Raw genomic sequence first — 56,709 nt, forward strand, 5'->3', positions numbered from 1 at the left:
GGGGCTGTGCCTTGACGAAGGCCGGTATGCCGGACGCCTCCAGAAGCTCGATGCGGATGTCGAAGCAGCGGCCCGAATGCGGGTCGGCCTTGCTCCACGCATTGACGAGCGCAAGCCGACCGATACGGCCGGGTTGGCGGAGCGCGATGTCGAGACCGATCAGTCCGCCCAGCGCGTGACCGACGAAGTCGACCTGATCGATCTCTCGCGCATCGAGAAGATCCAGCACGTCGTCGGCCATCGCCGCAATACCGCCCGTGGCCGGCACGTCGCCACCTGTGCGGCCCGTTCCACGGTGGTCATAGGTGACCACGCGGAACGTGTCCGTCAGGGCGGGGATCTGCTCCGCCCAGTAGCTGCCGGAGCCGCCGAGGCCGGAGGACAACAGAACGGTGCGGGCAGCCGCATCCGTCCGGCCGTGGATTTCGACATGCATGTCTTTGCTCTTCTTCCTTGCCACGCCGAAGCCGATCGCGTCTCTGCTCAGCCTATATGGGCGATGGTGGCGATCTCGATCAGGGCGTCCGGCTTGACGAGGCCGCACTGGATGCAGAAGCGCGCCGGCTTGTCGCCCGGGAAATATTCGGCATAGACCGCGTTCACGGCCTGATAGTTCGCCCAATCGGTGATGAAGATATGGTTCATGGTGACGTCGTCCATCGTCCCGCCGGCTGTCTCGATGACCGACTTGATGGTTTCGAGCACATGGCGCGTCTGGGCGCCGGCATCACCGACGTGAACGACGTCGTTGTTCTTGTCGAAGGGCAGGGTGCCCGACACATAGACGACGCCATCGGCAAGCGTGCCCGGTGAAAACGGAGCGATCGGCTTGTGCGTGCCTTCCGGGACGATGATGGACTTCGGCATGGGGACTCCTTGGACGGTGTGAAAAATGCGGGCGGGCTTCAGCGAGCCTCGGGCGCGGCCTGCGAGATCGCGCCGCAGAAATCACTGACGGTCGATACCCAGCCGAAGAACTTCTCGACATTGTAGACCGTCGCCTGCTGGATGAACGCCGGCCCGAGATGATGCGTCGCATCTTCCAGCATGACGCCGAAGTATTCCAGATGAAAGGCATCGCGCAGCGAGCTCTCGACGCAGACATTCGTGGCAATGCCGACGAAGACCAGATTGCGAATGCCGCGGGCGCGCAGGACACTGTCCATGTTCGTGTTGAAGAAGCCGCTATAGCGCGTCTTCGGCACGAGGACGTCGCCCGGTTGGGGTTGCAGAGCGTCGACGATCGCATAATCCCAGGTGCCCTTGGCCAGGAGCTGTCCCTGCAGCTCCGGACGCGCGCGCATCGTTTTCAGCGCATTCGACTTGTGCCAGTTCGGGGAACCCGGCCCGCCTGCCTCCATATAGTCCTTGTCCCACCCGTTCTGGAAGTAGACGACGAGCACGCCGGCCGCCCGCGCGGCGTCCAGCGTCTTCTGAATATTGGCGATGGTGCCCTTTGCCCCCGCAATGTCGAACCCCGCGAGGTCGACGTAGCCGCCTTCGGTCGAGTACGCGTTCTGCATATCCACGACGACGACCGCGGTCTCGTTCGGCTTCAGGCTGATCGGCTCGGGCCGTGCAGGGACGGTCACGCTTTGAACGTGGCGGCGGGGCAGCTGGTAGCCGGCGGTAACGGTGTCGCTCATTGGGCGGCCTCCAAGGTCATCGTCACGGCGTCCTGTCGGCAAGCCATCAGCGGCTGGATGCGGGTCCCGAAGTCCTCGATGCCCTTGAGAAAGTCATCGAAGGTGAGCAGCACACCGCCGGTACCGGGAACGGTCGGCACTTCGTCCAGCAATCGGGCGACTGTCTCGAACGAGCCGACCAGTGTCCCCATGTTGATGTTGACGGCGGAAACAGGATCGGCCATCTGGCGGACATTCGTGTCTGTGCCTGAGCGTTTATCGGCGGCACCCTGAACGCCAAGCCACTGGATCGCCTCTTGGTCGGCGCCGGCCTTGTAGTGTTCCCACTTGGCGCGCGCGGCCTCGTCGGTTTCATCGGCGATGATCATGAAGAGAACGAAGGACGAGACCGGACGCCCGGTTTTCTCGGTCGCGGCGATCAGCCGCTCGGCGGCCGGAGCGAAAGCCTTGGGCGTGTTGACGCCGACGCCGAAACAGAAGTTGTAATCGGCATACGCCGCCGAGAAATCCATTCCAGCCGTGGAGGAGCCCGCGCAGATGATCTTCATGTCGGCTTGCGGGCGGGGCGAGAGGCGGCAGTCGTCCATCTGAAAGAACTCGCCCTTGAGGTCGCTCGTGCCCGTTTCCCAGAGATCGCGCAGGACCGTCGCATACTCTGCCAGATAGTCATATCGCCGGGAAAAGTACTCGTCGCCCGGCCACATCCCCATCTGAGAATATTCCGGACGCTGCCAGCCCGTGACGAGGTTCACGCCGAAGCGACCGTTGGAAATGCTGTCGATGGTGGACGCCATGCGTGCCACGATGGCCGGCGGCATGACGAGGCTTGCAGCGGTCGCAAACAGCTTGATGCGGGTGGTGACGGCGGCCAGGCCTGCCATCAACGTGAAGGACTCGAGGTTGTGGTCCCAGAACTCTGTCTTGCCGCCGAAGCCGCGCAGCTTGATCATCGAGAGCACGAAATCCAGGCCATATTTCTCGGCCTTCAGCGTGATCTCCTTGTTGAGCTCAAAGCTCGGTTTGTATTGCGGCGCGTTTTCCGACAGCAGCCAGCCATTGTTGCCGATCGGGATGAAGATGCCGATTTCCATGCTGCGATCCCCTCGTTGTCGCGTGATTTCGGCCTCATGGACCGGTTTCTGCGGCAAACCTGCAACGAAAAAAGAGAATGCACCAGAGAAAAATTTATCAATCAGTCAAAAATTTACCGTTTGATAAATAAATGCGCAAGTCGTTGGCAGAATGATGAAATTTTGAACGCGCCCAGCGCAATTCGTGGGCACGCTTGGGGGATTCTCGACGCCATGCGCGACCGCTCGCAGGTCATCATCGTCCTCGAGACAGGGGGAAACGGACAGGCGCAAGCCCATCAAGTAATATCAGTGGTTCGGGAGAGAACGGGAGCCCGACAAACTGTGTTGTGGTGCTCGGGATTGGCAAGACGGACCTTGACCGGTAAACGCCTGGCGCGGTTTCAGCGCGTGCCTGACTGAGAGGCGTGACGTCCGACACCAAGTGGCGACATCCATCCTCTCAGCCTTTTTTGACCGGGCCGCGACATTGCGCGCGGCACGATCGTCAGCGTGTCAGCCCTTCTTGCCGGACGTCGCAGCCTTGACCTGGGAGCCCAGCGTGGGCGCAGAGGCTGCGGCCGCCTTGTCCTTCTTGGGCTTGCGGGTTTCCTTGTTGCTGCGAACTTGACCTTTGGCCATGGTGTCCTCCGAAAGTGATGGGGGTTTCGGCTGGCTTACCAGGCGAAGCCCATGAGCGTGCAATAGGTGATGAAGATCAGCGAAAGAGCGGGCGTCGCCTTCACGAGGAAGAGCGCCGTCTGGGATGTGACAGTTGGTACGAATGCGGTCGACGTGGAAGACATGATGTCCTCCTTTGCTTTGGGGCCAGGGTATCATGACCCCGAAGCGGCAGCGCCCGCATCATAAGCTGCCGAAGGTTTCATCTTGCGCCTAAATCGGTGAATTGGCAATGGGTTGCCGTCTGCGGCAGGCGTTCGATCCTGGCGCATTGGCGATCCGGGCGGCTTGTTAGTATTTCTTCTTTCGCAGGATCTTGTTGCCTTTCGGGCCGCTCGAGACGGGCGTCTTTTCGCGATTTTCGGCGAGGAGGCCACGCCAGCGTTCGAGGCGCCCGGCGTCCAGTCTGCCGTCCTTGATCGCGGCCTGCACGGCACAGCCCGGCTCGTGCTGGTGCGTGCAATCCCGGAACCGGCAGAGCGGTGCCAGTTCGGTGATCTCCGCAAACAGCGTGTCGATCCCATCGGTGACGTCGCTGACGTAAAGCGTCCGAATACCCGGCGTATCGATCACCCAGCCGCCTCCGGCGATCGCATGCAGCGAACGGGCCGTGGTGGTGTGCCGGCCTTTCGCGTCGTGCTCGCGGATCTCGCCCGTTTTCTGCTGCGCCGCGATTCCGGATCCGGCAAGCGTGTTGACGAGGGTCGACTTGCCGACGCCCGAGGAACCGACGAGCGCAACCGTTTCGCCCGGCCCGCACCAGGGCGAAAGCTTCTCCAAAGCATCCGGCGAGCGGGCATTGAGCGTGACGATCGGAAGATCGCGCTGCAGCGCGCGCGCCTGGGTTTCATAGGCCGCAGCATCGTCGACCGTGTCGGCTTTCGTCAGGACGATGACGGGCCGGGTTCCTGCCTGGTTCGCCATGATGAGATAGCGTTCGAGACGCGCCGGATTGAAATCTGCGTTGCAGGAGGTGACGATAAACAGCGTATCGACATTGGCGGCCGCGAGTTGCTGGCCATGACTTCCCTCTGTCCGGCGTTGCAGCACCGTCTCGCGCTCCAGCCGGCGCACGAAGTCGCCGGTCAGGGGAGAGGCCAGCACCCAGTCTCCGACGGCAAAGTCCGCCGTGTTGGTGTTGGGCGGCAGCTGGAGATCGGCCGGGCCATCCGCATCGATCACATCAATGCGTGCGCGGTGAACGGAGGAGACGCGAAGCGGCCTCAGGTCGATCTCGTCCGGCGACAGCTGGTCGGAAAACGCTTGCGACCAGCCGAGAAGCCGCAGGCGGTCGGCGTCGCTAAAGACGGTCAAAGCCGCGTCCGCGGAAGTGTCGGCGATATCATGGCCGGGCCTCTGGCGCTGGCGTTCAAATTAGGCGGATGCGCAGGCGCGCCATGCCGTCCAACTCTATAGGAACGACCGAGGCCTGTCGGCAAGCCCTGTTGTCACGAGGGACACGATGCCCAGCGAGAAAGACAACCGAACCGCCGACGCTTCGATCACTTGTTCTGGAGCAGCCAGATCTTGCCGGCCATCGTGATCTCATGCGGCGTTTCCAGCGGCGCGCTGTCGGACTCGACCGCCCGAAGGAAGCCCATGCCGCGAAGCTCGTCGAGCGTCGTGGTCGTCACGAACTTGATCTTCTGCGGACGCTCCTTGAAACGATCGGTTTTGGCATAGGTGATGGTGGCGTTTTCGTGTGTCCACTTCTTGGCCTCCTGCGGGAAGAGGTTGCCGTCCTTGGCAAGCTTCAATCCCCGGATCTGGGTCGGCGTCAGTGTCAGAGTGGTCATTTCGGGTCCTTCAAGTGGGATATGCGCCCATCCCACATTTATGGGCCACGATCTTCCGATCTCACGGGCACGGCAGTGTGCGGGCGGTTACCCGCCAATGAAAAGCGATCGCAGGCAGGCCTGCAGCATGCTGTCAGATCCGCCGCTCGCAGACGCTGACCGTCCAGACCTGCGGCCCGCCGGACTGCACCTTCAGCGGGCGCTCGGCTCCAGAGACCGCGATCGATCTGAGGGAACGCGGCATTTTGCCAGATCGGTTCAGGCCGAAAGCGGCTTTTGAACCCTCGGCATGTCAGGCTGTGGACACAGGGATGGCGGTGACAGGCACCGCCATCGGCCAATGCCGAGCCGTGTCAGCCCTGTCGGGCCTTGCGCGCCGCATAACGGCGGTCGCGTTCGGCCTTGCGGGCTGCCTCATCGGCGACCACGCGTGCAACGCGATCGTTGACTTCAGCCTGTTTGGCTTCGGCTTCCGCCCGCTCCGCGGCCTCTGCCGCCTGGGCTGCTTCCGCAGCCTCGGCCATCAACCGTTCGTTTTCGGCCTTCTTCAGGGCGTCGCGTTCGGCACGCCGTGCTTCCCGCGCTTTTGCCGTTGCTTCGCGGGCTGCGAGCTGGGCCTGCATTTCAGGATCGGTCGGCTTGGGGGCGGCAGCAAATTTTGCGAGAAGCTGCTTCTTGGCTTCGATCGCCGTCTTCCGGCGCTCGTTGAAGCCATTGTCGTTCGGGTGTCTCAACGTGTCTTCCTTGTTCTACTTTCTCGATGGCAGCCAGGCCGCCCGGTCTTCCGGCACGGATCGCATCCGTGACATCCCACACGCAGCCTGCCGGCAGTGGTGCCGGTCCCGAGGTGGCCCCGGACGTGGCTTGCCGGGCGCATCATGCCGCAAATCCGTGCGAACCGAAAGAACATCGTCGCAGGCTGGGTCGGAAATGCCGCCAGAAGGCTGCCAATCGTGCGGGTCGGCCGACGCAAAAAGGCCAGGCATCCGCCTGACCTTTCATTATCTCATGCTTCCCCTGCCGGTACATCCGCGGTCAAGGGTCGCGAAAGACTTAAGCTGCCTGGAGCGAACCAGCGGACATCTTGCCCGACTTGCGGTCCTTCTCGAGCTCGAAGCCGAGCTTCTGGCCTTCGACGATTTCGCGCATGCCAGCGCGTTCGACGGCCGAGATGTGAACGAAGACGTCAGCCGAGCCATCGTCCGGCTGAATGAAGCCGAAGCCCTTGGTGGCGTTGAACCATTTTACGGTGCCTGTGGTCATGACAAACCCTTTCAGTGCAATATACGTTGCCCGCCATACGACGCATGGCAGGATTTTGTCGATTTTTGAGAGGGGATTTTATCACGAAGCGCGAGGCGCAGTAAAAAAACGATCTGCAAACAAAGTATCGATGTTGGTCTTATACGGCACGAGATACGGTTTGTCAAACGCGACCGGGGCGAATAGGCGCAGGCATACGAAAGAGTGGCGAAGGCGGCCTGAATAAAATCACGAAATACTATCAAAAAGCTGCACGCCGGCGCGCCTCCGGGCAGGCGACATGTCCGCGAAATCGCTTGTGGACGTTTTCGAAATGGTGTCGATTCCCCGAGCGCGCGTTGGAAATACTGATAGAGTCGCGCTTTCCATTCGATACGAGGACGATACTGATGGCGATGACCCCCCGCCGACCCATGAGCGCCAAGGATGCGGCCGAAGCGCTTTTCAAGCCGGTCAAAAAACCGGTTGCGCCGGCCGTCGAGCGTCAGCTCGTTCCGAAGACCCGGGAGATGGTCACGCTGAAGATCGACAGCGATGTCCTGGCTCACTTCCAGTCAGGCGGACCGGGGTGGCAGGAACGCGTCAACGCCACGCTTCGCGCCGCAATGACCCAGGCGGCCGAAACCCACAAGGACTAGCACTCGACGCGACGCGAGTGTCGGCCGCAGGACGTCTGCCGGGGAGATCGGGGAGGAGAAGCCTGATCATCCTGTGCGAGCCCGGATGCGGAGCGACAGCAACGGGGAGACTTTGGGTGAGGAGACAGGCGTGACGAAGACCGGCGTATCCATTCTTGGAATTTTCGTGGCCGATACGGCTTATCTCGCGGCCCGGATGCCCGTGATCGGCGAGACGATCCGCGGCAGCGGGTTTGCCGTCGGGCCCGGCGGCAAAGGCTCCAACCAGGCGGTCGCAGCAGCGCGCGCCGGAGCTGCGGTGTCCTTCATCTCGAAGATCGGCCGCGATACCTTCGGCGAACTTGCGCAAAAGACCTATGCGGAGGCGGGCGTCACGCCCGTCTTGACCGTCATGGACACGGAGCCGACCGGCGCTGCCTTCATCTACGTCAATGATCGGAATGGCGACAATGCCATCATCGTCTATCCCGGTGCGGCGGGCACGATCGCCGTCGAGGATGTCGAGGCCGCACGCGACACGATCGAGACTTCCGCCGTCTTCGTGACCCAGCTGGAGCAGCCGGTCGCAGCGGCACAGCGTGCTCTCGAGATCGCGCGGGCTGCCGGCGTGGTGACCGTCTTCAACCCGGCGCCGGCCGAGACCTTTCCCGACGCGCTCTACGGTTTGAGCGACTATATCATTCCAAACGAAACCGAGGCAGCGGCTCTCGTCGGTTTCGGCATCGAGACGCTCGATGACGCGCGGCGCGCGGGCGATGCCTTGATGGCCCGGGGCGCAGGTGCCGCCGTGATCACGCTCGGCGGACGCGGCGTGCTTCTGCATACCGCATCGCAATCGCTTCACCTCCCGGTTTTCACCGTCGGGCCGGTGATCGACACCACGGGTGCCGGCGATGCCTTCGTCGGCGGTTTTTCGGCCGCGCTCTCCGCCGGACGCGACCCCGTGGATGCTGTGCGGTTCGGCTGCGCCACGGCCGGCATTTCCGTCACGCGGCGGGGCACGGCACCCGCGATGCCCGCTCTCGAAGAGATCGAGGCCGTTCTCGCCCGAGGATGACACGGCAGATTGTGCTCCTTTCGTTTTCCGCCTAGACTGAAAGAAACGAAAGGGGAGGACGCCGTGCTGCTATCGTCGCGCCAGAGCGAGATCGTATCGATTGCACGCGAGCAGGGGCGGGTCCTCGTCGAGGATCTTGCACTGCGGTTTTCCGTCTCGCCGCAGACGATCCGAAAGGATCTAAATGACCTCTGCGATGCGCGTACGCTGAACCGGATTCATGGGGGCGCCGTTTTCCCGCGGGGCAATGAAAATGTGGAATACGAAGAGCGCCGATCCATGGCCGCGCTGGAGAAGCAGGCGATCGGACGGGCCGCCGCTGCGCTTATTCCCGACAACGCGTCGCTCTTCATCAATATCGGAACGACGACCGAGACGGTCGGTGACGCGCTTGTGGATCATGCGTCCCTGATGGTGATCACCAATAACATCAATGTCGCCAATCGCCTGCGCGTCTATCCGCAGATCGAGGTGGTCATTGCCGGGGGCGTGGTCCGGGGGTCGGATGGCGGCATCGTGGGCGAAGCCGCGGTCGATTTCATTCGCCAGTTCAAGGTCGATTTCGCGATCATCGGCGTCTCCGCGATAGATGAAGACGGCGCTTTGCTCGACTATGATTTCCGGGAGGTCAAGGTGGCGCAGGCGATCATCGCCAATGCGCGACACGTGATCCTCGTTTCTGATTCTTCCAAATTCGATCGCACGGCGCCGGTTCGCATCGGCCACATATCCCAAGTCGATACGTTCATCACCGATCGATGCCCGTCCGACAGTGTCCGCGCCATCTGTCGCGAGCATAAGGTCGAGTTGATGGAAACCGCTTGATCGCTTTACCGGACACAAAGACGGAATCCGGAAGGCTTTCATTTGACATTCGTTTCATTTTCGCTTTAGATACGCTTGTTTCGCAGATGCGCTATTATGTTGCATTGCGAAAGGGGTGGGGAACATGGCAGGGCAGGAACCTTTCGATATCTTCGTCATCGGCGGCGGCATCAATGGCTGCGGCATCGCGCGCGATGCTGTCGGTCGCGGATACTCTGTCGCTCTTGCCGAGATGAACGATTTTGCTTCGGGCACATCGTCCGGCGCTACGAAGCTGATCCATGGCGGCCTGCGATACCTCGAGCATTATGAATTCCGGCTCGTCCGCGAGTCGCTGATGGAGCGCGAGGTGCTGTGGGCGATGGCGCCGCACATCATCTGGCCGATGCGCTTCGTCCTGCCGTTCCATAAGGGTGGCATACGCCCTGCGTGGCTCATCCGCCTCGGTCTTTTCCTCTACGATCACATTGGCGGCCGTAAGCTTCTGCCCGCGACGAAGACGCTGGACATGCGGCGCGATCCTGCGGGCAGGCCCCTCAAGCCGCTCTTTACGAAGGCGTTCGAATATTCCGACGGCTGGGTGGACGACGCGCGCCTCGTGGTGTTGAACGCCCGGGACGCCGCCAATCGGGGCGCCGAGATCCTGTCGCGCAGCCGCGTCATCTCGGCCCGTCGCGAGGGGAAGCTTTGGGCGGTGGATATCCAGGAGGGCAAGGGCGGTCCTGTACGGCGCATCACCGCGCGCATGCTGGTCAATGCGGCAGGCCCCTGGGTCGATCGGGTCCTGTCCAATGCAGTCGGCAAGAACCAGGTCCACAATGTCCGTCTCGTTCAGGGCAGCCACATCGTTATCCGTCAGAAGTTCAACGACCCCCGGGCCTATTTCTTCCAGAATCCCGACGGTCGGATCATCTTCGCCATTCCCTACGAGCGCGATTTCACGCTGATCGGCACGACGGACCAGGATTTTACCGGCGATCCCAAGGATATCCGCATTACCGAGGCCGAAACGGAGTATCTCTGCAAGGCGGCAAGCGAGTACTTCGCCGAGCCGGTGCGCCGTGAGGACATTGTCTGGAGCTATTCCGGCGTGCGGCCGCTGTTCGATGACGGCGCGTCCAAGGCGCAGGAAGCAACGCGCGACTACGTGCTGAAGGTCGAGGGCGAAGACGGCGCAGCGCCGCTCCTCAACGTCTTCGGGGGCAAGCTGACCACCTATCGCCGACTGGCTGAACACGCGATCGAAAAGATCGGCGAGGCAATCGGCAACAAGGGGTCGGCCTGGACGGCCAAGAGCAAGCTTCCGGGGGGCGATTTCGCACCGACGGGGTACGAGGCGCAGGTGGCCGCCCTGAAATCCCGATCCCCCTTCCTCACCGATCGCCATGCCCGGCGGCTGGTCCGGCTCTATGGAACGCTGGCTGCCGAGATCATCGGCGATGCGCCGTCGATCGAGGCGCTCGGTCGGCACTACGGCGCGGATCTCTATGGCTGCGAGGTTCGCTATCTGATCGAGCGGGAGTGGGCGCGGACGGCCGAGGACATCCTCTGGCGCCGGACCAAGCTTGGACTGAACCTTTCGAAGACCGAGGCGAGCGCGCTCGCGGACGACATGCAGGAATTGACGGCGCGCTGCGTCGCCTGAGGCTGCTCCAAGGAGGGAGCGCTGCAGGCTGGGAGGAACGACATGCTAGAACTGACCGATATCACCAAGGTCGTGGGAGCGGATACGCATATCCACCCGACGAACCTCGTGTTGCAGCGCGGTTCGCTGAACGTGCTGCTGGGGCCGACACTGTCGGGCAAGACCTCGCTGATGCGGTTGATGGCGGGGCTCGACAAGCCCACATCCGGGACGATCCGCTTCGACGGCAAGGACGTGACGGGCGTTCGCGTGCAGGATCGTTCGGTCGCCATGGTCTACCAGCAGTTCATCAATTATCCCGCCATGACGGTCTACGAGAACATCGCATCGCCGATGCGGATTGCCGGCAAGGACGCGGCCACCATCGACCGGGAGGTCAAGAAGGCGGCCGAGCTGATGAAGCTGACGCCGTATCTTGCCCGCACGCCGCTCAATCTGTCCGGTGGGCAGCAGCAGCGCACGGCGCTGGCGCGCGCGATCGTGAAGAATGCAAGCCTGGTGCTTCTCGATGAGCCGCTTGCCAACCTCGACTACAAGCTGCGCGAAGAGCTTCGCGAAGAGCTGCCCAAGATTTTCGCAGCTTCCGGTGCGATCTTCGTCTATGCGACGACGGAGCCGGGCGAAGCACTTCTCCTCGGCGGCCATACCGCCACCATGCATCAGGGCACCATCAGCCAGTTCGGTCCCACGATCGAGGTCTATCGCCGTCCGGCCGATCTCGTCACGGCACGCACCTTCGCCGATCCGCCGCTGAACACACTGTCCGTCGTCAAGTCCGGCAGCAGTTTCCTGCTGGACGGTGCGCCGCTTCTCCCGGTCCCCGCACATCTTGCGGGCATCGCGGACGGTGCGTGCACGATCGGTTTCCACCCCTACCATTTGTCGCTCGAGGGCTCATCGGAGGCGGCCGCCAGGCTGCCCGCGCGCATCATCATCAGCGAGATCGCCGGCTCGGAAAGCTTCGTGCACGTCGAATGTGCCGGCGCACGCTGGGTCATGCTGGAGCCCGGCATCCGCAACATCGAGCCGGACACGCCGATCACCCTGATGCTCGATACGCGTCATCTCATGGCTTTTTCCACCGACGGACGGGCCATCGACGGCCGTCTCGACAGAGCGGCGTGAGGAGACAGACATGGCCCGCATCAGCCTCGACCATATCCGCCACGCCTACGGCCCCAATCCGAAATCGCCTGCCGATTATTCGCTGAAAGAGGTTCATCACGACTGGGACGATGGCGGTGCCTACGCGCTGCTCGGGCCATCCGGCTGCGGCAAGACCACGCTGCTCAACATCATCTCCGGCCTCGTCTCGCCGTCCGAAGGTCGAATCCTGTTCGACGGGCGCGATGTGACCAATCTGCCGACGCAGGATCGCAACATCGCGCAGGTGTTCCAGTTCCCGGTGATCTACGACACGATGACGGTCTACGACAATCTGGCCTTCCCTTTGCGCAATCGCCGCGTTCCGGAGGCCGAGGTCGATAGGCGGGTCAAGGAGATCCTCGAGATGATCGATCTGTCGTCCTGGGCAAAGAGGACGGCCCGCGGCCTGACGGCCGACCAGAAGCAGAAGATTTCTCTTGGCCGCGGTCTCGTGCGCAATGATGTCAGCGCCATCCTGTTCGACGAGCCGCTGACCGTCATCGATCCGCATATGAAATGGGTTCTGCGGTCGCAGTTGAAGCGCCTGCACAAGCAGTTCGGCTTCACCATGGTCTATGTCACGCACGACCAGACCGAAGCCCTGACCTTCGCCGACAAGGTCGTCGTCATGTATGACGGCGAGATCGTCCAGATCGGGACGCCGGCGGAGCTTTTCGAGCGGCCGCGACACACCTTCGTCGGCTATTTCATCGGCTCGCCGGGCATGAATGTCATCCCGGCGCGCATCGACGGGACGACGGCCGACCTTGGCGGCGGGCAGGTCGCCCTCGGCTTCCGGCCGGAGATCGCGAGCGGCGCCAAGGTCGAACTCGGCATCCGCCCCGAATTCGTCCGGCTCGGCCGCGAGGGCATGCCGGTGACGATTTCGAAGGTCGAGGACATCGGCCGCCACAAGATCGTCCGCGCTCTGTTTGCGGACCGGCCGATGGCGATCGTGGTGGAAGAGAACGGCGAGATCCCTTCGGAGCCGCGCATCACCTTCGATCCTGCCGCCGTCAACATCTATGCCGACAGCTGGCGGGTCTCCGATCCGTCTGTTGCCAACGGGAGGGCCTGAGCCGTGGAAAAGACCTGGAACAACAAGGCCTGGTTCATGGTGCTGCCGGTGCTGGTGCTGGTCGCCTTCTCCGCCGTCATCCCGCTGATGACGGTCGTGAACTATTCTGTGCAGGACACGTTCGGGAATAACGAGTTCTTCTGGGCCGGCACGGACTGGTTCATCCAGGTGCTGCATTCGGCGCGTTTCTGGGATGCGCTGCAGCGCAATCTGCTGTTCTCGGTCATCATTCTTTCGATCGAGATTCCGCTCGGCATCCTCATCGCGCTGAACATGCCGAAGAAGGGCCTCGGCGTGCCGGTCTGCCTCATCCTGATGTCGCTGCCGCTGCTCATCCCGTGGAACGTTGTCGGCACCATCTGGCAGGTCTTCGGGCGCGTCGACATCGGTCTGCTCGGCTACACCCTCGCCGTGCTCGGCATTCCCTACAACTACGTCAACAACGTCTTCGATGCCTGGGTCACGCTGATCGTCATGGACGTCTGGCACTGGACGAGCCTTGTCGTTCTGCTCTGCTACGCCGGTCTGGTGTCGATCCCGGATGCCTATTATCAGGCGGCCAAGATCGACGGCGCCTCGCGCTGGTCCGTGTTCCGCTACATCCAGCTGCCGAAGATGAAACGCGTGCTGCTGATCGCCTTCCTGCTGCGCTTCATGGACAGCTTCATGATCTACACCGAGCCCTTCGTCATTACCGGTGGCGGCCCCGGCAATTCCACGACCTTCCTGTCGATCGACCTCGTCAAGACCGCCATCGGGCAGTTCGACCTCGGACCGGCCGCCGCGCTCTCCCTGATCTACTTCCTCATCATCCTGCTGCTGTCATGGATCTTCTACACCGTGATGACCACCAGCGACGCGCAGAACTGATCCGGGGAGGGAGGAGAAACCATGACCACCGCAATGTCCACACAGGCTGTCAACGCACCGGCGTCAACGACGGGAAGCCGCGCCTCGGCGCAGCCGACAGGCGTCAGCCTGTCCTGGCTGGTGCCCACGCTCTACATTCTCTTTCTGCTCCTGCCGATCTATTGGCTCGTCAACATGAGCTTCAAGACGAACACGGAGATCACGAGCACCTTCTCGCTCTATCCGCACCAGCCAACCTTGCGGAACTACGCGGTCATCTTCACCGATCCGTCGTGGTACAAGGGCTATATCAACTCGATCATCTACGTCGTCATGAACACGGTGATCTCGGTGCTGGCCGCCCTGCCGGCCGCCTATGCCTTCTCGCGCTATCGCTTTCTCGGCGACAAGCACCTGTTCTTCTGGCTGCTGACCAACCGCATGGCGCCGCCGGCCGTTTTCGCGCTCCCGTTCTTCCAGCTCTACTCCGCCTTCGGGCTCATCGACACGCATATCGCTGTTGCGCTCGCGCATTGCCTGTTCAACGTCCCGCTTGCCGTGTGGATCCTCGAAGGCTTCATGTCCGGGGTGCCGAAGGAAATCGACGAAACCGCCTATATCGACGGCTATTCGTTCCCGCGGTTCTTCGTGAAGATCTACATTCCGCTCATCGCCTCCGGGATCGGTGTCGCTGCCTTCTTCTGCTTCATGTTCTCCTGGGTCGAGCTTCTGATCGCCCGGACGCTGACGACGACGGACGCAAAGCCGATCGCCGCGATCATGACACGCACAGTGTCGGCATCCGGCATGGACTGGGGCGTCCTGGCGGCAGCCGGCGTGCTCACCATCATTCCCGGCGCGATCGTCATCTATTTCGTCCGCAACTACATCGCCAAGGGCTTTGCCCTCGGCCGCGTGTAAGGAGACCGATATGAACTTCTCCTGGATGGCATGGACGCTACCGACGGTCCTGTTTTTCGCGACGATTCTCGTGCTGCTCATCGGCATGGGGATCTGGGAATATCTTTCGCCCGGCGGCAATCCGCGCGTCGGCATCCTGCGCTTCGAGACGACACGGGGCGACCGCCTCTTCGTGTCGCTGCTCGGCAGCGCCTTCATTCACCTTGCATGGCTGGGGCTCGTCGGCCCCAACGTGTGGTGGGCTCTTGCCTTGTCCGTTGTCTACGCCGTCGGCGTTTTCAAACTGGTCTGAGGCATCTGAACGACACGGGTTTTGCCAGGGGAGGGTCCAGGGCACCGTGACTGCAATCGCAGAACCTTAAGAGGAGGACTACTCAATGCGACGGCACCTTTTAACAACGACGGCAGCCATGCTGCTGGCCCTGACCGGCTCCGCCTATGCGGGCATGGACGAGGCAAAGGCTTTCCTCGACGCCGAGATCGGCGACCTCTCGACGCTCACGCGCGCCGATCAGGAAAAGGAAATGCAGTGGTTCATCGATGCTGCGAAGCCTTTCGCCGGCATGGAAATCAAGGTTGTCTCGGAAACCCTGACCACGCACGAATATGAGTCGAAGACGCTGGCCAAGGCGTTCACCGACATCACCGGCATCAAGGTCACGCACGACCTGATCGGCGAAGGAGACGTCGTCGAAAAGCTGCAGACACAGATGCAGTCCGGCGAGAACATCTACGACGCCTATGTCAACGACAGCGACCTGATCGGGACGCACTGGCGCTACCAGCAGGTTCGCAACCTGACAGACTGGATGGCGAACGAAGGCAAGGACGTCACGTCGCCGACGCTCGACATCAAGGACTTCATCGGCACGTCTTTCACGACCGCCCCGGACAAGAAGCTTTACCAGCTTCCGACCCAGCAGTTCGCAAACCTCTACTGGTTCCGGTACGACTGGTTCAACGACGAGAAGAACAAGGCGGACTTCAAGGCGAAGTACGGCTACGACCTCGGCGTTCCCGTCAACTGGTCTGCCTATGAGGACATCGCCGAATTCTTCACCGGTCGCGAAATCGACGGCAAGAAGGTCTATGGCCACATGGACTACGGCAAGAAGGACCCGTCGCTCGGCTGGCGCTTCACCGACGCGTGGCTGTCGATGGCCGGCAACGGCGACAAGGGCCTGCCGAACGGTCTGCCCGTCGACGAATGGGGCATCAAGGTCAACGAGAAGTCTCAGCCGGTCGGCTCCTGCGTCGCCCGCGGCGGCGACACCAACGGCCCGGCCGCCGTCTATTCGATCGTCAAGTACCTCGACTGGCTGAAGGCATACGCTCCGCCGGAAGCGCAGGGCATGACCTTCGGCGAAGCCGGCCCGGTTCCCGCACAGGGCAACATCGCCCAGCAGATCTTCTGGTACACGGCCTTCACCGCCGATGCCGTCAAGAAGGGCCTGCCGGTCGTCAACGAGGACGGCACCCCGAAGTGGCGTATGGCGCCGTCTCCGCATGGCGTCTACTGGAAGGACGGCATGAAGCTCGGCTATCAGGACGTGGGGTCCTGGACGCTGATGAAGTCCACGCCTGAAAAGAACGCGCAGGCCGCCTGGCTCTATGCACAGTTCGTGACGTCGAAGACCGTCGACGTGAAGAAGAGCCATGTCGGCCTCACCTTCATCCGCGAATCGACCATCCAGGACAAGAGCTTCACCAAGCGTGCGCCTGAACTCGGCGGTCTCGTCGAATTCTATCGCTCGCCGGCCCGTGTCCAGTGGTCGCCGACCGGCACCAACGTTCCGGACTATCCGAAGCTGGCCCAGCTCTGGTGGCAGGCGATCGGCGATGCCGCCGCCGGCAACAAGACCCCGCAGGAAGCGATGGACTCGCTGTGCGCCGAGCAGGAAAAGGTTCTCCAGCGCCTGCAGCGCGCCGGCGTCCAGGGCGATATCGGCCCGAACCTCGCAGAGGAACACGATATCGATTACTGGAACAAGGACGCAGCGTCGAAGGGCAACCTTGCGCCGCAGCTGAAGATCGAGAACGAAAAAGAAAAGCCGGTCACGGTCAACTATGACGAGCTCGTCAAGAGCTGGCAGAAGTAGGCCTGAAACGCGAAACGATGGCCGGGACACGACACGTGCCCCGGCCTCTTCTTTTGAAGGCTGGCCCTGCCTCTTCTCGCCGGGCCAGCCGCTTCTTCCAGCAAGGATGGTCGCACGATGGCGCATCCGGCACCGTCGATGGGGAGACGAGGACGCATGAGCGGTTATATCTTGGCGATCGACCAGGGCACGACATCGACCCGATCGATGATTTTCGACGCGAGCATGTCGATTGCCGGCGTCGCGGGCCAGGAGTTCCAGCAATACTTCCCGGACTCCGGCTGGGTCGAGCATGATGCCGAAGAGATCTGGGACAGCGTCCTTTCGACCAGCCGCTCGGCCATCGAGAAGGCCGGCATCGCCGCGACCGATATCAAGGCGATCGGGATCACCAATCAGCGCGAGACGATCGTCGTCTGGGACCGGAAGACCGGCGAGCCTGTTCATCGGGCCATCGTCTGGCAGGACCGGCGCACGGCGCGTTTCTGCGACGAGTTGAAGGCGCGTGGCCTCGAGCCGACGTTCACGCAGAAGACCGGCCTTCTGATCGACCCCTATTTCTCCGGCACGAAGCTTGCGTGGTTGCTCGACGCGGTCGACGGCCTTCGCGCGCGCGCCGAAAACGGCGAGGTGTGCTTCGGGACGATCGACAGCTGGCTGATCTACAAGCTGACCGGCGGGCGCGTGCATGTCACGGACGCGACCAACGCATCGCGCACGCTGCTGTACGATATCTCCGAGAACCGCTTCGATGACGAGCTTCTCGACATTCTTTCCGTTCCCCGTGCCATGCTGCCGGAGGTGAAGGATTGCGCTGCCGATTTCGGCGTGACGGACGTTGAGATCTTCGGGGCCGCAATCCCGATCCTCGGCGTGGCCGGCGACCAGCAGGCCGCCGTCATCGGCAATGCCTGCTTCGAGCCCGGCATGCTGAAATCGACCTATGGGACAGGCTGTTTTGCGCTCTTGAACACGGGCGAAGATCGGGTCGTTTCCTCCAACCGTCTGCTGACGACCATTGCCTATCGGCTCGACGGCAAGACGACCTATGCGCTCGAAGGCTCGATCTTTATCGCCGGCGCCGCCGTCCAGTGGCTGCGCGACGAGATGGGCTTCATCTCGAAGTCATCGGAGGCCGAAGCGCTCGCCATGACGGCCGACCCGAACCAGCATGTCTATCTCGTCCCCGCCTTCACCGGCCTCGGTGCGCCGCATTGGGATCCGGATGCCCGCGGGGCCGTGTTCGGGCTGACGCGCGCGACAGGACCCGCCGAGTTCGCACGGGCCGCCTTGGAGAGCGTGGCCTATCAGACCTATGACCTCCTGGAAGCGATGAAGAAGGACTGGGGCGATAAGGGCGAACGCACGGTGCTTCGCGTCGATGGCGGCATGGTCGCGTCCGACTGGACGATGCAGCGGCTTGCCGACATTCTCGCCGCACCCGTCGATCGTCCCGTGATCCTGGAAACGACGATCCTTGGGGCCGCCTGGCTCGCCGGATCGCGGGCCGGTCTCTGGCCGGATCGGGCCGGATTTGCCGATGCCTGGCAGTGTGATCGACGGTTCAAACCAGCCGATGACGACGGCGCCCGGCAGGCCGGTATCGACGGCTGGAAAGATTGCGTCGCCCGCTGCCTGACCCATCGCTGACCCGATAGAGACGGCCTATGGTGGCGGTCTTTCCCTGTCAGGTGACAGGTTCGGCGTGCGACAGGCGCTCGGCGATGTAGAGCGCGCGCATGCGCTCTGTGATCGGGCCCGGCTTCCCGTTGCCGACTGGGACACCGTCGATCATCGTGACGGGCAGGGCAAAGTTGGTGGCCGAGGTGATGAAGGCTTCGCTGGCCTGTCTCGCCTCGTCCGGCGTGAAGGCACGCTCCTCGACCGGCATCCCCGCTGCACGCGCGAGCTCCACGATGGTTGCGCGCGTGATGCCCGGCAGGATGGCATGCGACAGGGGGCGCGTCACGAGCGTTCCCTCGGCCGTCACGATATGGGCGTTGGCCGATGTCGCTTCCGTGACGAAGCCGTCTTCGACCAGCCAGGCATCCTGTGCTCCCTGCCGCAACGCCTCCATCTTGGCCATGGAGGGATAGAGCAACTGGACCGTCTTGATATCGCGGCGTGCCCAGCGCTGGTCCGGAAGGGTGACGACCTTGATGCCGGTAACGTTGTACGGGTTGTCGAGCACGGCTTTCGCCTGTGTGAAGAGCACGAGCGTCGGCTTCGCCGTCTCCGAAAAGATGAAGTCGCGGTCAGCCGCGCCCCGCGAGATCTGCAGGTAGATCAGGCCTTCGTCGAGCGCGTTGCGCGCAACGATGTCATGGTGAAGGGAGAGGAGGGCGTCCGGCCCAAGCGGGCAGGAGAGGGCAAGTTCGCGAAGAGAGCGCTGAAGTCGCGCGGCATGGCCGGCATAGTCGATCAGCTTGCCGCCGATGACGGCGGTGACCTCGTAGACGGCATCGGCAAAGAGGAAGCCACGGTCGAACACCGAAACCTTGGCGTCGGCCTCTTCAAGCCATGTGCCGTCGAGATAGACGATCCTGTTCACGATCCGCGTCCCCTGCCGGCGCTGCGTTGATGAATGCGCCTGCCGGCAGCGATGCATTTGCGACCCCGCATCTGTCAAGCGGGGGCGCTGTATCAATCTGAATGCGTGTTGCCGCCCGTGCTGCAGCCGGTCCATAGTGCCAGGATGCGGCGTCGAATCGCGCGTCGCCTCGAACGACGGACAGGACGACTTGCATGCGCTCTCTCTTTCATCTGGCCTACCACGTTACGGATCTCGATGCCGCACGGCAGTTCTATGGCGATGTTCTGGGTTGCAGAGAGGGCCGATCGACCGAAACCTGGGTCGATTTCGACTTCTTCGGCCATCAGATCTCGCTGCATCTCGGCAAACCCTTCGAGGTCACGCGGACCGGCAAGGTCGGCGACCACATGGTGATGATGCCGCATCTGGGCGTCGTGCTCGCGCTGGATGACTGGTTCGAGCTGGCAGGCCGTGTCGAGAGAGCCGGCATCGCCTTCGACATCCCACCCGTGGTTCGCTTCGAGGGCGAACCGGGCGAGCAACGGACGATGTTCTTCTTCGATCCGAGCGGGAACCCGATCGAGGTCAAGGGCTTCAAGGATTTCGAGGGCGTGTTCGCGTCCTGATACCAATGAACCTTGCCTTTCGCCCCATTGCCCGCAGGAGACGACCCGCATGACGACGATCTACGATCAGCCCGAAGACTTCGCGACCAGTGCGCTTGAAGGTTATGCCTCCGTCTACGGGCGTTTCGTGCGGGCAGTGAAGAGTGGCGTGGTCCGCTCGACGCCGCGGCCCGAGGGCAAGGTGGCGGTTGTCGTTGGCGGTGGTTCGGGTCACTACCCCGCCTTTGCAGGCTACGTCGGTTCGGGTCTGGCCGATGCCGCGGTCGCGGGCGATGTCTTTGCTTCTCCGTCCACGGCGGCCGTGGCGCGCGTCTGCCGTCTGGCGCATCGCGGCGGCGGCATCCTGCTCGGCTATGGCAACTATGCCGGCGATGTGCTGAATTTTGGCGCTGCCGCCGAGCGTCTGCGGAGCGAGGGTCTCGACGTGCGCGTGCTCCCGGTCACGGATGACGTGGCGAGCGGCCCGGCTGACGATCATCTCGCCCGTCGTGGAATAGCCGGCGACCTCATCGTCTTCAAGATCGCCGGCGCCGCGGCCGAGGAAGGACGCGTCCTCGATGACGTCGAGGCCGTGGCAAAGCATGCCAACGCCCGGACCGTCTCCTTCGGCGTCGCGTTCGGCGGCTGCACGCTTCCCGGCTCGGACGAGCCCTTGTTCACGGTGCCCAAGGGACAGATGGCGCTTGGCCTCGGCATCCACGGCGAGCCGGGGATCAGCGAAACCGCGATCCTTCCGGCATCGGCTCTGGCCGATCTCCTGACGCATCGCCTTCTTGCGGAGCGGCCGGCCGACTGCCACCGCGTCGCCGTCCTGCTCAATGGTCTCGGTGCTACCAAATATGAAGAACTCTTCGTTCTCTGGCCGCAGATTGCGGCCCGGCTCTCGGCGGCGGGACTGGAGATCGTGCGGCCCGAGGTGGGCGAGTTCGTCACCAGTCTCGACATGCGCGGTTGCTCGTTGAGCCTGCTCTGGCTCGACGACGAGCTCGAGCGCCTCTGGTGCGCACCGTGTGAAACCGCTGTGCTGGTTCGCCGGGACGACCATGTCCTTGCGGACGTCCTCCCGGAAGAGGTCGAGGACATCTTGGTCTTTCCGCAAGCGTCCGGCGCGGCCCGCGCGGCCGGCCGCTGCATTGCCACCCTGATCGAGAGGTTGACCGACGTCCTTCACGCGGCAGAGGCGGAACTCGGACGGATCGACGCGCAGGCCGGAGATGGCGATCACGGGCAGGGCATGACGCGTGGCGCGACGGCGGCCCGATCCGCTGCGGATGCGGCTGTAGCGGCCGGCGCGGGTGCGCAAAGCGTCCTTGCCGCCGCCGCAGATGCCTGGGCCGACCGGGCCGGCGGAACATCCGGGGTGATCTGGGGCGTTTTGCTCCGTGCCTGGAGCACGGCGCTTTCGGACGACAGGACCCTTGATGACGCCGCCGTCGTCGCCGGTGCCCGGCTCGCGCTCGATGGCGTCATGCGGCTCGGGGGCGCAAAGAACGGCGACAAGACGCTGGTCGATGCCTTCGTGCCCTTCGTCGAGACGCTTGAGATGGTGTTCGGCGAAACGCGATCCTTGCAGCAGGCCTGGACACGCGCGGCCGCCGCCGCGACGACGGCCGCTGAACAGACGCGCGCGCTCACACCGCGCCTCGGGCGCGCCCGTCCCCTTGCCGAGCGCAGCATCGGCCACCGCGATGCTGGAGCGGTTTCGCTGGCGCTTTGCGCCGAAACGGTCGCCGCCGCGTTGCGCGATCCGCGGCTTTGAGCGGCATGTCTTCCGCTGACGACGTGATGACAACGATGAAAACCCACGTCATCCCGCATGCACGAGCGGGACTGCCCGAAAACAACATCCGACTGGAAAGGCAAACGCCATGACCGACAAGATCGCCATAGTTACCGCCGGTGGAAGCGGCATGGGGGCCCATGCCGCCCGCCGTCTGGCCGCGGACGGCTTCAAGGTCGCCATACTTTCGTCCTCAGGCAAGGGCGAAGCCTTGGCAGAGGAACTCGGCGGTCTTGGGATTACCGGATCCAACCAGTCGAACGAAGACCTGAAGATGCTGGTCGACCGCACCATGGAGCGCTGGGGTCGCATCGACGTTCTCGTGAACAGTGCCGGCCATGGCCCGCGTGCGCCTGTGGCGGATATCACCGACGAAGACTGGGTGCGCGGGATGGACGTGTACTTCCTGAATGTCGTTCGGCCCGTTCGGCTGGTCGCGCCCATCATGCGTGCGCAGGCATCCGGCGTCATCATCAATATTTCGAGCTTCAGCGCCGTCGAGCCCGACCCGGTCTTCCCCACGTCCTCGGTCTTCCGTGCAGGTCTTGCTGCCTATACCAAGCTTTTCGCGGACCAGTTTGCGGCCGACAATGTCCGGATGAACAACGTGCTTCCCGGCTTCATCGACAGCCTGCCGGAAAAGGACGTGTTTCGCGATCGCGTTCCCATGGGGCGATATGGCCGGAGCGAGGAAATCGCAGCGACCATTTCATTCCTCGCGTCCGAGGGGGCAGGCTATATCACCGGCCAGAGCATCCGCGTGGACGGGGGCATCACCCGATCGCTCTAAGGGGCTCTACCACATCGTGCGGGCGGCACGTGCTGCCCACTCGCGGTCATAGGTTTCCTTGTCGAAGCTTGCTTTCGCTTGCTTCAGAAGCTCTCCGGCGCTCGGCAGCTTCGCCGGGTCGTGGAAACGCGCGGGGTTCCAGAGCTCGGACCGCATCAGCGCGCGGGCACACTGGAAGTAGGCCTCCTGCATCTCGACAACGATGACGCTGCGCGGATGCTTGCCGTCCATCTCGAAGCTTTCCAGCAGGTCGGGATCGATCGAGACGGTGGCCACGCCATTGATCCGCATCGTGGTGTTGGATCCGGGAATGAGCAGCATCAGAGCGACGCGCGGATCACGAACGATGTTTCTGAGCGAATCGACGCGGTTGTTGCCGCGCCAGTCCGGTAAAAGCAGGGTCCTCTCGTCCTGTACCCGGACGACGCTCTGCGCGTCGCCGCGCGGCGAACAGTCCATGCCTTCGGGTCCGATCGTGGAAAGCGCCAGGAACGGGGACGCCTCGATCATGGCACGGTAACCCGGCGTCAACGCGAAGGTCACTTTTGCGATGGAGGCTTCCGAAACGCCGTCATAGATCTCGGCGAGCTGTTCGATCGTGCGGATGGTCGTCATCGTCAGTCCTATCTTACCCTCGTGCCCCGTCTAGCATGCCTTCATGACAGTTTCGCGCCATCTTCAGAAGAGCATCCTCCGTCTGTTGGATCGTCCATCTGCGGCCAGCGTTGCAGGGCTTGCAGGCCCGTCTCCGTCAGGTGGTAGATGCCGCGCTCGGCGCGTTCGAACCAGCCGTAGACATTGTTCTGCAGGATGGCCGCCGCCTTCGGGACTTTGGGCCGCATGTCCACCGGGCGCATCCGGCCGGCGCGAATTGCGGCAGCACAAAGAAGGGCCTGTTGCCGATAGGCGGTCATGACCGGCGCGCGCGCCCCGCCGCCGGCGGTCGGATCGCCCTGCCGCGCGCGGTGTTCCTTGACGAGCCGCGCCCGCCGCTTCGGGTTCGTCCGCGGCATGGGCGAAACGGCGCTTACCAGAACGCTGACAGTGCCGGTGTCCGCAACGCCCAGCATGCCGATGCCAAGCCTTCGGCAAAGATCGCGGTAGCGTTTGTCTGCCTCGCGTCCACGGCCTCTCGCCGAGATCCGAGCGGCGATCCATACCTCGTCGCAGATCGCCGCGCGATCGACGGCCTGAAGGATTAGTTCGAGATTGAAGGTCAGCTTCAGTTCGCAGACAACCACGACGTCCGGCTCGCCCGCCCGCACGCCGACGAGATCACAGTGCGCAACCTCGCCCTTCACCTCGAAACCGAAGCTTTCCAGAAAATTCTTGACGGGGAGGTAGAGCGTCGTTTCCACGATGGCATTCCGGTGTGACCGCGGGCTTCTATCGCAGTTCGCGCGCAAGATCGACCCCTCGAACAGCCCGTGTCTTATGCATGTCGCGCGAACGTGTGCAGCGGTTTCGGGAAACGACATGCATCAAAACAAGACCTTGAAGCGCGTTGCGTGAGCCCCTTTCTCACGCAACGCGCTTCAGGACTGCGTCAAGGTCAGCGGATACCGCTCCGGGTGATGGACGAGTGCCGTCATGTTGATGGGCCGGTTCCGTCGATCGAACACGATCTGGTCGACGGTCAGAACGGCGGCCGGGTGATCCAGGTCAAGCCGTTCGGCCTCCCACGGCGTGGCCATGCGGGCGCTGAGCGTCGTGTGTCCCCGGCCGGGCTGGATATGGTAGCGATCCCGAAGTTCCGCGTAGAGCGAGCGATTGGCACCTGTCCAGTCGAGGCTGGCGAGCCCCGGCACCTGGGCTGCGGGCAGCCAGTCCGTTTGAATGGCCACGGGCACGCCGTCAATCAGCCTGACCCGTTTCAGGATCACGACTTCGGCGCCTTCGGGCAGGAACAGCGGCCGCGTGATGTCGGCTGCCGGCCTGTAGACCTGAACCTCCACCAGCACGCTCCCGGGCTGACGGTTTGTGGAAAGCGCGGTCGCCGTAAAACTCTCCAGCACCTGCAGCTCATAGCCGCGCGGGCTCAGCGTCACGTAAAGGCCTTTGCCCGGCTGGCTCTTGACCATGCCCTGGCGGATCAGGTCCTGGATGGCGTGGCGCACCGTAATCCGGCTGACGCCAAAGCTTTCCACAAGCTTGCGCTCCGATGGCAGCTTTCCGTTGTGCGGCAGGCGGCCGTCCTCGATCGCCCGCAACAACGCCTCCTTGACCTGCTGATGCAGCGGCCGCGGATCATCGTGGCGCACCACGGCATCAAGCAGCGTATCGCCCTGCGCGCCGACGGGCGGCTCCATCACGATATCTGCTGCCTCACGGTTGCCCAACCGGATTTCCTTCCCTGTTTCGCACGACACTACAGAGAATGTCACAGGCCTGAAATATAAATTTCCCGGCCGATTGACATAACTGGTCATATCCAGTCCAATCGATCGTAGCGGCAAAAAAATTCACAAGAGCGACGCCGTCAGAGGACAAATCGAACAGGGGAACAACCGTCATGTTCAATCGAAAGCTTGCCTTCAGCCTCCCACTTCTCGCGCTTCTTGGGGCCGGCGCAGCCCATGCAGAGACGGTCTCTGTCTTCTGCGCATCGACCGAGTTCGAGCTTTGCACGAAAGCCGCCGCCGCCTGGAAGGAGAAGACCGGGAACGAGGCGAAGATCAACAAGATGCCGGCGCTCCTGGACGACGCGATCCCGCTTTACCAGCAGCTGCTTGCCGCGAAATCCACCGACGTCGACGTCCTGTTCCTCGACGTCATCTGGCTCGGCATGTTCAAGAACAATCTGCTCGACCTTTCGACCCTGGTGCCCAAGTCCGATCAGGACCAGCACTTTGCCTCCACGCTGAACGCCGCCAAGCTCGACGGCAAGCTCGTGGCCATGCCAGCCTACATGGACGTCGGGCTGATGTTCTACCGCAAGGACCTGCTGGAGAAGTACGGCAAGCCGGCGCCCAAGACCTGGGAAGAGCTGACGGCCACCGCCAAGGAGATCCAGGACAAGGAGCGCGCCGACGGCAAGTCCGACATGTGGGGTTACGCGTGGCAGGCCAAGAGCTATGAAGGCCTGACATGCGATGCGCTCGAGCTGATCGGTTCGAGTGGCGGTGGCAGCATCATTTCCGATGACGGCAAGGTGACGATCGACAACCCCGCGGCGGCTGGCGCCTTGACGCTGGCAAAGAGCTGGATCGGCACGATCAGCCCCGAAGGTGTGCTCAATTATGACGAGGAGGCCTCGCGCGCGGTCTTCGAGTCCGGCAATGCCGTCTTCCACCGCAATTGGCCCTATGTCTGGGGCACGTCGCAGACCACCGGCAGCGCCGTCATCGACAAGGTCGGCATGATGCCGCTCCCGGTCGGCAAGGCCGGAGAAAAGTCGTCCGGCTGCCTCGGGCCGATGTATTACGGCGTCTCGAAATTCTCGACCAAGCCCGATGTCGCCGCGAGCTTCGTCGATTTCGTCACCGGCCCGGAGATGCAGAAGATGCGCGCCGTCGATGCCGCCTTCAACCCGTCGATCACGGCGCTCTACACCGATGCCGATGTCTTGAAGAAGATTCCGTTCCTCAAGGACAATCAGCAGGCTTTTGCCGACAGCGCCGTCCGTCCATCCGGCTATACCGGAACGAGTTACAACCGTGTCTCCCAGGCCTTCTATCGTAGCGTCCACGACATGCTGTCCGGCAGCAAGGAGGTCGAGAGCGGCCTGAAAGATCTGGCGGCCCGGCTGGAGAAGCTGAAAGAAAGCCGTTGAACCTCCCAGGACCGTCCTCCGTTCCCGGCGTCTGAAGGTCAGGGACGGAGGCGCGACAGCTTTCTCAGTCTTCCAGGGCGTCCACCCCTGCGCTTGACCACGGGCCCGTTGCGGCCCGGGGCGGCGGTGGAGCCCCGTCTCTGATCGGATCTCTCATGGCGTCCATCGCCCTTTCCTCCGTCACCAAGGCCTATGGCACGCATACCGTCATTCGTGGCGTCGATCTCCAGATTGCCGATGGCGAGTTCGTGGTCTTCGTCGGGCCCTCCGGCTGCGGGAAATCGACCCTGCTGCGTATCGTCGCCGGACTTGTACCCGCGTCCAGCGGGCAGGTGCTCATCGACGGCGAGGACGTCACGGACGTGCCCGCGTCCAAGCGCGGCGTCGCCTTCGTTTTCCAGTCCTACGCGCTCTACCCGCATATGAGCGTCGAACGAAACATCGGCTTCGCGCTCGAAACCCTGCGGATCGGCAAGGAGGCAATCCGCAGCAAGGTCGAGACCGTCGCCCGGATGCTGAAGGTCGATCATCTGCTGGAGCGGCGCCCGCGGGAGCTTTCCGGCGGACAGCGGCAGCGTGTCGCCATCGGGCGTGCGCTCGTGCGCGAACCGGAAATCTTCCTCTTTGACGAGCCGCTGTCCAACCTTGACTCCGACCTGCGCATGGAGATGCGCATCGAGATCGCGCGGCTGCACGAGGACATCAAGACCACGATGGTCTACGTGACCCACGATCAGGCCGAGGCGATGACGCTTGCAGACCGCATCGTCGTGCTCAACCAGGGCTCGATCGAACAGGTGGGCACGCCGCTTGAACTCTATCAGGCGCCGGCCAATCGCTTCGTCGCAGGCTTCATCGGAAGTCCGCGGATGAACTTCGGTCCCGTCCCCCTGGGCGCCGAAGCCGGCGGTTTTTCCCTGCCGGACGACCTTGTCGCGCATCACGCGTCTCCCGGGAGCCGGCAGCCGGCCTCCATCGGCATCCGACCGGAGGCGCTTTCCCTCGTCGCGCCGGACGCAGGCCGCATGTCGGGAGTCCTGGAGCGTGTCGAAGATCTCGGCCACGAGCACTTCGCCTATATCAGGCTGGCCGACCAGAGCATCTGGGTCGTCCGCGTCGCCGGGCGGCCCCCGTTCGAGCGGCGTAACCAGCCTGTGGGCCTTTCCTTTGCCGATGCGGACATCTTCGTCTTCGATTCGGAGGGGAAGCGGATGGCACATCGGGCGGGCGTGCCGCAGGCGGGCCGGGAGGCCAGCGAAGGGGGGGCTCGTTCATGAGCGCTAAGCTTGCGCGCCGGGAGCATCGCACGGCTTGGCTCTTTCTCGCGCCGCTGGTCCTCGTCATGTTGACCGTGGCCGTGTGGCCGCTGGGGCGAACCGTCTTCTTCAGCTTTACGGATGCCTACCTCGATGATCCCACCGTGTACGGCATGGTCGGCATCTCGAATTTCATCGAGGTGATCAACGACCCTGCCTGGTGGTCGGCCGTCCGGAACACGCTGACCTTCGCCGTCCTCTCGGTGGGGATCGAAACCTTGCTCGGGCTCGGCATTGCCCTGCTGCTCAACGAGGCGATCCCTGGCCGCGGTCTGTTGCGGGCGGCCATCCTCGTTCCCTGGGCGATCCCCGTCGTCGTTGCGACGAAGATCTGGGAGTGGATGCTGAACGACCAGTTCGGCGTGTTCAACCGCATCCTGATCTCGCTCGGCCTGATCGACCACGGCATTGCGTGGACGGCGAGCAGCTCGCTGATCATGGGCGTGGTGATCTTCATCGATGTCTGGATGACGACACCCTTCATGGTTCTCCTGATCCTCGCCGGCCTCCAGACCATTCCCGGGGAGATGATGGAGGCGGCCGAAGTCGACGGCATTCCTGCCTGGAAACGCTTCTGGTCGATCACGTTGCCCCTGCTGAAGCCGGCCATCGGCGTTGCCGTGCTTTTCCGGTCGCTCGACGCGATCCGGATGTTCGACCTTGCCTATGTCCTTGCGGCCAGCAATCAGAATGTCATGACCGTCTCGATCTACGCGCGCGACCGGCTGATCAGCTTCCAGGAGCTGGGCGTGGGCTCCGCCGCGTCCACCTGGGTTTTCCTCCTGGTCGCGCTCGTTGCCATCATCCTCATCGGCGTTCTGCGCCTTGATCGTTCGACGGGAGATTGACCATGGCGCCAGGAGCTCTCGTGACATCGCCTGTCCGCATCAAGCGGCGTTCCTCTGCGCATTATCGGATGCGCCGCCAGATCCGCAGAGGCGGGCTCGGCATCCTCATTCTCCTTGTCCTCGCCTACACGCTGTTTCCCTATTACTGGGCGATCGTTTCCTCCACCAAACAGGGTGCCGAGCTCTACACGACCGCCTTTCTGCCGGCGCTGAACTTCGGCTACTATCGGCAGCTGTTCGACAATCCAGTTTTCATGGGATCGCTCGTAAATTCGGTTTTCGTGGCGACGGGGACGACGGTGGTATCGCTGGCGCTCGGCATCATCTCGGCTTACGCGCTGGGACGTCTGGATTTTCCGCAAAAACGGATCGTGCTGATGGCGATCCTGATGATCTCCATCTTTCCGCAGGTTGCGGTGCTCTCGGGCATGTTCGAACTCATCAATGCGCTTGGGCTGTACAACCGTCCGAGCGCCCTGATCGTTACCTATCTTCTGTCGACCGCCCCCTTCACGACCTGGATTCTCACGACGTTCATCCGGGAGTTTCCGCGGGAGCTGGAAGAGGCGGCTCTGATCGACGGTTGCTCGCATTTTCGTATCCTTACGCGCATCCTCCTGCCGCTGATGGGGCCGTCGCTGGCCAGCACCGGCATCCTCGCCTTCATTCTCGCCTGGAACGAGTTTCTGTTCGCGCTCACCTTCATGTTGACGGACGAGAACAAGACGGTTCCCGTTGCTATCGGGCTGATCGGCGGAACGACGCGCTATGAATATCCGTTCGGCCAGATCATGGCTGCTTCGGTCACCGTGACACTGCCGCTGATCATCGTCGTACTCATCTTCCAGCGGCGCATCGTGGCCGGCCTCACGGCCGGCGCGGTCAAAGGATAGGATTTTTGCCATGGACATGCTCGTCAACCTCTACGATCTGAAGCCCGACGCCGTTCTCGACGAGAAGGTGGCGCGGGAAGGCGTCGTCATTCGCCGGGCCCTGCCGCCCGAACTTCATACGATCGCGGCCTGGATCGGTCCGCGCTTCGGCCAGGGCTGGGTCAGCGAGGCGACCGTTGCGATGATGCGCCAGCCGGTGTCCCTGCTCGTTGCCGTCAAGGATGGGGAACTGGTCGGCTTTGCGTGCTACGACGCGACCGCGCGAGGGTTCTTTGGACCGACCGGCGTGGACGAGGCAATGCGCGGAAAGGGGATCGGTCATGCGCTGCTGTTGAAGACGCTGCTTGCCATGTACGATCAGGGTTACGGATATGGCGTCATCGGCGGTGCGGGGCCGACAGGGTTCTACAAGCGTGCCGTCGGCGCCGTGGTTATCGCCGGCTCCGAAGAGGGCATTTACAAAGGCATGCTGGCAGCGGCGCACGCGACCGGCATCGACTATAGCTGAGCTTGACGCAGCGGAGGTCCAGTACGCTACCGTACACTTTCCGTTTGTGACATCCGTAAGGATCAATTTACCTACTTTCTGGACTTGGCCTTAACGGCCCTCGGCGATCATGCCCTCCGAAACGGGAGATCGATCATGATTCGCAGACGCATGCTTGCCGCGCTTGTTCTGGGCCTCGTCGCCGCTGGCCCTGCGCTGGCTGATGATCCTGTGCTGCGGATCGGAACGGAGGGAGCATATCCTCCCTTCAATTTCATCAACGAGAAAGGCGAGCTGGCCGGCTTCGATGTCGATATCGCCAAGGCGCTCTGCAAGGAGATGAAGCGGACCTGCACCTTCGTCGTCACGCCCTGGGCGGAGATCATCGAAGGGTTGGAGCAGAACAAATACGATCTCATGGTTTCGAGCATGGCCTTTACGGAGGAGCGCGCCAAGCGGATCGCCTATTCGCAGCCCTACTACCGGTCGCACGCCGTCTTCATCGGCGACCCGAAGAAGCGCCAGGACATCAGTCCCGAAGGTCTTGCCGGCGCGCGGATCACGGCCGGCAAGGGCACGATGCAGGCGCAGTACCTTGCCAAGGTCTATGCGGCCAAAAGCACGCTCGTGCTCGGAGAAGACCAGCCGGCGGCGCAGGCGATCCTCGAACAGGGGAAAGCAGACCTCATGCTCGGCGATGCGATCGAACTCATGAGCTTCCTGGAAAGCGCGGAAGGGTCGGCCTTCGAGTTCATCGGCGATCCCGTCACGAACGACTTTCTGCAAAGCACGGCACATGTCACGGCACGCAAGAGCGACACGGCGCTGCTGGACGAGGTCAATGCCGCCATCAAGAAGACCCGCCTCGACGGCAGCTACGAGCGGATCAACAACATCTACTTTCCGTTCAGCATCTATTGATCCATGATCTCCCTCCGCCCATCCCGGCATGGCCTGTCGATGCGACTTGTCGGCAGGATCGCCCTGCTGCTGGTCTGCCTCTATGCCGGGGCGGCAGCCGCCTATTCCGTCCAGTTCCTGAACGGCATCGAGCGGGATGCAACGACCGCCCGCGAGCAACAGATTCCGCTGATCTTGTCCCAGAACCGGAATGCGTTGAAGGTCGAGCGCGCGGCGTCGCTCATTCGCTCTGTCTATCTTGCCCATGACCGGAAGATCGAGCGGCAGATCCAGCTGCAATTGCAGACCCTGTGCCAGAGTTTTACGCTGGACGAGAACCAGACCCTGATCGACGGCGCGCGCGATATTGCCGCGTTCGTCAAGGTGATCGTCACCTCCCGCGAAGCCTCGCGCAGGCTTCGCGATCCCAACGCGGCGGCGGTCACGCCGGCGATCCAGGCGGGAATCCAGGCCGAGATCCTCAAGACGGACGCAGCAAGCGCCGAAGCCTACCAGCATGCGATGAATACGGCGGACCGACTGAGTGAGACGCTGGCGACGGACGCTGTCGCGCTCGCCGACAGCATGGCATGGACGATCGGCAGCGCGGCGCGCGAGGTAAAGCTCGGCTGGACGCTGATCCTCACCTTGCCGGTCCTGTTCTTCGTGCTGACGCTCTGGGTCGTCAGCCGCCATGTGATGGCGCCGATCGGGGCCGCCGTGGCCCGGCTGGAAGCCATCAGCCATGGCAAGGCCGACCAGGACGCGCCCGCCAAACCTGTCTTTCACGAACTTGCAACGATTGCCGATGCCGTAGAGGCTTATGGCGCGCTCTCTACAGACCTGACACGCACCAACGCGTTGCTGAAGATCCTGTCGGACCGCGACAGTCTGACGGGCCTTGCCAATCGGCGGTCGCTGCAGGCGGTGCTTGAGTCAACGTTCGAGGCCGCCCGGGCGGGCGGTCCGGATATCGCCGTGATGATGATCGACCTCGACCACTTCAAGGTGATCAACGACACCTATGGGCATCATGCCGGCGATGCCTGCCTCGTCGCGGTCGCGGATGTCCTGCGCCTGTTCGAGGCAAGTGACGGGGCAACCGTCGGACGCTTCGGCGGAGAGGAGTTCGTGGCCGTCGTTCCCATGCGGAACAACACGTCGCTGATGGAGATGGCCGAGCGCATGCGCGTTGCGATCATGTCGCTCGATGTGCGCAGCGAGGACGGGCGCCGCATCGCCCTCACCACCAGCATCGGTCTATCGAGAATGGCGGGACGGGCGCTCGACGGGGCGCAGAGACTGGTCTCCGAAGCGGATGCCGGACTCTACCAGGCGAAGCGAGATGGGCGAAACCGTGTCGGCCCGATGGCGGTGCTTGCCGCCGATGGAAGCACCAAACGAAACAGGCAGGCCTGAGCCTGCCTGTTCAAAGCTTCAAAAGAAATGATCGTTAGCGCGTGCGGCCATACAGCCAGGCGACAGCGGCGACAATCGCGGCGGCGGCCAGCGGTTTCTCGCGGATGCGACCCTCAATGTCGGCCATGTAGCCGTCTATCGATCCCTTGATATCGGAAGACGTTGACGCGCGACGATGTGAGCGCGCATTTCCGGTGAAACTTTCCGGGCCTGTCGTCGACGTGACAGCCACAGGATCGGAGGCCGGGAATGTGTCTTCCAGCGCCTTGTCCAAGTCGCCGTCTGTCCCGCGGCGCTCACGATCGCCCTGTTCATTCTGCAGAGACCTGACGGCCGGCGAAATGTTGTTCTGGTTTACCATGATCGCTCCTTCGGTTCGCTAATCCCGATAACGGCTTGTCGCGAGCGAAGTTCCACAGGCCGGCACGGCGGACGCCGACGCCGGACGCCGGTCTTCCTGCGACGTCCGCTTCTATCCCCCAGGGGAAACGCTCGGCTGTCGCTCAGGCGGTGACGCAGACGCGGCGCGGGGTAGGCGAAGGATCACGGCCAAACCGCTTTCCGGGCGGTTTACGAGGGCGATCCCGCCGCCGTAGATGTCCGCAATCTCCCGAGCGATCGTCAGGCCGAAGCCGTCGCCCTGGACGGTCTCGTCCATACGGATGCCCGGCAGGAACGCGCTTGCCAGTTCGGCCTCCGCGATGCCCGGTCCGTCGTCCGCGATACGTACGACAACCATGCGATCCTCGACGGCCGCCGAGATGGCAACCTCGCTTCGCGCCCATTTGAACGCGTTGTCGATGAGGTTGCCGAGCACCTCCTCGAGATCGTCCGAGGCACAGGCAACCGCGATGTCGCCTTCGACGTCGCAGGTGACGTGGTGACCTCTCTCGGCGTGAATGCGGGACATGATCTGCAGGAGGTCGGCAAGGCTGGGCTGAAGCAGGGTCGCGGCAGCCATGCCCGCGCCGGACATCGTCTTGCGTGCCCGCGCCAGATGATGGCGAATGCGCGTGTCGATCCGTCCGACCAGCTGGCGCATCTCGCCGTCAGGATCGTTGCTGTCATCCAGCGCCAGCGAAAGGCTGGCGATCGGCGTCTTCAAGCCATGCGCGAGGTTGGCGAAATGCAGGCGGGTATCGCTTAGGCGCTGGAGATTGACCGCGATCAGCCGGTTGATCTCGTTTGCGACCGGTTGCAGGTCTCTTGCCTCCACCTCCGGCAGCCTTTCCCGCGATCCCGCCGCGACCTGCGCGACATCGCGCGTCAACTGCTTCAACGGACGCAGGCCGAAGCGCACCTGCAGGAACGTGCCGAGGAGGAGGCTGATCCCGAGCACCGTCATCGCCGGTATCAGCCAGAACAGGGCCCTTTGCGCCGGATCGTTTAACGCGGATTGGGGCGCGGTCGCCGTGATCTGCAAAACACGATCACCGATATGCGCTTCGGCGGTCCGCACATGCAGATCCATCCCGCCATCCCGCGCGGCGTCGGGAAGCGGCATCGGGTTGGTGGCGGGACGATGGCGGTTGGGCACCGGGCGAGGAGGACGGTCGATCGTGCGGCCCGCAAGCGAGAGCGAGGTGAGCGGCGCGCCGTGTCCGGTCACCTGCCAATACCATCCTGATCCGACGCGATCGAAAGGCGGCCCGTCGAGAGACGCGCCGAGCGCCGTGGATCCGTCGGGGGCAATGGACAGCGTGCCACGCAGGGCCTCGATCTGCGTGTCGAGCCGCTGGTCGATCTGTTCGCGCACGACACCTGCCACGATCCACCAGAGGATGCCCGCGGCGATGATCAGGATGCCGGTGACGAACAACATGGAGAAGGTGAGAAGGCGCGCGGCGATGGTGGAACGGGCGGGGAGGGATGGGAGCATCATGCCGCGGCCGCCAGCATGTAGCCTCGCCCGCGGACGGTCTCGATGCGTTCCGCCCCAATCTTCCGGCGCAGCCGGGCGACGATGACCTCGATCGAGTTGGAGTCGACATCGGCATCGCCGTCATAGACCCGCTCGATCAGCTCACGTCGGTCGACGATGACCTCCTTGCGCAGGATGAGGCATGAGAGCACCCGCCATTCCAGTGCGGTCAGTTTCAGAGGCAACCCATCCAGCTCGAAGGTGCCGAGCTGTGCATCGAAGACCAGGGGCCCGCACGTCACCAGCGACGCGGCATGGCCTGTGGCACGGCGAACAAGCGCCCGCAGTCGCAGCACGAGTTCCTCGACCTTGAACGGCTTGGTCATGAAATCGTCGGCGCCGGCCTTGAAGCCGGCCACCTTGTCGGGCCATCCGTCTCGCGCCGTCAAGATCATCACCGGAAAGGTCCGGCCCGCATCCCGCCAGGCTTTGAGAACCGAGATGCCGTCCTTGCGCGGCAGGCCGAGGTCGAGCACCGCGATATCGAAGATTTCCGTGAGGCCTGCATGCTCTGCATCCTCGCCGTTAACTGCGACATCGACGACGAAGCTTTCCGCGCGCAGGCTCGTGGCGATGCGTCGCGACAGATCGGCGTCGTCCTCGACCAGAAGAACTCTCATGAGACCGTTTCCTGCTGCTGATGCAGAGGACATAGGGCGCACCGGCTTAACTCAAGCTGAACCGCAGGGTTCAGGCTGCCGGTGGGGCGGTCTTGCTAGAAGGGCCTCGTCAACATCACAGGAGACGACGATGTCAAACGAAGAAACCTTGACCGCTGCCCACGAGCCGACCCACGCCGCTGCGCCCGCCCCTGCGTCCCCGTCGCGTCGCAGGCGGACGTCGCGGCTGGCCCTCACCGGTGTGGCAGGCATTGCCCTCCTCGCGCTTGGGGTCGCCGGCGGTGCGGGTGCTATGAAGCTCGCCAAGCCGAGCATCGAGATGGCGCCGATGGCACCGGTCGCCATTTCCGCGATGCCCGACGGTGACCTGGTCACCATCAAGGGCCAGGTGGCCGAGATTTTCGGCAACAAGTTCGTGCTCCAGGACGCGAGCGGTCGTGCCCTGGTGGAAACCGGCCCTTCCGGCGAGGACGGAAAGCTCGTCAAAATCGATGAGGCGGTCAGCGTCCAGGGCCGCTTCGACGACGGTTTCCTGCATGCGAGCTTCCTGGTCCATCCGGACGGCAAGGTCGAGGCGCTGGGTCCGGCGGGCCGGCCTCCGCATCATGAGCATGGTCCGAAGGGGCTGCAGGGGCCGAAAGACGGGCCGAAGCGGGGGCCCGGTGCGCTGTCCGATGCCGGACCCGCGGGCGGCCCTGCCGACGCCGCTGCGCTTGATGGCCCCGCAGCCGGGAGGGCGCCTCCGTCCGGTGCGGCACCGGAGCCTGACGCAGGGCCCGGCGCCGCACCTGCAGACGCCAGCACTCTCCAGCCGCCGCAGCCCTAAGCGTCGCGCGCGGCAGACCTCGAAACAGGAAAGCACGGCGTTCCAGGGCGACACCCCGGGACGCCGTCTGCATATTTTCCTGCGAAACGCGCGGATGCGCTTTGCAAGCATCTTGAATCTGCACGGAATCTTCGCCAACTGGTCGTTGAAATTTCGGTCATGACGGAGACGATGAGATATGACGAACCTTGATGCGGAACGCCCCGCCGAGAGCCATGTTTTCGAAGCCGACGTGTCGCGCCTTCTGCATATGATGGTGCACTCGGTCTACTCGGACAAGGACGTCTTCCTGCGCGAGCTGATCTCGAACGCGGCGGACGCCTGCGAGAAGCTGCGCTTCGAGGCGATCGCCGCACCACAGCTTCTGGGGAGCGATGCGGACAGCCGCATCACGCTGACGCTTGACGAGGACAACCGCCGCCTGATCGTGGAGGATAACGGCATCGGCATGAGCCGGGAGGAGCTGATCGAGGCGCTCGGCACCATCGCGCGTTCCGGCACCCGCGCCTTCATGGAGCGAATCGAAGCCAACAAGGCTGGCGAGGGCGCTCAGCTGATCGGCCAGTTCGGCGTCGGCTTCTATTCCTGCTTCATGGTCGCCGATCGTGTCGACGTCGTTTCGCGGCGTGCCGGGTCGCAAGAGGCGTGGCTCTGGTCCTCGGACGGGCAGGGCGCCTATACCGTGAGCGCGGTCGATCATGCGGACGCGCCGGCGCGGGGCACACGCATCACGCTGCATCTCATGGAAGATGCCAAGAGCTACGCCACCCGCTGGTCGGTCGAACGCATCGTCAAGGAACAGTCCGGCCATGTGCCCGTGCCGGTCGCGATCGTCGACAAGCCGGGCGAAGAACCCGCCCAACTGACCGACGGAACGGCACTGTGGACGCGGGCGAAAAACGACATCTCCAAGGAAGATCACGCCGATTTCTACCGGAGCCTGTCCGGACAGTACGACGAGCCGGCCCTGACCGTGCACTTCCGGGCCGAAGGACGCCACGAATACACGACGCTGGCCTATATCCCCGGCGCGCAGCCGTTCGACATGTTCGATCCGGACCGCAAGGGCCACATGAAGCTTTACGTCAAGCGCGTGTTCATCACCGATGAGGCCGACGTTTTGCCGCGCTACCTGCGCTTCGTTCGCGGTCTTGTCGACACCGCCGATCTACCGTTGAACGTCTCGCGCGAAATGATCCAGGAAAGTCCCATCCTGTCCGCGATCCGCAAGGGCGTCGCCAGCCGCATCATCACCGCGCTGGAAAAGCTCGCCGAAAGCGATGCGGAGGCGTTTGGGAAGGTCTGGGAGAATTTTGGCGCGGTCCTGAAAGAGGGGATCTACGAGGATGGCGAACGACGGGCGCAACTTCTGTCGCTTGCCCGTTTCAAGACGACCGCGTCTTCCGGGGAGATCCGGTCGCTGAAGCAATATGTGGCCGACGCCAAGCCTGAACAGTCGGCGATCTATTACCTGACGGGCACCAGTCTCGAGCAGTTGAGAGCCTCTCCGCAGCTTGAGGGTTTTCGCGCGCGGGGTGTGGAAGTCCTGCTTCTTACGGACCAGATCGACAGTTTCTGGGTCATGATGGCCGGCGAGTTCGAGGGCAAGACGTTCAAGTCGATCACGCAGGGTGCTGCCGATCTCGCGCAGTTCACCAAAGCGGACGGGGAAACAGCACCTGACAACGCGCCGTCATCCGATGTCGCCACCTTCATCGCCTACGCCAAGGAAAAACTCTCCGGCGAGGTTTCGGACGTTCGCGCATCCGACCGTCTGACGGAAAGCGCCGTCTGCCTGGTGGCCTCAGAGGGCGGCTACGACCGACAGATGGAGAAGATCCTCCACGGCGCTGGCCGTCTCGAGCTTTCGGCCAAGCCGATCCTCGAAATCAACCCGACGCACCCTCTCGTCAAGACGATTGCCGCCAAGGCTGACGGCGCTGCCCTGAAGGAGGATGCGGCTCTGCTCCTTCTCGACCAGGCGCGCGTCCTCGATGGCGACAAGCCTGCCGACCCCCGCGCCTTTGCCGAACGGCTGACGCGCATCTTCGAACGTGCGCTGCAGGCATGACGCAGTCTGCCAGCCTGCTGCTTTGCCGTGGGCCGGCCTTCCGAGAGGGGAACTTTGCTGGGCAATTTTATGCCTAAATCAGAATGTTATCACTGAACAAAATATCGGACGCGGCGTTGAGGGGGGCATTCAACAACAGGATCTCCTATGAAGCGCCTTCTTCTTCTGACCGGATTTACCCTCTCGCTTGCTGCAGGCGCAGCCTCTGCTCAGGATACGCCACCGCCGCCACCCGCCCCGCCGGCAGCCGCCGAGGCCATGACGCCGCCACCGCCGCCGCCGGGTGGTCCGCGCGGACCGGAAGAGGCGATGCGGGGCGACAAATGGCACCGCGGTCCTGACGGCCACCGTCCGCCGCCGCCGTCCAAGGCTGCGCATTACCGCATCGAAACGGACGACGTGAAGATCGACCTGAAATGCGCAGACGACGAGCCCGCAAAGGCGTGCGCCGATCTGCTGATGTCGACGATCGACAAGCTCGGCGTTGGCAGGGACTGATGAGGCAGGTCAGCCAAGGCTGACGAAGACCATGACGAAAGCGCCGGCTCGGAACGCGTCCGAGCCGGCGCTTTCGTTTTTGCCGGACGGCATTCAAAGGACCATGAGGACCAGGTCGCCGTTGTTCTTCCTGGTCCCGGTGTGGGCAACATCCGCTGGCCAGACCTTTGCTGTCTGCCATGGACAGGCCAGGCCGTACCGAAGGCGGCGGTTTTGCCCCGACGAATTTCTGCGTAGGACAATATGTTTACCCGCTGTTAAAGCGGGGTATCTAACGTCAGTACAAACGCACAAAAGCGTCCGCGCGCGACCTTCGAGAGGCCACGGCGCCCTCGGGGATCAGCAGCCGGAACTGACATGGATCATTTTGCTTTTCTTCTACCGGTCATCTTCTGTGTCTTCGGGCTGACGTTCCTGTTCGTCGCATGCCATGAGCCGCGGTCGGCGCCATGGTGGGGTCTCGGCTACCTTGCCGCTGCTCTCGGTTTCGTCATGCCGATCCTGTCGACGACCGTTCCCGGGCCCTTTTGCGCACTGATCGCGGATACGCTTTTCCTGCTGGCTCTCAGCTTCTACGGGCAGGGGCTGTTAAGACAGTTCCGGCGAAGACTGCCGATCGTGCCGCGCGTGGCAATCGTCGCGGTCGGCGTCGTCGCTTCGGTCGTCTCGACGTTCGTTTTGCAAAACCCGACGCTCGCGCTTTCGGCCAATGATGTCCTGACCTCGCTCTGCCTCGGCGTGCCCGCCGTTGCCGTCCTTCGGCACGCGCGCGGCGCGGCGGAGCGCCTGCTACTCGCTGTGGTTTTCATGGTCATCGGCGACGCGCTGATCCGCAACGTCGTCATGATCGTTCTCAACCGCAATCCGGCCGACTTCGAAACGTTTCTGGCGTCGCCCTACGCCTTCTTCATGCAGTCCACGAGCACGCTCATCGGCCTTCTGCTGGCCTTTGCGGCGCTTGGCTGCGTGACGCTGGAGGTCATCGGTCGCTACAAGGACGTGGCCGACCGGGATCCGATGACCGGTCTCTTCAATCGGCGTGGTTTCGACCGGCTCGCCGGACAGAAGACGCGCGCCGGCGCAGTGATCGTTTGCGACATCGACCACTTCAAAAAGATCAACGACCGGCACGGTCACGCCGCCGGGGATGCCGTCATTGCCAAGGTCGCTCAGATCCTCGTCGACGGGCATGCGGGGGATGCCGTTCTCGCGCGTTTCGGCGGCGAGGAGTTCGTGCTGTACCTCCCCGGACTGACGGTCTCCGCCGCTGCCCATGTCGCAGAGGGTCTGCAGACCAGGATCGGATCGGCGGACTGGCCGCACACAGGGCCGGTGACGGCGAGCTTCGGCGTTGCCGAAACGCGCCTCGACGATCTCAGCATCTACGAGGTCGTGGCTCGTGCCGACCGCGCGCTCTATGGGGCGAAGCTGGCGGGGAGAAACCGGGTCTTCACGGAAGCCGGGCGACCCGCGGACCTGCATTCGGAAAACGCACGCGCCGTCGCCTGACGGGCGTCACTCATGCATGTGGCCCGAAGTGTGCAGCGGTTTCGGGAAACGACATGCATCCAGATAAGACCTTAAAGCGCGTCGCGTGACACCTTTTTGACGCAACGCGCTCTAGGGCGCGGCCTGTCGGCGCGCCTCGACAGCCTTGACTGCCGCCTCCCGGATGGCGAGCCAGCGCGTGTGTTCCAGCGTCGCATCGGCCAGCGCCCGATGCACGGGTTGCGCGGGCTCGGTCTGCTCGATCATCTCTGTGACGAACGCCGCGATCTCGCGCCGCGTAAACGTCTCGTCCATGATGCTCCGCGCGTGCGCCAGAAAGACATCGTCGGATTTTGCAAGACGCAGGGCGTGCCGCGGCAAACCTCCGGCACGCAGCAATACGCTGAGCCATTTCCCATCCCAGGACGGCGCGCTGGCATAAAGGGCGTGCCCCTCAAGCGTTTCCATCATCTCGCGCGCGACCTCTGCGACGGGCGTCCCCTCCGCGTGGAGCCGGCGACGCGTCAAGCCGTGAATGTGCTCCGCCTTCATAGACCAGTCCTGCCAATCGGGCGCAGGACGGATCAGATGTGAGCGGGACGTTCCGTCCTCAAAGACCCAGGCAACCTCGACGGGGAAGCTTTTCTTGCCCAGAGACGAGGCTTCAAAGTCGAGAAAGACGAGCATGTCATCGGTCCGGATACCAGGTGGCGCAAAACCAGGATGCTCCGGGTTTAGCGAGATCGCCCAACGATCGCAAAGAGATCTTTGCTCAGAGGGCAACGCATAACCGCCATCCGCGCAACGCTCCCTATGACATCATGTGAAATGATCATTGACTCATTATACCAGTTGCCATTAGATGCCGTAACCAAACGGGATCAGCACACATGACATCGATTGCACTCTTCGGCGCCGGCGGCAAAATGGGCACAAGGCTTGCCCGCAACCTCATCGGCTCGCGCTTCGACATCCGCCCTGTGGAGGTGAGCGAAGCCGGTCGTGCGCGGCTCCAGGCCGATCTCGGCCTCACATGCCTTCCCGTCGAGGAAGCGCTCAACGGCGCGGAGGTCGTGGTTCTTGCCGTGCCGGACACGGCGATCGGCAAGGTGGCCTCGGGGATCGTCGACAAGCTTTCCCCCGGCACCATGGTCGTGGTGCTCGACGCGGCCGCGCCCTTTGCCGGCCATCTGCCGGAGCGCGCCGACATCACCTATTTCGTCACGCATCCCTGCCATCCCCCGATCTTCAACGACGAGACGGAGATGGCGGCGAAGAAGGATCACTTTGGCGGGATAGCCGCAAAGCAGCACATCGTTTCCGCGCTGATGCAGGGCCCCGAGTCGCATTATGCGCTTGGCGAGGAGGTGGCAAAGACCATCTGGGCGCCGGTGATGCGGTCGCACCGGGTCACGGTCGAGCAGATGGCAATTCTCGAGCCCGGCCTGTCGGAAACGGTCTGCGCCTCGCTGCTCGTCGTCATGAGCCAAGCGCTCGATGAATGCGTCAAGCGCGGCGTGCCGGAACAGGCAGCGCGCGACTTCCTGCTCGGCCACATGAACGTGCTCGGCGCCGTGATCTTCAAGGAGGTGGACGGCGTGTTCTCGGATGCCTGCAACAAGGCGATCGAGTTCGGCATCCCCGCGCTGATGCGCGACGACTGGAAAAAGGTCTTTGAGCCCCAGGAGATCGCAGAGAGTATCCGGCGGATCACCTGAGACCGTCAGGCACGGCCGATGCTGCTCCGAAAAAGGGCAGCTTCGCTCAACCGATACGGGACCGCAGGGAGGCGGGCCCGCGCAACGAACCAACAACCGGGAGGAACACATGACATTCACACGCGGACTGATCCTTGCTGCCTTTGCCAGCGCTCTTGCGCTCGGTACGGCCATGCCGTCCAGTGCAGCCGATCTCATCGCCATCATCACGCCGAGCCACGACAATCCGTTCTTCAAGGCGGAAGCCGTCGGGGCGGAAGCCAAGGCGAAGGAACTTGGCTATGAAACGCTCGTGCTCGTTCACGACGACGACGCCAACAAGCAGTCGCAGCTGATCGACACGGCCATCGGCCGTGGCGCGAAAGCCATCATCCTCGACAATGCCGGCTCGGAAGCGTCGATCGCTGCCGTCCAGAAGGCCAAGGACGCAAAAATCCCGTCCTTCCTGATCGACCGCGAAATCAACGCGACTGGTGTCGCCGTCTCCCAGATCGTCTCGAACAACTACCAGGGCGCACAGCTCGGCGCCGAAGAGTTCGTGAAACTGATGGGCGAGAAGGGCAAGTATGTCGAGCTGCTCGGTCGCGAGGCCGACTTGAATGCCGGCATCCGCTCGAAGGGCTACCATGACATCATCGACGAATATCCCGACCTGAAGATGGTTGCCCAGCAGTCTGCCAATTGGAGCCAGACGGAAGGCTACTCCAAGATGGAGACCATCCTGCAGGCCAACCCGGATATCCAGGGCGTGATCGCGGGCAACGACACCATGGCAATGGGGGCGATCGCCGCCCTGCAGGCCGCAAATCGCAAGGACGTCATCGTCGTCGGGTTCGACGGCTCCAACGACGTTCGCGACAGCATCAAGTCGGGCGGCATCAAGGCGACCGTGATGCAGCCGGCCTATGCCCAGGCCCAGATGGCGGTCGAGCAGGCAGACGCCTACATCAAGACGGGCAAGGGCCCGGCCGAAGAAAAGCAGCTGATGGATTGCGTGCTGATCAACGCCGACAATGCCGACAAGCTCGAGACCTTCGCGCTCAAGGATTGATCGCGCCTTCCTGAAACGGGCGGTTCGTCCTGGCGCACCGCCCGCACCTTTTTCATCCGGAGTTGACGGAATGCCGCGTTATCCCGCCGCTGCCGCGCTTTGCCTTGCCTCGGCCATTCTCATGGTCCTGCCCGGCTGCAAGATCATCAAGACGCCCACAGCCGAGGAGGCCGCAGAGGTCGCGAGCGGCGGGTTCAATCCCGAGCGGCAGGCGAGCGAACTCTGGGCGCCGAAAGTGGTGCCCTATCTCACGTCCAAAGCCGGCCCCTACGGCGAGGTCGCGGCGCTGATCGCATCCGATGCGGAGGCCGCCGCTGCCAAATACGGACACAAGGAAAAGGAGGGCAATGCCCCCTGGACCTATGCTGCCAAGGTTTCAGGGCGGATCGTCAAGGCCGAAACCACGTCCCGAGCGGCCACCCTCGACACGGATATCGACGGCGACGGCAAGGCGGATGTGCGCATCCAGATCGGTCCCGTTATCAAGGGAACGGCGATCCGCGACAGTCTCGACTTCGTCAGTTTCAACCAGTTCAAGAACCAGATCCAGTGGGCCGAATTCGGCAAGGCCTTCAATGCACACCTGAACGCGCAGGTGCTGCAGGCGCTGCCGCGCGACGCGCTGGACGGCAAGACGGTCGAGGCTGTCGGCGCTTTTCCCGTGCCGGCCAAAGGTCAGCTGCCGCTGCTGACGCCTGTTACCATCACGCTGGGCCCATAACGATGGCCCTCCAACCGACCATCAGGGATGAGGACGATATCATCCTCGAACTGCAGGATGTGACGAAGGTCTATTCCGGCATCGTCGCAGTCAAGAATGCAAGTCTTGCTCTGCGCCGCGGAGCCGTCAACGTGCTCGTGGGCGAGAACGGTGCGGGAAAATCGACGCTGATGCGCATGATTGCCGGTGTCGAACGTCCCTCGCTCGGGCGGATTCTCCTCGATGGCAAACCGGTCGAGTTTCACTCTCCGGCCGACGCGCAGAAACACGGCATCGGCATGGTGTTCCAGGAGCTCAACCTCTTTGGCAACCTGTCCGTGGCCGAAAACATCTTCGTCACGCGCGAGATCCTCAGCGGATTGACCGGTATCGATCACAAGGCGCAGATCGCGAAGGCCAATACCTTCCTCGACCGGCTCGACGCGGGCATCCGCGCCGAGGCGATGGTCGAAGACCTTCCGATCGGCCAGCAGCAACTGGTGGAGATCGCGAAGGCCCTGTCGCTCGACACGCGCATCCTCATCCTCGACGAGCCGACCTCGGCCCTGTCGGCGGCCGAGGTGGATATCCTGTTCAAGGTGATCGCCGAACTCAAGGCGCAGGGCGTGGCAATCGTCTACATCTCGCATCGCCTGGAAGAGCTGATGCGCATCGGCGACCATATCACCGTTCTCAGAGACGGACGGATCACAGGCCAAGCGCTTGTCAGGGACATCGATACCCGATGGATCGTCCGGTCGATGATCGGTTCGGATGCCAAGGATTTCGCGAAATCCGTCAATCACACGATGGGCGCCGAAGCCTTTCGCGCCGAGGACATTTCGCTTGCGCGACGGACGGGCGGGCTTGCGGTCGACCATCTTTCGATCACGGTCCGGTCCGGCGAGGTTCTGGGCATCTACGGATTGATGGGAGCCGGACGCAGCGAATTCTTCGAATGCGTGATGGGGCATCATCCGCATGCCACCGGCCGTATCTTCATCGATGGCGAGGAGATCGCCGCGCGCGACACGCCGACCCGTATCCGGCGCGGCCTCGCACTCATTCCCGAGGATCGGCAACGCGAGGGCCTCGTTCAGGTCCTGTCGATCGCCGCCAATCTCACACTGGCAAGCCTCGACCGGTTTACGCGTTTCAAGGTCCATATCACGGGTGAGCGCGAGCGTTCCGCGGTGTCCGAGGCGATCCGGGATCTCGCCATCAAGGCACCCAATCCGGACTTCGAGGTGACCTCCATGTCCGGAGGCAACCAGCAGAAGGTGGTGATCGGCAAGGCGCTGATGACAAAACCGAAGGTCCTGCTGATGGACGAACCAAGCCGCGGGATCGACGTCGGCGCGAAGGCCGACGTCTTCCGAACCATGCGCCGGCTTGCCGGCGAGGGGCTCGCTATCCTGTTTTCCACCTCCGACCTCGAGGAGGTCATGGCGCTGTCGGACCGCATTGCCGTGATGAGCAACGGTCGCATCACCACGATCCTGGATCGGGCGGAGGCGACCGAGGAGGCAATCGTGCAGGCGGCATCGATCGGGCACAAATCCATACAGAGCAGCGGGGACTTCGCGCCATGACGACGGCCACCACAACGACACCGGCAGCGACAGCGGACAGCGGCTCGCTTCTTCTGACGCTGATGAAGCTGCGCACCTTCATCGCGCTTTTCGCCGTCATCGCGTTCTTCTCTGCCTTCGCGCCGAATTTCCTCTCGGCCGCAAACATCATCCTGATGTCGAAGCACGTCGCGCTGAACGCGTTTCTCGCCATGGGGATGACCTTCGTCATCATCACCGGCGGCATCGATCTCTCGGTCGGCTCCATCGTCGGGCTCTGCGGCATGGTGGCCGGCGGTCTGATCCTTCACGGCATCGATCTCCAGATCGGCTACACCATCTATTTCAACATCGTCGAGGTCTGCCTGATCACGCTTGCAGTCGGCATCCTGATCGGTGCGGTCAACGGATTGCTGATCACCCGGCTAAATGTTGCGCCTTTCATCGCAACGCTCGGCACGCTGTATGTGGCGCGGGGCCTTGCGCTGCTTTCGTCCGACGGACAGACGTTTCCCAATCTCGTCGGCAGGGCGGACCTTTCGACCACGGGATTTGGCTTTCTCGGGTCCGGCCGGATCATCGGCCTGCCGGTGTCGATCTGGATCCTGATCGTCGTCGCGCTCGCGGCGGCCTATTTTGCCCGTTATGTCCCGCTCGGCCGCCAGATCTTTGCCGTCGGCGGCAATGAACGGGCGGCGCGCATGTCGGGCATCCGGGTGAACCGGGTGAAGATGTTCGTCTATATGTTCTCGGGCTTCTGCGCTGCGATCGTCGGGATCGTCATCTCGTCCGAGCTGATGGCGGCGCATCCGGCCACCGGCAACTCGTTCGAGCTCAATGCCATCGCGGCGGCCGTGCTCGGGGGAACTTCGATGTCCGGCGGGCGGGGCACGATCGGCGGCACGATCATCGGCGCCTTCGTCATCGGGATCCTGTCGGACGGCCTCGTGATGATGGGCGTGTCCTCCTTCTGGCAGATGGTCATCAAGGGGATCGTCATCATCGTCGCCGTCGTGGTGGATCAGGCGCAACGCCGCCTGCAGCAGCAGGTCGCCCTCATGCAGCTGGCCAAGAAGGGCTGACGGCTGCTTGAAACGATCCGGTCCTGGCCGATAAAAATTGTGCGTTGCGAGAAGGAATGTCGACCAAACCGTCAGCCATGACTTTCAAAGATGTGTTTCCGGCGTAAAAAAGCGAGCGGGCGTTGTCCGAGGACGAGGCTCGCCTGCTGCCGATTGATGAAACCGCGCTTGCGGCGAACCCCGCAAGCCAAGCGCATCTGAAGGAGAGACCATCATGGGCTTTATCACCACCAAGGACGGTACCGAGATATTCTACAAGGACTGGGGTCCAAAGGATGCCCAGCCGATTATGTTCCACCACGGCTGGCCGTTGTCATCGGACGATTGGGACGCACAGATGCTGTTCTTCGTCTCGAAGGGCTTTCGCGTCGTCGCGCATGACCGTCGCGGCCACGGGCGCTCGGCACAGGTCGCCGACGGACATGACATGGATCATTATGCGGCCGACGCCTTCGCCGTCGTCGAAGCGCTCGACCTGAAGAACGTCGTCCATATCGGTCATTCCACGGGCGGCGGCGAAGTCGCTCGCTACGTGGCCAAGCATGGCGAGCCGGCCGGGCGCGTCGCCAAGGCCGTGCTGGTTTCCGCTGTCCCGCCGCTGATGCTGAAGACAAACAGCAATCCGGAAGGCCTGCCTCTCGAGGTTTTTGACGGTTTCCGCTCGGCCCTCGCCGCAAACCGTGCCGTCTTCTTCCACGAGGTTCCGGCAGGTCCGTTCTATGGCTTCAACCGCGACGGGGCGAAGGTGCAGGACGCCGTGGTGCGCAACTGGTGGCGCCAAGGCATGATGGGCAGCGCCAAGGCGCATTACGACGGCATCAAGGCCTTCTCGGAAACCGATCAGACGGACGACCTGAAGGCCATCTCGGTGCCGACGCTCGTTCTGCACGGCGAAGACGACCAGATCGTGCCGATCGCAGACTCGGCCGAGAAGTCGATCAAGCTGCTGAAGAACGGGACCCTGAAGACCTACCCCGGCTATTCGCACGGCATGCTCACGGTCAATGCCGACGTGCTGAACGCCGATCTGCTCGCCTTCATCCAGGCCTGATACGTTCAGGCGGGCGAACGCTTGCGCCGGGGGCTCTGTCCCCGTCGCTCCCAGACGATGAGCAACGCGCTCGACGCAACGATCAGCAAGGCGCCAAGAAAGACATTGAGCGCCGGGATCTCCGCCCAGATGAGATATCCGTAGACGAATGCCCACATCAGGCCCGTATACTCGACGGGTGCGATCGCCGATGCCGGGGCGTATCGGAAGCCGTCATAAAGCAGATATTGCCCGACAGCCGAAATGAGGCCGAGGACAAGAAGAAGGCCCCAGCCTGCCGCGTCCGGCGTCGTCCAGACCCAGGGCAGCGACAGCGCGCAGGCAAGGCCGAACAGGAGGCTCGTCGCATACATCTGTGTCAGGGTGGATTCGCTCCGGCTGACGAGACGTACGAGAATGGTGCTCCACGCCCAGCAGAAACCTGCGACGACGCACATGGCCGCCGGAACCAGGTTTGGGGAATGGGTGGGATTTGCGGCGACGACCACGCCAATGAAGCCGCCGATACAGGCAATCCAGCGGCCCACACCGATCGTCTCCTTCAAGACCAGGATCGACAGGAACATGACCATGATCGGCGCCGAGAAGTACAGCGTCGTCAGCTCCGCAAGGCCGAGCGATCGGGCCGCATTGTAGAACAGCAGCCACGCCACCAGCATCAGGAGCGCGCGAAGCACCAGCGTCTTGCGATACGGGCTTTGCAGGGCGGACGGATGCTTGCGCACCCGCACGAGAACGCCGGTAATGGCAACGATGACGAGGCTGCGGAAAAACAGGATTTCCGGTACGGCATAGTCCGTCACCAGCCATTTGACGATCGCATCCTGCAGGGCAAAGCAGGCATATCCGGCCGATGCCAGCGCGATGCCCGTCAGCGGTCCCTTCGCGGTCGTGTCCGAACCCATGTTCGCCTCCCGTTGCAATCACCTCGGATGGACAGGCGTTGTGCACCGTCGCAATGGCAGGAACCGCCCTGCGCCGCAATGCGAAAGTATCTTCCCAGAAGAGAATGCCGCCGACGTCAGCCGACCCAGGGACAGTAAGTGTTTTATTATGTTTTAATCCGCATCTGACAGAATGGCGCCGGGAGACACCGATCAATCGGTGCGCCCAGGGTAGGGGAGCCTTTCATGATCGATCGTCTGATGTCTCGGATCCGGATCCAGACCAAAGTGCTGGTCCTGCTCACGCCGTTCGTGCTGAGCATCACAGCCGTCGGGGTGACCGGCCTCTATACCTCTGGCCTGCTCCAGGGCCGCATGGAAATCTCCAATAGCGTTCTCCAGTCTTTGAGCGGCTTCAAGCAGGTCTTTTCTGCCATGTCTCGCTTCCTTCTACAGCCGTCGGCAGAGACGCATGACGCGGCGCGGAAGGAATTGAACGACGAGATCGCCAACCTGAAGACGATGGCGGACACGCTTCGCCGCGACACCGACGTTTCCCGCCTTGATAACGCCCTGTCTCAGTCGGCCAGCATCGCGACCAATATCGAGACGCTTTGGGGACTTCAGACCGACAGGGAGCGCATTTCGACCGAGGTCGGCACAAGCACGGAAAAATTGCTTGCCGTTCAGGCGGCCGCCGGCAAGCAGGCTTTCGTCCTGCTCGCTGCGGCCAAGACCATAGAAAAGTCCGCGAAAACCAGCCTCAAGACGGCACTGCAGGTCGGCGTTCTCGGTTCAGCGACCCAAGCACTCGCCAAGCAGACCAGTGCAGCAGCAAGCGACGGGGAGCGTATCCAGGCCGTCAAGACGGGTCTTCCCGCCGTCGTCACCGCGCTCGACGCCACGACGAAAGCTCTGGGCAAGACGACGCTCCCTTCCGTCGATGCGCTGAAACCCGCCATCGCGGCGTTCGGCGACGCCGCGACGAAAGCTGCCACGGACCCGATGCTCGCCGGCGATCTCGTCGCCGCCGCGACCGCCTTCGATCGTGCGGGTGCTGCCATCAAGGTGGCATCCGACGAGGCGCTTCGCGACGCGGTTTCGGGCCTTGCGGCGGCCGAAGGGGAAATCGCCAAGGCGGATCGCGTCGGCAACAAGCTGCGCGCCATTGTCGGCAATGCGAACCAGATCCGTGTCGTCTTCGCCGAACTGGCGGCTGTCCCGGACGACGCCGGCGTCAAGAAGGTGCAGCAGGCACTTTACGCCTATGGCAAGGAACTGGAGGGGCTCGCAACCGCCGTTCCCGGCGATACGGTTCTGGCCGCGCTCCCGGCAAAGGCAAAGCCTGTCCTGTCGTCGCTGGAGGCGAACGCCCTTGCGCTCTTGTCGCTTTCGCAGAAGCAGCGCTCGGAATTCGATGCCGCCGCCGCACAGATCGACGGCACCTGGACACTGCTTACGGATTTTGCCGAAAGCCAGAAGCAGAGCGCCGGCACCGAGCGTGAGCAGGCGAATACGATTTCGCTCGGCGCTACCCTGGTCGGCATTCTTATCGCGCTGCTCGCCGGCACGGCGCTGGTGATGACGCTGAAGGGGCCGATCGGACAGATCACCGCCGCCATGCGCCGGCTTGCCGATGGGGCGCTCGACACGTCGATCACCGGCGAAAACCGATCGGACGAGATTGGCGACATGGCGCGCGCCCTGTCGGTCTTCAAAGGCAGCGCTCTCGCCAAGCTATCCATGGAAGAGCAGGCGGAAGCGACGCGCCGCGAGACGGAAGCGCACCGCTTGCACACAGATGCGGAGCGACAGGAGGCGGCGCAGCAGGTCCAGTTTGCCGTGGAAACGCTGGCGCAGGCCCTGTCGCGCCTTGCACGGGGCGATATGAGCTTCACGATCGACACGCCGTTTGCCGCGCATCTCGATCGCCTGCGCAACGATTTCAACGCCTCGGTGGGCGGGCTGCGGGAGACGCTCGGGGAAATCCGGCAGATCTCCAGCGCCATCCATTACAACGGCCAGCAGATGACGGATGCCGTCGGCGACCTTGCCAAGCGCACGGAACAGCAGGCCGCAGCGCTGGAGGAGACCTCGGCTGCCGTCGACGAGGTTTCGTCGACCGTGCGCACCGCAGCCGGTCGCGCCAACGACGTTCAGGGCATCGTGCAGCGGGCCAAGCGCAATGCCGACAACTCTTCCGACATCGTGCAGAACGCGATCTCGGCCATGATGCGCATTCGCGAAGCCTCCGACAAGATCGGCCAGATCGTCGGTGCGATCGACGCGATCGCCTTCCAGACAAACCTTCTCGCGCTTAACGCCGGTGTCGAGGCGGCACGGGCGGGCGAGGCCGGGAAGGGGTTTGCCGTCGTTGCCCAGGAGGTGCGCGATCTTGCGCAACGGTCCGCCCTGGCCGCCAAGGAGATCGGCGGGCTGATTGCGAAATCCTCGGCCGAAGTCGCGACAGGCTCGCAGTATGTCGAACAGACCGGCAGCGCATTGATGGAAATCGCCCATCAAATCGTGGATATCGCCGGTCACGTCGATCATCTGGCCGGGTCGAGCCGCGACCAGTCCGCGTCGCTCGAATCGGTCAACGGATCCGTCAACCAGATCGACCAGATGACCCAGCAGAATGCCGCGATGGTGGAGGAAACCAACGCTGCCACGCTGCAGCTCGCCGAAGACATCGACCTGCTTGCCAGCCTCGTTGCGCGCTTCCGCCTGCTGGAGGCTGACGACACGCCTCACGCCCGGGCCGCTTGAGCCGGGCGGACGCGTCTGCGGTCCTGCGCAACCCGTCCCTGACATTCGGAATTCGACGGATATCGGTCGGCAAGAGTTCTCGGCGGCCGAAACTTCGCATAGAACGGATCGATGACGTTGGAGGATTCGATGCGGGACGTTCTGGTTGAGCTTGAGAAGCGCCGTTCGGAAGCCAGGCTCGGAGGGGGGCAGCGACGGATCGATGCCCAGCATGCGAAGGGCAAGCTGACGGCGCGCGAGCGGATCGACGTCCTGCTCGACGAGGGTTCCTTCGAAGAATACGACATGTACGTCACGCACCGCGCCATCGATTTCGATATGGCGGACCAGAAGATCGCGGGCGATGGGGTGGTGACCGGCTGGGGCACCATCAATGGGCGGCAGGTCTATGTCTTTTCCCAGGATTTTACGGTTCTCGGCGGCTCACTGTCGGAAACGCATGCCCAGAAGATCTGCAAGATCATGGACATGGCCGTTCGCAACGGTGCGCCGCTGATCGGGCTCAATGACAGCGGCGGCGCACGCATCCAGGAGGGGGTGGCCTCGCTTGCAGGCTATGCCGAGGTTTTCCGCCGCAATGCGGAAGTCTCCGGCGTCATTCCGCAGATCTCGGTCATCATGGGCCCCTGTGCCGGGGGAGCCGTCTATTCGCCGGCCATGACCGATTTCATCTTCATGGTACGCGACAGCTCCTACATGTTCGTGACCGGCCCTGATGTGGTGAAGACCGTGACGAACGAGGTGGTGACGGCGGAGGAGCTGGGGGGCGCCGGCACGCATACGAAGCGATCATCTGTCGCCGATGCGGCCTACGAGAACGATATCGAGGCGCTCGAACAGGTTCGGCTGCTCTTCGATTTCCTTCCGCTGAACAACCGCCAGAGGCCACCCGTCCGCCCGGTTCACGACGACCCCGCCCGGGTGGAGGCCCGTCTCGACAGCCTCATTCCGGACAGCTCCACAAAGCCTTACGATATGAAGGAGCTGATCCTCGCGATTGCCGACGAGGGTGAATTTTTCGAACTTCAGGAAGCCTTCGCCCGCAACATCATCACCGGCTTCATCCGCATCGAGGGCGAGACGATCGGCGTCGTTGCCAACCAGCCGATGGTGCTTGCCGGCTGCCTCGATATCGACAGCTCACGCAAGGCGGCGCGCTTCGTGCGCTTCTGTGATGCTTTTTCCATCCCCGTCCTGACGCTCGTCGATGTCCCCGGATTCCTGCCCGGCGTCGCGCAGGAATATGGCGGCGTCATCAAGCATGGTGCAAAGCTGCTGTTTGCCTATTCCGAGGCAACCGTACCGATGGTCACACTGATCACCCGCAAGGCCTATGGTGGCGCCTACGATGTCATGGCGTCCAAGCATATCGGCGCGGATATCAACTATGCCTGGCCCACGGCCGAAATTGCCGTCATGGGTGCGAAGGGCGCGACCGAGATCCTCTACCGCTCGGAGCTGTCGGACAAAGACAAGATCGCGGCGCGGACGAAGGAATATGAAGAGCGGTTCGCCAACCCCTTCGTCGCCGCCGAGCGGGGGTTCATCGATGAGGTGATCATGCCGCGTTCCTCGCGGAGACGGATCGCGCGGGCTTTTGCCTCGCTGCGCAACAAGCAGGTGACGACGCACTGGAAGAAGCACGACACGATCCCGCTTTAGGATTGCGCCCGAGGGCGCATTGCCGTGCCTGCCGCTGCCGACTGCCTATCAAGACTGGACGAGACCGTGATCAAGAAAATCCTCATCGCCAATCGTGGAGAAATCGCCTGCCGGGTCATCCGCACGGCTAGACGTATGGGCATCCGCACCGTTGCCGTCTTTTCCGATGCCGACCGCGAGGCGCTGCATGTGCGCGAAGCCGATGAAGCCGTGCATATCGGACCCGCCCCGTCCAGCCAGTCCTACATCGCCATCGACCGGATCCTCGACGCAATCCGCACGACCGGTGCGGATGCGGTTCACCCGGGCTATGGCTTCCTGTCCGAAAATGCCGCCTTCGCAGCGGCGCTCGACGCGGCTGGCGTGATTTTCATCGGCCCGCCCGTCGGTGCGATCAAGGCCATGGGCGACAAGATCACGTCCAAGAAGATCGCCGCCGAAGCCGGCGTCTCCACGGTGCCCGGCCACATGGACCTGATCGCGGATGCGGACGAAGCCGCGCGGATTTCGGGCGAGATCGGTTATCCCGTCATGATCAAGGCATCGGCGGGGGGCGGCGGCAAGGGCATGCGGATTGCCTGGAACGACGCCGAGGCGCGTGAAGGCTTCCAGTCCTCGAAGAACGAGGCAAAAGCGTCTTTCGGCGACGACAGGATCTTCATCGAGAAATTCGTGACGCAGCCGCGCCACATCGAGATCCAGGTTTTGGGAGACCGACATGGGACGGTGCTTCATCTTGGAGAGCGGGAATGCTCGATCCAGCGGCGAAACCAGAAGGTGATCGAAGAAGCGCCGTCACCGTTCCTCGATCCCGAGACGCGGCGCGCCATGGGCGAACAGGCCGTCGCTCTTGCAAAGGCAGTGAACTACCATTCGGCAGGGACGGTCGAATTCATCGTCGATGGCGCACGCAACTTCTATTTTCTGGAAATGAACACGCGGCTGCAGGTCGAGCATCCGGTGACGGAACTCGTGACCGGCCTCGATCTCGTGGAGCAGATGATCCGCGTTGCTGCAGGCGAAGCCCTGTCGTTTGCGCAGGACGACGTCACGCTCGACGGATGGGCGGTCGAGAGCCGCCTCTACGCCGAGGACCCGTACCGGAACTTCCTGCCATCGATCGGGCGTCTGACGCGGTATCGTCCCCCGGCCGAAGGCCCGACCGGTGGCGGATGCGTTCTGCGCAACGATACCGGCGTGACCGAGGGCGGCGAAATCTCGATGTATTACGACCCCATGGTCGCCAAGCTCTGCGCCTGGGGCCCGGACCGGCTGGCGGCCATCGACACCATGTTGCATGCGCTGGATGATTTCGAGGTCGAGGGCATCGGGCACAATCTCCCCTTCCTCTCGGCCGTCATGCAGCACGAGCGGTTCCGATCGGGCAACATCACGACGGCTTTCATCGCTGAAGAGTTTCCCGACGGCTTTCAGGGCGTCGAGCCGGATGCCGACGCGCATCGTGTGCTGGCGGCGGTGGCGGTCCTGGTGCATCAGGTGCTGCAGGAGCGTGCGGCGCACATCTCGGGCATTGTCGGGCATCACCGTCGGGTGGTGGCCAAGGACTGGGTGGTACGGTTCGACGACACCGAAATCGAGGCAACGATCGAAGCGCTCGGCGAAGAGACCTGTATCCGTTTCGGCGACGGCGGCATGCTCACGACGGCGGGCGTTTTCGTGCCTGGGGCCACCCATGCCCGCTTCGTCATCGGAGGCGAACCTGTCGGCGTCAAGATCGACCTGACCGGCTCGGCCATTCGCTTGCGCTGGCGCGGCATGGATGTGAAGGCGTATGTGCGCTCGCCGCGGGTGGCAGCCCTTGCACGATGGATGCTGCGCAAACTGCCGCCGGATACGTCCAAGCTGCTGCTCTGCCCCATGCCGGGTGTCATTACGGCGATCATGGTTTCCGCGGGCGAGACGGTCGAGGCCGGTCAGCCGCTGGCGACCGTGGAAGCCATGAAGATGGAAAACATCCTGCGGGCCGAGCGCCGCAGCGTCGTCAAGCGCGTGGCGGTCGAGCCGGGCACCAGCCTGGCGGTGGACGAGGTTGTGCTCGAATTCGAGTGAGGCAGGCGACGTCGATGGTCGGTGCAGGTATCGGGGACAGAGAGATGACAGACGGTCCGGAGAGCAAGACATCCGCAAGTTCTAAGACGCTGACGGACTGGCAAGCACTGGCCGAGACCGAACTGAAGCGGTCTCCCGACGGCCTCATGTGGCAGACGCCGGAAGGAATCGCCGTCAAACCCGTCTACACGTCCGAAGACATTGCGGGGCTTCCGCACCTCGGCTCTCTACCGGGGTTCGCGCCGTTCACGCGGGGTCCGCGCGCGACCATGTATGCCGGTCGGCCCTGGACCATTCGCCAGTATGCAGGCTTTTCGACGGCGGAAGCCTCGAATGCCTTCTATCGCAAGGCCCTGGCCGCGGGCCAGCAGGGTGTCTCCGTCGCCTTCGATCTTGCCACCCATCGCGGCTACGACAGCGATCATCCGCGCGTGGAAGGTGATGTCGGCAAGGCGGGCGTTGCCATCGACAGCGTCGAGGACATGAAGATCCTGTTCGACGGCATCCCGCTCGACAAGATCTCGGTGTCGATGACCATGAATGGGGCAGTCATCCCGATCCTTGCGAGTTTCATCGTTGCAGGGGAGGAGCAGGGGGTGCCGCGCGCGGCGCTCTCGGGCACCATCCAGAACGATATTCTGAAGGAGTTCATGGTTCGCAACACCTATATCTATCCGCCGGAACCCTCGATGCGCATCATTGCGGACATCATCGAGTACACGGCGCGCGAGATGCCCAAGTTCAACTCCGTTTCGATTTCCGGCTATCATATGCAGGAGGCCGGGGCGACGCTTGTCCAGGAACTCGCTTTCACGCTGGCGGATGGGCGCGAATATGTGCGGGCCGCGATCGCCAAGGGTCTCGATGTCGACGCCTTTGCCGGCCGCCTCTCGTTCTTCTTTGCGATCGGCATGAATTTCTTCATGGAGGCGGCAAAACTGCGTGCCGCACGCCTTCTCTGGTCGCGCATCATGGACGAGTTTGCGCCGAAGCAAGCATCGTCCCGCATGCTGCGGACCCATTGCCAGACGTCGGGCGTATCGCTCCAGGAACAGGATCCGTACAACAATATCGTGCGCACAGCGTTCGAGGCGATGTCGGCTGTTCTCGGCGGCACACAATCCCTGCACACGAATTCGTTCGACGAGGCAATTGCGCTTCCGACGGAATTCTCGGCCCGGATCGCCCGCAATACGCAACTCATCCTTCAGCATGAGACGGGCGTGACGAAGGTGGTCGATCCGCTGGCCGGCTCCTACTACGTCGAAAGCCTGACGGCCGAGCTTGCCGAAAAAGCCTGGACGCTGATCGAGGAGGTGGACGCCCTGGGCGGCATGACCAAGGCTGTTGCCGACGGGCTGCCCAAACGGTTGATCGAGGAAGCCGCAACGCGGCGGCAGGCAGCGGTCGATCGCGGCGAAGAGGTGATCGTCGGCGTCAATCGGTATCGCCTGGAAACCGAAGATGACCTCGACATTCTCGATATCGACAACGCCGCCGTTCGGGCGGGACAGATCCGCCGCATCGAGGAGACGGGCCGTCGCCGCAGCGTTTCGGAGGTTCAGGCGACACTCGCCACCCTGACAGACATTGCGCGGACCGGGTCCGGAAACCTGCTACAGGCAGCCGTCGACGCGGCGCGGGCGCGGGCCACCGTCGGCGAAATCTCGGAGGCCTTGCGCGTGGTCTTCGGCGATCATGCAGCCGAGCCTGTGGTCGTGAGAAACATCTATGGTGACGCCTACAAGGGCGATCCCGAACTGGAGACGCTGACCGCGCGGCTGTCCGCCGTCTCCGCCCGCATCGGCACGCGGCCCAAGGTGATGGTGGCGAAACTCGGTCAGGACGGCCATGACCGCGGCGCAAAGATCATCGCCTCCGCCTTTGGCGATATCGGCTTCGACATCCTCGCCGGGCCTCTGTTCCAGACGCCGGACGAGGCGGCGCAGATGGCGTTGGCCGAGAGGGTGCACGTCGTCGGCGTCTCCTCGCTTGCCGCGGGGCACAAGACGCTGCTGCCGCAACTGATCTCCGCGCTTCGAAGCAAAGGCGGCGGCGACATCATCGTGGTCTGCGGCGGGGTCGTGCCCCGTCAGGACTACCAGTTCCTTCTCGACCATGGCGTGGCCGCCGTTTTCGGGCCGGGCACGAACGTCATGGAAGCAGCCAACGCGATCCTCGACATTCTCGAGGGCAAGCGGCGAAACACGGGAGGCGAGGGATGATCACGGGATTGAACCATGTCGCGATTGCCGTTCCGGATCTCGACCGGGCTGCGGCGCAGTACCGCCGGATGGGCGCCAGCGTTTCCGGCGCGCAGGACTTGCCGGACCACGGGGTGACCGTCGTCTTCGTGACCCTGCCGAATACGAAAATCGAACTCCTGCACCCGTTGGGCGAGAATTCTCCCATCGCGGCGTTTCTGGAAAAGAACCCCTCGGGCGGCCTCCACCACATCTGCCTTGATGTCGATGATCTGGCGAAAACGGCAGAGGGTGTCGTGGCCGATGGGATCCGCGTTCTCGGCGACGGCCAGCCGAAGATCGGCGCGCATGGCAAGCCCGTGATGTTCCTCCATCCGAAGGATACCCAAGGTGCGCTTCTGGAGTTCGAGGAGCGGTAGGAGTTTAGGGCCTCAATCGCCCGCGA

The 56,709-nt window shown here is 63.1% G+C and carries 55 protein-coding genes and 1 pseudogene (2 of these 56 cut by a window edge); 36 read left to right on the plus strand and 20 right to left on the minus strand.

The features are described from left to right. The 10 genes from rutD to ASG03_RS12260 form a co-directional block, all read right to left on the minus strand. A protein-coding gene (rutD, locus tag ASG03_RS12225; RefSeq protein ID WP_062693757.1) for a pyrimidine utilization protein D crosses the window boundary here: on the minus strand, window positions 1-436 show its 5' portion. Its footprint begins 365 nt before the window's first position; only the first 436 of its 801 coding nucleotides appear in the window; its start codon is at window positions 434-436; its stop codon lies beyond the left edge, outside the window. A gap of 47 nt (window positions 437-483) precedes the next feature. Next, on the minus strand, window positions 484-867 hold the full coding sequence (gene rutC, locus ASG03_RS12230) for a pyrimidine utilization protein C (RefSeq protein ID WP_062478621.1): 384 nt from the start codon (window positions 865-867) through the stop codon (window positions 484-486). A 38-nt stretch (window positions 868-905) separates the two neighbouring features. After that, the gene (gene rutB, locus ASG03_RS12235; protein ID WP_062693758.1) at window positions 906-1,646 is read right to left on the minus strand and encodes a pyrimidine utilization protein B; all 741 of its coding nucleotides are present in this window, start codon (window positions 1,644-1,646) and stop codon (window positions 906-908) included. Next, complete coding sequence (gene rutA, locus ASG03_RS12240; RefSeq protein WP_062478636.1) at window positions 1,643-2,737, minus strand: pyrimidine utilization protein A; 1,095 nt, start codon at window positions 2,735-2,737, stop codon at window positions 1,643-1,645. The genes rutB and rutA overlap by 4 nt, the downstream gene beginning before the upstream one ends. Before the next feature lie 495 nt (window positions 2,738-3,232). Continuing rightward, complete coding sequence (locus ASG03_RS22120; protein ID WP_274533650.1) at window positions 3,233-3,358, minus strand: hypothetical protein; 126 nt, start codon at window positions 3,356-3,358, stop codon at window positions 3,233-3,235. A gap of 35 nt (window positions 3,359-3,393) precedes the next feature. Further along, the gene (locus tag ASG03_RS22125; protein WP_274533651.1) at window positions 3,394-3,522 is read right to left on the minus strand and encodes a hypothetical protein; all 129 of its coding nucleotides are present in this window, start codon (window positions 3,520-3,522) and stop codon (window positions 3,394-3,396) included. A 166-nt stretch (window positions 3,523-3,688) separates the two neighbouring features. Then, window positions 3,689-4,711: a ribosome small subunit-dependent GTPase A gene (rsgA, locus tag ASG03_RS12245; RefSeq protein WP_082475723.1), complete on the minus strand. Its 1,023-nt coding sequence runs from the start codon at window positions 4,709-4,711 to the stop codon at window positions 3,689-3,691. A gap of 188 nt (window positions 4,712-4,899) precedes the next feature. Then, a complete protein-coding gene (locus ASG03_RS12250; RefSeq protein WP_062478642.1) occupies window positions 4,900-5,193 on the minus strand; it encodes a hypothetical protein in 294 nt (97 codons plus the stop codon). Window positions 5,194-5,546: 353 nt separating this feature from the next. Further along, window positions 5,547-5,927: a DUF6481 family protein gene (locus ASG03_RS12255; protein WP_062478644.1), complete on the minus strand. Its 381-nt coding sequence runs from the start codon at window positions 5,925-5,927 to the stop codon at window positions 5,547-5,549. Window positions 5,928-6,246: 319 nt separating this feature from the next. Then, window positions 6,247-6,456: a cold-shock protein gene (locus tag ASG03_RS12260; RefSeq protein WP_062478651.1), complete on the minus strand. Its 210-nt coding sequence runs from the start codon at window positions 6,454-6,456 to the stop codon at window positions 6,247-6,249. A 389-nt stretch (window positions 6,457-6,845) separates the two neighbouring features. Here ASG03_RS12260 and ASG03_RS12265 point away from each other — a divergent pair, with 389 nt between their 5' ends. The 11 genes from ASG03_RS12265 to glpK all read left to right on the plus strand — a co-directional run bounded on the left by ASG03_RS12265 (window position 6,846) and on the right by glpK (window position 18,364). Then, complete coding sequence (locus tag ASG03_RS12265; RefSeq protein ID WP_062693760.1) at window positions 6,846-7,094, plus strand: BrnA antitoxin family protein; 249 nt, start codon at window positions 6,846-6,848, stop codon at window positions 7,092-7,094. Between the two features lie 130 nt (window positions 7,095-7,224). Next, window positions 7,225-8,151, plus strand: coding sequence for a ribokinase (locus tag ASG03_RS12270; RefSeq protein ID WP_244475236.1), 927 nt, complete (start codon window positions 7,225-7,227; stop codon window positions 8,149-8,151). 63 nt (window positions 8,152-8,214) lie between these two features. Next, window positions 8,215-8,976, plus strand: coding sequence for a DeoR/GlpR family DNA-binding transcription regulator (locus ASG03_RS12275; protein WP_062478659.1), 762 nt, complete (start codon window positions 8,215-8,217; stop codon window positions 8,974-8,976). Between the two features lie 124 nt (window positions 8,977-9,100). Next, a complete protein-coding gene (locus ASG03_RS12280) occupies window positions 9,101-10,621 on the plus strand; it encodes a glycerol-3-phosphate dehydrogenase (protein WP_062693762.1) in 1,521 nt (506 codons plus the stop codon). Between the two features lie 42 nt (window positions 10,622-10,663). After that, complete coding sequence (locus ASG03_RS12285) at window positions 10,664-11,746, plus strand: ABC transporter ATP-binding protein (protein WP_062693763.1); 1,083 nt, start codon at window positions 10,664-10,666, stop codon at window positions 11,744-11,746. 10 nt (window positions 11,747-11,756) lie between these two features. After that, on the plus strand, window positions 11,757-12,845 hold the full coding sequence (locus ASG03_RS12290) for an ABC transporter ATP-binding protein (RefSeq protein ID WP_062478670.1): 1,089 nt from the start codon (window positions 11,757-11,759) through the stop codon (window positions 12,843-12,845). 3 nt (window positions 12,846-12,848) lie between these two features. Then, a complete protein-coding gene (locus tag ASG03_RS12295; RefSeq protein ID WP_062478674.1) occupies window positions 12,849-13,715 on the plus strand; it encodes a carbohydrate ABC transporter permease in 867 nt (288 codons plus the stop codon). Between the two features lie 33 nt (window positions 13,716-13,748). Beyond that, a complete protein-coding gene (locus ASG03_RS12300) occupies window positions 13,749-14,615 on the plus strand; it encodes a carbohydrate ABC transporter permease (RefSeq protein ID WP_244475247.1) in 867 nt (288 codons plus the stop codon). A gap of 10 nt (window positions 14,616-14,625) precedes the next feature. Then, window positions 14,626-14,907: a DUF2160 domain-containing protein gene (locus tag ASG03_RS12305; RefSeq protein WP_062478677.1), complete on the plus strand. Its 282-nt coding sequence runs from the start codon at window positions 14,626-14,628 to the stop codon at window positions 14,905-14,907. 85 nt (window positions 14,908-14,992) lie between these two features. Further along, on the plus strand, window positions 14,993-16,714 hold the full coding sequence (locus ASG03_RS12310; protein WP_062478681.1) for an ABC transporter substrate-binding protein: 1,722 nt from the start codon (window positions 14,993-14,995) through the stop codon (window positions 16,712-16,714). Window positions 16,715-16,870: 156 nt separating this feature from the next. Next, window positions 16,871-18,364 carry a glycerol kinase GlpK gene (gene glpK / locus ASG03_RS12315; RefSeq protein ID WP_062693764.1) on the plus strand — a complete coding sequence of 498 codons (1,494 nt, stop codon included), beginning with the start codon at window positions 16,871-16,873 and terminating at the stop codon, window positions 18,362-18,364. Window positions 18,365-18,401: 37 nt separating this feature from the next. On the opposite strand, the gene ASG03_RS12320 is transcribed toward glpK, so the two are convergent. Continuing rightward, window positions 18,402-19,265, minus strand: coding sequence for a D-amino-acid transaminase (locus tag ASG03_RS12320; protein WP_062693865.1), 864 nt, complete (start codon window positions 19,263-19,265; stop codon window positions 18,402-18,404). Window positions 19,266-19,459: 194 nt separating this feature from the next. Between ASG03_RS12320 and ASG03_RS12325 the strand changes: the two genes are divergently transcribed. From ASG03_RS12325 to ASG03_RS12335, 3 genes are all read left to right on the plus strand, one after another. Continuing rightward, a complete protein-coding gene (locus tag ASG03_RS12325) occupies window positions 19,460-19,873 on the plus strand; it encodes a VOC family protein (protein WP_062693765.1) in 414 nt (137 codons plus the stop codon). A gap of 49 nt (window positions 19,874-19,922) precedes the next feature. Continuing rightward, window positions 19,923-21,632, plus strand: a complete 1,710-nt coding sequence (locus ASG03_RS12330) for a dihydroxyacetone kinase family protein (protein ID WP_062693766.1) — start codon at window positions 19,923-19,925, stop codon at window positions 21,630-21,632. Window positions 21,633-21,741: 109 nt separating this feature from the next. Beyond that, window positions 21,742-22,443: an SDR family oxidoreductase gene (locus tag ASG03_RS12335; RefSeq protein WP_062693767.1), complete on the plus strand. Its 702-nt coding sequence runs from the start codon at window positions 21,742-21,744 to the stop codon at window positions 22,441-22,443. A 6-nt stretch (window positions 22,444-22,449) separates the two neighbouring features. Here ASG03_RS12335 and ASG03_RS12340 read toward each other — a convergent pair whose 3' ends face one another. The 3 genes from ASG03_RS12340 to ASG03_RS12350 form a co-directional block, all read right to left on the minus strand. Beyond that, window positions 22,450-23,058: a pyridoxamine 5'-phosphate oxidase family protein gene (locus tag ASG03_RS12340; protein WP_062693768.1), complete on the minus strand. Its 609-nt coding sequence runs from the start codon at window positions 23,056-23,058 to the stop codon at window positions 22,450-22,452. A 41-nt stretch (window positions 23,059-23,099) separates the two neighbouring features. After that, the gene (locus tag ASG03_RS12345; protein ID WP_062693769.1) at window positions 23,100-23,801 is read right to left on the minus strand and encodes a DUF2161 domain-containing phosphodiesterase; all 702 of its coding nucleotides are present in this window, start codon (window positions 23,799-23,801) and stop codon (window positions 23,100-23,102) included. Window positions 23,802-23,978: 177 nt separating this feature from the next. Further along, window positions 23,979-24,782: a GntR family transcriptional regulator gene (locus ASG03_RS12350; RefSeq protein WP_244475237.1), complete on the minus strand. Its 804-nt coding sequence runs from the start codon at window positions 24,780-24,782 to the stop codon at window positions 23,979-23,981. Window positions 24,783-24,955: 173 nt separating this feature from the next. Between ASG03_RS12350 and ASG03_RS12355 the strand changes: the two genes are divergently transcribed. The 7 genes from ASG03_RS12355 (at window position 24,956) to ASG03_RS12385 (ending at window position 32,078) form a co-directional block, all read left to right on the plus strand. Beyond that, window positions 24,956-26,215, plus strand: a complete 1,260-nt coding sequence (locus tag ASG03_RS12355; RefSeq protein ID WP_062693770.1) for an ABC transporter substrate-binding protein — start codon at window positions 24,956-24,958, stop codon at window positions 26,213-26,215. Between the two features lie 155 nt (window positions 26,216-26,370). After that, on the plus strand, window positions 26,371-27,492 hold the full coding sequence (locus ASG03_RS12360) for an ABC transporter ATP-binding protein (protein ID WP_062693771.1): 1,122 nt from the start codon (window positions 26,371-26,373) through the stop codon (window positions 27,490-27,492). Further along, entirely contained in the window at window positions 27,489-28,379 is an 891-nt protein-coding gene (locus ASG03_RS12365; protein ID WP_062693772.1) for a carbohydrate ABC transporter permease, read from the plus strand. Before ASG03_RS12360 ends, ASG03_RS12365 begins: the two co-directional genes overlap by 4 nt. 2 nt (window positions 28,380-28,381) lie before the next feature. Continuing rightward, window positions 28,382-29,272 carry a carbohydrate ABC transporter permease gene (locus ASG03_RS12370; RefSeq protein WP_062693773.1) on the plus strand — a complete coding sequence of 297 codons (891 nt, stop codon included), beginning with the start codon at window positions 28,382-28,384 and terminating at the stop codon, window positions 29,270-29,272. Between the two features lie 10 nt (window positions 29,273-29,282). Beyond that, complete coding sequence (locus ASG03_RS12375; RefSeq protein WP_062693774.1) at window positions 29,283-29,780, plus strand: GNAT family N-acetyltransferase; 498 nt, start codon at window positions 29,283-29,285, stop codon at window positions 29,778-29,780. A 135-nt stretch (window positions 29,781-29,915) separates the two neighbouring features. Then, complete coding sequence (locus ASG03_RS12380) at window positions 29,916-30,680, plus strand: transporter substrate-binding domain-containing protein (RefSeq protein WP_062478715.1); 765 nt, start codon at window positions 29,916-29,918, stop codon at window positions 30,678-30,680. A gap of 39 nt (window positions 30,681-30,719) precedes the next feature. Then, window positions 30,720-32,078, plus strand: a complete 1,359-nt coding sequence (locus ASG03_RS12385; RefSeq protein ID WP_062693775.1) for a GGDEF domain-containing protein — start codon at window positions 30,720-30,722, stop codon at window positions 32,076-32,078. A gap of 34 nt (window positions 32,079-32,112) precedes the next feature. Here ASG03_RS12385 and ASG03_RS12390 read toward each other — a convergent pair whose 3' ends face one another. From ASG03_RS12390 to ASG03_RS12400, 3 genes are all read right to left on the minus strand, one after another. Next, a complete protein-coding gene (locus tag ASG03_RS12390; protein WP_244475238.1) occupies window positions 32,113-32,352 on the minus strand; it encodes a hypothetical protein in 240 nt (79 codons plus the stop codon). A gap of 198 nt (window positions 32,353-32,550) precedes the next feature. Then, entirely contained in the window at window positions 32,551-33,960 is a 1,410-nt protein-coding gene (locus tag ASG03_RS12395; RefSeq protein WP_062693776.1) for a sensor histidine kinase, read from the minus strand. After that, on the minus strand, window positions 33,957-34,619 hold the full coding sequence (locus tag ASG03_RS12400) for a response regulator (protein WP_062693777.1): 663 nt from the start codon (window positions 34,617-34,619) through the stop codon (window positions 33,957-33,959). The genes ASG03_RS12395 and ASG03_RS12400 overlap by 4 nt, the downstream gene beginning before the upstream one ends. 130 nt (window positions 34,620-34,749) lie before the next feature. Between ASG03_RS12400 and ASG03_RS12405 the strand changes: the two are divergent. The 4 genes and pseudogenes from ASG03_RS12405 to ASG03_RS12420 all read left to right on the plus strand — a co-directional run. Continuing rightward, a pseudogene (locus ASG03_RS12405) lies at window positions 34,750-35,223 on the plus strand (hypothetical protein); the annotation flags it as partial. Window positions 35,224-35,623: 400 nt separating this feature from the next. Continuing rightward, window positions 35,624-37,516, plus strand: a complete 1,893-nt coding sequence (gene htpG, locus ASG03_RS12410) for a molecular chaperone HtpG (RefSeq protein WP_062693778.1) — start codon at window positions 35,624-35,626, stop codon at window positions 37,514-37,516. Between the two features lie 147 nt (window positions 37,517-37,663). Next, window positions 37,664-38,014 (plus strand): hypothetical protein, encoded by a 351-nt coding sequence (locus ASG03_RS12415; RefSeq protein WP_062478730.1) that lies wholly within the window; start codon window positions 37,664-37,666, stop codon window positions 38,012-38,014. A gap of 357 nt (window positions 38,015-38,371) precedes the next feature. Further along, complete coding sequence (locus ASG03_RS12420) at window positions 38,372-39,523, plus strand: GGDEF domain-containing protein (RefSeq protein WP_062693779.1); 1,152 nt, start codon at window positions 38,372-38,374, stop codon at window positions 39,521-39,523. A gap of 111 nt (window positions 39,524-39,634) precedes the next feature. Here ASG03_RS12420 and ASG03_RS12425 read toward each other — a convergent pair whose 3' ends face one another. Next, window positions 39,635-40,189, minus strand: a complete 555-nt coding sequence (locus tag ASG03_RS12425) for a hypothetical protein (RefSeq protein ID WP_062693780.1) — start codon at window positions 40,187-40,189, stop codon at window positions 39,635-39,637. 203 nt (window positions 40,190-40,392) lie between these two features. On the opposite strand from ASG03_RS12425, the gene ASG03_RS12430 reads away from it, so the two are divergent. The 6 genes from ASG03_RS12430 to ASG03_RS12455 all read left to right on the plus strand — a co-directional run bounded on the left by ASG03_RS12430 (window position 40,393) and on the right by ASG03_RS12455 (window position 46,675). Continuing rightward, a complete protein-coding gene (locus tag ASG03_RS12430; RefSeq protein WP_062693781.1) occupies window positions 40,393-41,220 on the plus strand; it encodes a phosphogluconate dehydrogenase C-terminal domain-containing protein in 828 nt (275 codons plus the stop codon). A 109-nt stretch (window positions 41,221-41,329) separates the two neighbouring features. Next, window positions 41,330-42,271: a D-ribose ABC transporter substrate-binding protein gene (locus ASG03_RS12435; protein WP_062478741.1), complete on the plus strand. Its 942-nt coding sequence runs from the start codon at window positions 41,330-41,332 to the stop codon at window positions 42,269-42,271. A 70-nt stretch (window positions 42,272-42,341) separates the two neighbouring features. Continuing rightward, window positions 42,342-42,992: a DUF2291 family protein gene (locus ASG03_RS12440; RefSeq protein ID WP_062693782.1), complete on the plus strand. Its 651-nt coding sequence runs from the start codon at window positions 42,342-42,344 to the stop codon at window positions 42,990-42,992. 2 nt (window positions 42,993-42,994) lie between these two features. Continuing rightward, a complete protein-coding gene (locus tag ASG03_RS12445) occupies window positions 42,995-44,563 on the plus strand; it encodes a sugar ABC transporter ATP-binding protein (RefSeq protein ID WP_062693783.1) in 1,569 nt (522 codons plus the stop codon). Then, entirely contained in the window at window positions 44,560-45,624 is a 1,065-nt protein-coding gene (locus tag ASG03_RS12450) for an ABC transporter permease (protein WP_062478750.1), read from the plus strand. The genes ASG03_RS12445 and ASG03_RS12450 overlap by 4 nt, the downstream gene beginning before the upstream one ends. Window positions 45,625-45,838: 214 nt before the next feature. Then, window positions 45,839-46,675, plus strand: coding sequence for an alpha/beta fold hydrolase (locus tag ASG03_RS12455; protein WP_062693784.1), 837 nt, complete (start codon window positions 45,839-45,841; stop codon window positions 46,673-46,675). A gap of 5 nt (window positions 46,676-46,680) precedes the next feature. Here the strand turns inward: ASG03_RS12455 and ASG03_RS12460 are convergent, their stop codons facing one another. Then, on the minus strand, window positions 46,681-47,580 hold the full coding sequence (locus tag ASG03_RS12460; protein WP_062693785.1) for a DMT family transporter: 900 nt from the start codon (window positions 47,578-47,580) through the stop codon (window positions 46,681-46,683). Between the two features lie 225 nt (window positions 47,581-47,805). Between ASG03_RS12460 and ASG03_RS12465 the strand changes: the two genes are divergently transcribed. From ASG03_RS12465 to mce, 5 genes are all read left to right on the plus strand, one after another. Beyond that, window positions 47,806-50,328, plus strand: a complete 2,523-nt coding sequence (locus ASG03_RS12465) for a methyl-accepting chemotaxis protein (protein ID WP_062693786.1) — start codon at window positions 47,806-47,808, stop codon at window positions 50,326-50,328. A gap of 129 nt (window positions 50,329-50,457) precedes the next feature. Continuing rightward, entirely contained in the window at window positions 50,458-51,990 is a 1,533-nt protein-coding gene (locus tag ASG03_RS12470) for an acyl-CoA carboxylase subunit beta (protein WP_062693867.1), read from the plus strand. A gap of 66 nt (window positions 51,991-52,056) precedes the next feature. Continuing rightward, window positions 52,057-54,060 carry an acetyl-CoA carboxylase biotin carboxylase subunit gene (locus ASG03_RS12475; protein ID WP_062478765.1) on the plus strand — a complete coding sequence of 668 codons (2,004 nt, stop codon included), beginning with the start codon at window positions 52,057-52,059 and terminating at the stop codon, window positions 54,058-54,060. 44 nt (window positions 54,061-54,104) lie between these two features. After that, a complete protein-coding gene (gene scpA, locus ASG03_RS12480) occupies window positions 54,105-56,285 on the plus strand; it encodes a methylmalonyl-CoA mutase (protein ID WP_062693787.1) in 2,181 nt (726 codons plus the stop codon). After that, complete coding sequence (gene mce, locus ASG03_RS12485; RefSeq protein WP_062478771.1) at window positions 56,282-56,683, plus strand: methylmalonyl-CoA epimerase; 402 nt, start codon at window positions 56,282-56,284, stop codon at window positions 56,681-56,683. The genes scpA and mce overlap by 4 nt, the downstream gene beginning before the upstream one ends. A 4-nt stretch (window positions 56,684-56,687) precedes the next feature. Here mce and ASG03_RS12490 read toward each other — a convergent pair whose 3' ends face one another. Beyond that, window positions 56,688-56,709, minus strand: the 3' end of a protein-coding gene (locus tag ASG03_RS12490) for a DoxX family protein (RefSeq protein WP_062478925.1). Its footprint extends 404 nt past the window's final position; 22 of the gene's 426 nt are visible here — the last part of the coding sequence; its start codon lies beyond the right edge, outside the window; the stop codon is at window positions 56,688-56,690.

Origin of the sequence: Rhizobium sp. Leaf341 (assembly GCF_001424325.1) — a bacterium.
Taxonomy (GTDB): domain Bacteria; phylum Pseudomonadota; class Alphaproteobacteria; order Rhizobiales; family Rhizobiaceae; genus Ferranicluibacter.

What these genes read in the sequence shown, in the direction of transcription:
- ASG03_RS12335 (WP_062693767.1), top strand. Translation starts at nt 21,742, where the DNA reads ATGACCGACAAGATCGCCATAGTTACCGCCGGTGGAAGCGGCATGGGG.
- ASG03_RS12340 (WP_062693768.1), bottom strand. Translation starts at nt 23,058, where the DNA reads ATGACGACCATCCGCACGATCGAACAGCTCGCCGAGATCTATGACGGC.
- ASG03_RS12415 (WP_062478730.1), top strand. Translation starts at nt 37,664, where the DNA reads ATGAAGCGCCTTCTTCTTCTGACCGGATTTACCCTCTCGCTTGCTGCA.
- htpG (WP_062693778.1), top strand. Translation starts at nt 35,624, where the DNA reads ATGACGAACCTTGATGCGGAACGCCCCGCCGAGAGCCATGTTTTCGAA.
- ASG03_RS12380 (WP_062478715.1), top strand. Translation starts at nt 29,916, where the DNA reads ATGATTCGCAGACGCATGCTTGCCGCGCTTGTTCTGGGCCTCGTCGCC.
- ASG03_RS22120 (WP_274533650.1), bottom strand. Translation starts at nt 3,358, where the DNA reads ATGGCCAAAGGTCAAGTTCGCAGCAACAAGGAAACCCGCAAGCCCAAG.
- ASG03_RS12445 (WP_062693783.1), top strand. Translation starts at nt 42,995, where the DNA reads ATGGCCCTCCAACCGACCATCAGGGATGAGGACGATATCATCCTCGAA.
- ASG03_RS12440 (WP_062693782.1), top strand. Translation starts at nt 42,342, where the DNA reads ATGCCGCGTTATCCCGCCGCTGCCGCGCTTTGCCTTGCCTCGGCCATT.
- ASG03_RS12435 (WP_062478741.1), top strand. Translation starts at nt 41,330, where the DNA reads ATGACATTCACACGCGGACTGATCCTTGCTGCCTTTGCCAGCGCTCTT.
- ASG03_RS12460 (WP_062693785.1), bottom strand. Translation starts at nt 47,580, where the DNA reads ATGGGTTCGGACACGACCGCGAAGGGACCGCTGACGGGCATCGCGCTG.
- ASG03_RS12280 (WP_062693762.1), top strand. Translation starts at nt 9,101, where the DNA reads ATGGCAGGGCAGGAACCTTTCGATATCTTCGTCATCGGCGGCGGCATC.
- ASG03_RS12330 (WP_062693766.1), top strand. Translation starts at nt 19,923, where the DNA reads ATGACGACGATCTACGATCAGCCCGAAGACTTCGCGACCAGTGCGCTT.
- ASG03_RS12260 (WP_062478651.1), bottom strand. Translation starts at nt 6,456, where the DNA reads ATGACCACAGGCACCGTAAAATGGTTCAACGCCACCAAGGGCTTCGGC.
- ASG03_RS12455 (WP_062693784.1), top strand. Translation starts at nt 45,839, where the DNA reads ATGGGCTTTATCACCACCAAGGACGGTACCGAGATATTCTACAAGGAC.
- ASG03_RS12285 (WP_062693763.1), top strand. Translation starts at nt 10,664, where the DNA reads ATGCTAGAACTGACCGATATCACCAAGGTCGTGGGAGCGGATACGCAT.
- ASG03_RS12425 (WP_062693780.1), bottom strand. Translation starts at nt 40,189, where the DNA reads ATGCTCGTCTTTCTCGACTTTGAAGCCTCGTCTCTGGGCAAGAAAAGC.
- ASG03_RS12355 (WP_062693770.1), top strand. Translation starts at nt 24,956, where the DNA reads ATGTTCAATCGAAAGCTTGCCTTCAGCCTCCCACTTCTCGCGCTTCTT.
- ASG03_RS12450 (WP_062478750.1), top strand. Translation starts at nt 44,560, where the DNA reads ATGACGACGGCCACCACAACGACACCGGCAGCGACAGCGGACAGCGGC.
- ASG03_RS12265 (WP_062693760.1), top strand. Translation starts at nt 6,846, where the DNA reads ATGGCGATGACCCCCCGCCGACCCATGAGCGCCAAGGATGCGGCCGAA.
- glpK (WP_062693764.1), top strand. Translation starts at nt 16,871, where the DNA reads ATGAGCGGTTATATCTTGGCGATCGACCAGGGCACGACATCGACCCGA.
- rutC (WP_062478621.1), bottom strand. Translation starts at nt 867, where the DNA reads ATGCCGAAGTCCATCATCGTCCCGGAAGGCACGCACAAGCCGATCGCT.
- ASG03_RS12370 (WP_062693773.1), top strand. Translation starts at nt 28,382, where the DNA reads ATGGCGCCAGGAGCTCTCGTGACATCGCCTGTCCGCATCAAGCGGCGT.
- ASG03_RS12395 (WP_062693776.1), bottom strand. Translation starts at nt 33,960, where the DNA reads ATGATGCTCCCATCCCTCCCCGCCCGTTCCACCATCGCCGCGCGCCTT.
- mce (WP_062478771.1), top strand. Translation starts at nt 56,282, where the DNA reads ATGATCACGGGATTGAACCATGTCGCGATTGCCGTTCCGGATCTCGAC.
- ASG03_RS12305 (WP_062478677.1), top strand. Translation starts at nt 14,626, where the DNA reads ATGAACTTCTCCTGGATGGCATGGACGCTACCGACGGTCCTGTTTTTC.
- ASG03_RS12300 (WP_244475247.1), top strand. Translation starts at nt 13,749, where the DNA reads ATGTCCACACAGGCTGTCAACGCACCGGCGTCAACGACGGGAAGCCGC.
- ASG03_RS12465 (WP_062693786.1), top strand. Translation starts at nt 47,806, where the DNA reads ATGATCGATCGTCTGATGTCTCGGATCCGGATCCAGACCAAAGTGCTG.
- ASG03_RS12420 (WP_062693779.1), top strand. Translation starts at nt 38,372, where the DNA reads ATGGATCATTTTGCTTTTCTTCTACCGGTCATCTTCTGTGTCTTCGGG.
- ASG03_RS12360 (WP_062693771.1), top strand. Translation starts at nt 26,371, where the DNA reads ATGGCGTCCATCGCCCTTTCCTCCGTCACCAAGGCCTATGGCACGCAT.
- ASG03_RS12325 (WP_062693765.1), top strand. Translation starts at nt 19,460, where the DNA reads ATGCGCTCTCTCTTTCATCTGGCCTACCACGTTACGGATCTCGATGCC.
- rutB (WP_062693758.1), bottom strand. Translation starts at nt 1,646, where the DNA reads ATGAGCGACACCGTTACCGCCGGCTACCAGCTGCCCCGCCGCCACGTT.
- scpA (WP_062693787.1), top strand. Translation starts at nt 54,105, where the DNA reads ATGACAGACGGTCCGGAGAGCAAGACATCCGCAAGTTCTAAGACGCTG.
- ASG03_RS12430 (WP_062693781.1), top strand. Translation starts at nt 40,393, where the DNA reads ATGACATCGATTGCACTCTTCGGCGCCGGCGGCAAAATGGGCACAAGG.
- ASG03_RS12250 (WP_062478642.1), bottom strand. Translation starts at nt 5,193, where the DNA reads ATGACCACTCTGACACTGACGCCGACCCAGATCCGGGGATTGAAGCTT.
- ASG03_RS12310 (WP_062478681.1), top strand. Translation starts at nt 14,993, where the DNA reads ATGCGACGGCACCTTTTAACAACGACGGCAGCCATGCTGCTGGCCCTG.
- ASG03_RS12290 (WP_062478670.1), top strand. Translation starts at nt 11,757, where the DNA reads ATGGCCCGCATCAGCCTCGACCATATCCGCCACGCCTACGGCCCCAAT.
- ASG03_RS12375 (WP_062693774.1), top strand. Translation starts at nt 29,283, where the DNA reads ATGGACATGCTCGTCAACCTCTACGATCTGAAGCCCGACGCCGTTCTC.
- ASG03_RS12470 (WP_062693867.1), top strand. Translation starts at nt 50,458, where the DNA reads ATGCGGGACGTTCTGGTTGAGCTTGAGAAGCGCCGTTCGGAAGCCAGG.
- ASG03_RS12400 (WP_062693777.1), bottom strand. Translation starts at nt 34,619, where the DNA reads ATGAGAGTTCTTCTGGTCGAGGACGACGCCGATCTGTCGCGACGCATC.
- rutA (WP_062478636.1), bottom strand. Translation starts at nt 2,737, where the DNA reads ATGGAAATCGGCATCTTCATCCCGATCGGCAACAATGGCTGGCTGCTG.
- ASG03_RS12385 (WP_062693775.1), top strand. Translation starts at nt 30,720, where the DNA reads ATGCGACTTGTCGGCAGGATCGCCCTGCTGCTGGTCTGCCTCTATGCC.
- ASG03_RS12365 (WP_062693772.1), top strand. Translation starts at nt 27,489, where the DNA reads ATGAGCGCTAAGCTTGCGCGCCGGGAGCATCGCACGGCTTGGCTCTTT.
- ASG03_RS22125 (WP_274533651.1), bottom strand. Translation starts at nt 3,522, where the DNA reads ATGTCTTCCACGTCGACCGCATTCGTACCAACTGTCACATCCCAGACG.